The following is a 41230-nucleotide window of genomic DNA, read 5'->3' on the forward strand; positions in this document are numbered from 1 at the left end:
CGAAGCAACGCACGCTAATATGAAGGCACAAGTCGAACAACTGCTGCACTCCAATAAAGACGCTGCGAAGCCATCTCTGTTCGCCGCTTTGTCTGATCAGGTCAAAAGCGGCGAATACTACGGCCCTACAGGCCCCGAAGAGATGAGCGGCAAGACCGGCGTCGCGATCCGCAATCCGATTTGCGACGACCACGATTTGGCCAAGCGTCTGTGGCGTCTCTCGGAAGAGATGACCGGTCAGACATTCGCGATCTGAGGGACAGGGATGTACGCCTTTATCGATCGCTTCTCGCAAGGGTTCGAGTATCTGATTGTACTCGCGTCGGTTATTATGCTGGGCTGGGGGCTACTTGGGTTTCTTGAATACTTCACTGGGTTGGCCCCACTCATGCGATTGCAAAACGCGGCCTTCCCGTTGGGCATGCAAACTCTCCATTGGACACTGATCACAGCATCGGGTGCCGCGTTTCTGGCCGGATACGTCCTGCGCTGGAGCTTCACTCCGATTGCCATGCTGGTGATGTTCACCGCGCTTGCTACGATGTGTGCTGTGCAAACCTTCGACATGTTGGAAAATCCGGATCGCTACCGGAACTTTGTCCAAGAATGCGTCAACTACATCATCATCTCGATCTACCTTTTCCGATCCAAGCGCATGCGGGATCGTTTCGGACGGATCACAATTCAGGGCAGTGATCGCGTGTCGCCGCTGAGCGCCTGAGACCGCAACGGAAGGACAGTCATGGAAACCTCATCATCGGAAAAAGTGAACCTCTCACATCACAAAATCCACACAGACATTTTGATCGATGCGCCGGCGGACTTGGTCTGGTCGGTTCTGACCGACACGGCAAACTACAAGGACTGGGCAGAGTTCCTTGTGGGTATCCAAGGAGAGATTAAGGATGGATCGACGATCACGGTCGACTTTCAGCTGGATTCATCAAAGGAGAAGCTAACCACCCTGGAACACACTATCACGGTCGTGGACGGGGCAGAGTTCTTCTGGGCCGAGAAAGGACCGGGCGGCATTCGCGACAATCATCACTTTTGTGTCGAGCCACTGGAGGGTGGTAAAACCCGCTTCGTACAATCCGATGAAATCCTGGGGGGCATTACCTTCCTGATGGGCGGGCGTTTGGTAAAGATGTATGTGGAAGGTTACCAAGCTTTCAATCGCGGCTTGAAAGCCGAGGCAGAGCGCCGTGCCCAATCCGCCTGACAAGACAACACGACCACTTGGACGCGTTCTGCTGACCGGTGCGACGGGGATGGTGGGTTCATCGGTACTCAGGGTATTGCTAAACGAAAAAACTGTGCGCGAAGTCGTGTCACTTGGGCGCAGGCTGTCCGGTATAGATCATCCTAAGCTGACCGATGTGAGGTTCGAAGCATTCGGCGAAACCCAATCCATCGAGCCTTATCTCAATGGTATCAACACAGTCTTCCATTGCCTTGCCACCTATTCCGCGCGAGTGAGTCGAGCAGAATACGAGGAAATCACAGTCGATTGGATGCGCGCTTTGCTGGCGGCTTGCGAGAGGTCTGCGCCCGGTGTGACGTTCTGCTTGTTTTCCGCTCAAGGCGCTCGGTCAGATGGCGGCGGCATGTCCTTTGCATTGAAGATTAAGGGCGAAGCGGAGAGCAAACTGTTTGCATCTGACCTCGAACGGAAATTCGCCTTTCGTCCAGGTTATATTGCGCCGTCGGGGCCGAGGAGCACGTGGAAGATGGCCGACCACCTCTTTAAACCGCTCCAAAGGCTGATGCCGTCCATCGGTGTAACTTCCGATGAATTAGCTCATGCCATGCTTTATACTGCGATACACGATCGTCGTTGTACCGCTGTCCTCGAAAACGGTGAGATGCGTACGTTGTTCGCATGAGGCTGCGGCTGGGCCTGAGTATAATCTACTCTTTGCTGCGCCTCGAGCTGTTCAGATTTCAACAGGCGTCTTTCAATGTCCGCTTCTGGGAAGCCGCAATGCAGCATTCAACTTTCGCAGGGACGGCGGCTAAGGGCCGACTGCACTTAGAGCTCTCCCGCCACCGAGTTCATTGTGTAACGGGAATGTTAGTCGAAGCAACAGCGCCGTTGGATCAAAGCTTAATACGGAAAGCTGCGAAACCATCCTTGCCTTTTCCAGCGTCCTCTATTGAGACGCCCTTGACGTCATTCATATAGTCACGAGCTTTGGGACCAGTTTCGAATAGTACGGTCGTGTCGTCCAATGGGGCAAATGACCAGTTGGCGTCCGCTTTGGGGTCGATCGTGCCCTGTTCGACAATGTAACGTACGATGACATCACGGTTTGTGTCTGGCGCTTCGAAAATAACGGTTTCGCCCATCGCACCGGGGAACGAGCCGCCGCCGGACGCACGGTAGTTGTTGGTGGCAATGATGAATTCCATGTCGTCCGTAACCGGTGCGCCGTTGAATGCAAGATTAACAATCCGGGCCGCATCGGGGTTTTCCTCTTCGCCCTTTGGTCCATAGCGCGACGGTTGTGACAGGTCGATTTGATAGGTCACGCCATCCATCACATCAAAATTATAGGATGGGAAAGACGGGTTCAGCAGGATCGCGTCTTTTGAACCTGCTTCAATCTGATTGAACATGCCTGCCGACCGTTCAAGCCAACCTCTTACCTGCGCGCCATTCACACGGACCGCACGGACCGTATTCGGATAGAGGTACAGATCGGAGACGTTCTTGATTGCGACATCGCCCACTGGAACATCAGTATAATACTCAGGGCCCCCACGCCCGCCGGCCTTGAACGGAGCAGCCGCTGACAGGATAGGCAAACCTTCGTGCTCGGTGCCTTTCAGCATTTCCTCGACATACCATTTCTGTGCGATCGACACGATCTGCACAGAGGGGTCATCCGCGACCAGCGCGAAATAGCTATGCAACGGGGCTGAAGTCTTACCGACTGCGCGACGGACATAGGCCAGTGTTTCGTCATGTTCATTTGCCACCGAACCCAGAACCTTTTGGTCATCGCCCACCAGTGCGGTGATAGAGCGGTCCTCGTTGCGCTGCGATATCGGTCGCGCCTCGGAAGTGGTCGTGACCACGCGCCATTCGTTCCCGTCCCGCTCCAGCAGCAGGTCCAGCAGGCCAAGATGCGACCCCCAGAAACCGCCCATGACGGCGGGTTTGCCCATCAGCGTGCCTTTATCCACATCGATCCCAGGGCGGTCGGCAAAAGTGGGTGAGGGGAAGACCAGATGATTGTGGCCGGTGACCAGAGCGTCGATATTGTCAACGCCCGCCAGTACGACAGAGGCGTTTTCCATGCCATCGGAGTGATCAGCCTCGCCAATTCCTGAATGCGACAGGGCGATGATCAGGTTGCAGCCTTGCTCTTTCATCTCGGGGACATAGGCCTGTGCCGTTTCGATGATGTCGCGAGCCTCAACACTGCCTTCCAGATGTTTGCGGTCCCAATTCATGATCTGCGGTGGGGTGAACCCAATCACCCCGATTTTAATGGGATGCTTGGTTCCATCGCCCAATTCGATTTCGCGATCGAGAATGGCGTAGGGGCTAACCAGCGTTTTGTCGTCTCGCGGAGCGGCGCCTTTTTCCTTGGCGACATTGGCCAGAACCACCGGGAAGTCGGCGCCGGCAAGAGATTTTTCGAGGAAATCCAGGCCGTAATTGAACTCATGGTTGCCCAGCGTGGCGGCATCAAAGCCAACCGTGTTGAAAGCCGTAATTACCGGGTGGCTGTCGCCCTCTTTCATACCGCGTTCATAGGCGATGTAGTCGCCCATCGGATTACCCTGTAGAAAGTCGCCATTATCGACCAGAAGCGAGTTGGTCGCCTCGGCGCGGATTTCATTGATAATTGACGCCGTGCGGGACAGACCCACCGTGTCTCGCGGCTTGTCTGCATAGTAGTCATAGGGGAATACGTGAACATGGATGTCAGTGGTTTCCATGATCCGCAAATGTGCCTGGTTGTTGGCAGCTGAGGCAGAAAACGGGTGCAGGGTGATCGCCGCTGCGCTGGTGGCTGTTGTTGCAAGAAACTGGCGGCGCGACATTAGGGGACGAGCGGGGAAGGACATGGTTCACCTCTCAAGTGTGTTGGTCAACGCGCCTCTTGTATACTTATCTCAACAAACGCATGAAATGGGTTGTGCACTTCAAGCAGACGCATTTTGTGGGCGACAGTGATGAGTATCATATCTTAACTTCATGTGTTTGCTAGAGTAATTCAGAAGGCGGACCAAACCTTTAGTCGTTTTACTTAGCAAACCCAACGAACGGCCGGTCTGAGGGGTAACTCCGCAGTAAAACCAGTGGTTAGTCAATGTCTGGTTTGGTCCGCTCGATACCTGTGAGAGTGGGTGCATTACTGACATTCGCTGCGCCAAGACTGATGATCTGCTCCCATCTTTGATCGGCAGATGAGCATAGTTTCTTTCAGACCGCAGCACATACCCGCAAGGCATCGAGAATCGCGGCGTGCATGTTTCGGCTTGTAACTGCGTCGCCAATGCGGGCCAAATGGAATTGACCGCTCCGATTGGTGTCAAGGAATGGAAACGTTCCGCCAATGAGCGCTTTGTGTTCAACCTGACCAAGGTTGCGCGAGCTTAATTTGAGGTCGTGATAAAGCCCGTCCATCGGGGAAAGGCCATGTTCGACGACTACGTGATCAACAAGACGTTCAGTGACATTCCCTGTCAAAACGTGACGAAGGCTTGCGCGTATTCGATCACCTTCGCGCACCAGGGAAGTGAGCTCCTGCAGGCAGGTGAAGGTAACTCCATTGGCGGCCATATCGCGTAAGGCAACGGCAGAGGTCGTTGGGCCAAGGTCATGCAGAATTGCCCGGTCCGGGGTCACGAGATTGACACTGCAGCCATTGCCTGCCAGCGCGTCGGCCGTGACGGCCGCAGGGTGGTCGCCGACCTCGTCGAACAACAGCACCTCGCCCGAGATACGTGCCTCACCGGACAACATCTCCCAGCTGGAGATCGTCAGATCACCACCGGGAATGGCCAAAGGTTCGGGCCAGCCGCCTGTCGCAATAATCACGACATCGGGGGCTTCGGACAGCACGTCATTGGCCTCGGCGTAGGTGTTCAAGCGGATATCGATGCCAAGCACCGTCACCTCGGAAATCAACCAGTCAGCAACGCCCCATACCTGTCTGCGCGCCATCCCCTTGGCGGCCAAAACCAACTGTCCACCCAGCCGGTCCGACGCCTCGAACAGCACGACTTCGTGACCACGTAAGGCGCTGACCCGCGCGGCCTCCAATCCACCGGGCCCGCCACCGACGACAACCACTTTCTTTCGGGTGTCGCTTAGCGTGATGACATGAGGTAATGTCTGCTCCCGCCCCGTCGCAGCGTTGTGTCCGCAAACGGCAGGTTTGCCCTGATTGACCCGGTCCACGCAGTAGCCCAGGCCGACACAGGGGCGGATACGCTCTTCTTCCCCGCGCGCGAGTTTTTCCACCAGATGGGGATCTGCCATCTGTGCGCGGGTCATGCCCACAAGATCGACATGGCCGCCGGAGACCGCGTGGCGGGCCGTGGCAATATCCGCAATCCCTCCTGCGTGCAGGATCGGCAAATCGACGGCATCACGGATGCGCCCGGCCACGGTGATATGTGGTGCCGCCGGCAGGCCCATGGGGCGCACCCATTCAGCCAAACCCAGATCATCATAAGGCGCGCCGGCGAGGACGTTGAGCAGGTCGACATGGCCGGATTTTTCCAGCATCCGGGCGGCGGCAACGCAATCTTCGGCGCTCAGCCCTCCTTCGGTCAGCTCATCGCCGGTGATGCGCATCGACAGGATGAACTCAGAGCCGACTTCAGTACGCACCGCGTCAAGCACTTGCAAGGTCAGGCGCATACGGTTCTCCAACGTTCCACCATAGTCATCGTCGCGCTTGTTGGTCAGCGGGGAGAGGAATTGACCTAGAATGTGCGAGTGGGACAGAAGCTCGATCCCGTCGAACCCACCTTTCTGACAGCGACGCGCCGCAGCTGCGAAATCGCCAATAACGCGGTCGATGTCCTCGTGTTCGATCACTTTGGGAAAGGCGCGGTGCGCGCGTTCGCGGATACCGGACGGAGCCAAAACCGGCAGCCAATGCCCATCATCCCAGGCTGTGCGGCGCCCCATGTGGGTGATCTGACACATGATGGCCGCACCATGTTCGTGAACGCCATCCGTGAGTTTCCGGAACCATGGAATGATACTGTCATCGCCGGCATAGAGCTGGCCGAACACCGATGGGCTATCAGGGGCGATATTGCTCGACCCGCCGACCATGGTCAGGGCGACTCCGCCCTTGGCCTTTTCCTCGTGATACAACCTGTAACGGTCCCGGGGATGGCCTTCTTCGACAAAATTCGGTGCATGGGATGTGCTAACGATACGATTGCGCAAAGTCAGGTGTTTCAATTGAAACGGATCAAGTAGGTTTGCCACTTTCGTATCCCTTCGGCCAAATCGGCTGTTCGAAAACCGTCCAAGGTTGGCCAAACTGGTCAGCTTCAACGCCGGATGAGCTTCGTTATCTGACATATGTTATTCGCGAAGCAACGCGTGAGAATTCACTGCTTCCGACATAGCCGTATGAAAAGGCGACCCGAGCAAGAGTCTCATAGGCGGAAAATTCGTTGAGCAGAGACGGAAACCCGACAAGTGTCGCTCGACCCACCGCGGTTAGCTAAGGGCAGAACGCTCGCTCAGGTTCTACGTACCCAAGCTAAGAGCTTTGTGCCTAGGGCACACCGGAGTTCAACGGTTGAACAGCCGCGTCAGATCGCTGTTTTCCGGATGCGTGATATTCGTTGGGCGCTTGTCCATACACCCTTTTAAATTCGCGATAAAAATTGGAACGCGACATGAACCCGGATTGCGTCGCGATCGTTACAACGCTTTGATCCGTGTCGGCCAGCAAGCGCGCTGCATGAGCCAGGCGAAACCGGTTCACAAACTGCGACATGTTCGTTCCCTGTGCTCTGTTGACCGCAGCGGACACGTCGCGGGCGGGAACACTCAGGCGTCTGGCAAGACGCTGCACGGTAATGTTGGGCTCTTTCCGTCGTCAGGAGTTTTGAGCCAGTTGGCAGTCTGACCTAAGAGAGGATCTGGCTCATCCGGTTCGCGTGATTATGCGGCGGATCTGCGGTGAGGCAAGCGCCGGGATTCGATGGTCTTTCGTTTGATCCTTTCTCGTTGTTTCAGAATGGTCTGGCCTCGTCCGAAGTAGACGTCAGCGGGCGTGAGGTTTTGCAGGCTCTCGTGGTAGCGACGGTGATTGCAACGCTCGACGAAGGCGTCAATCTGCTGCGTGAGATCGCCAGGCAGATAGTAGTTTTCCTACAAGATGCGGTTCTTGAGGGTCTGATGCCAGCGCCCGTTCCGTCTTTAAACGAAAAACACCGCCCCTGTCGGGGCGGCGTCTGTTTCGACACTAGGTTTAGTGCTTATTCAGCAGCCTGCGTGCTTGAGTCAGCGTGTTTGTCGCGCTGACCATCACGGTAGAGAGCTTTGGTTAGTGAAACCATCATCAGACCCATCACCATGGTAAACGGTAGCGCGCCGATGATCATCGCATTGCGGAGCGCATCCATCGGGTTGTTCTCGCCCGCCGCCAGGATCAGCGCGCCGATCACAGCCGTCAGGATCACACCCCAGATGATGCGGTGCTTGATGCCGGTTTCCTGGCTGCCGCCGGACATGATGGTGTTCATCACCAGAATGCCCGAGTCCGCAGAGGTCACCAGGAAGGTCATAATCAGGATCACGCACATGACGTTCAGCATGGACAGCAACCCACCGTCGATCATGTAGGACAAGGTCACGAACAATTTGTTGGTGTTCGATGCGCCAATGATTGCACCTTCGGCAGCGCCCGCCAGTTCCAGATCAATTGCGGTGCCACCCAGAACGGTCATCCACGCGAAGCAAACAAGTGCCGGTGCCAGAACGCAACCCAGAATGAATTCACGCACCGAACGACCCTTCGAGATACGCGCCAGAAACAGGCCCACAAACGGCGAGAACGCGATCCACCAGGCCCAGTAGAAGGTGGTCCAGCCCGACTGCCAGCCAAACTGACGGCCTTGTTCACCCGCAGCGTAAACCGCGGCCAGAGTTGTTTCGTCCAACTCGGCCGCTGCGCCTTCAAGACCGCTCTTGAAGCCGTCAAAGCTGCCCCATGCGTTGGTTGCGCCGCCCATCAGGTCAGCCGCATGCGCCTGTGCCTCCGCAGGCAGAGCCGCGGCAAAGGCTTCGGTCGACAACGGACCATATGCACCAAAGCTCAGCGAGAGGAAGTGCAGGAGGTAGTCAACCAGGGCTGTACCATAGGTGGTCATGGCAAAGACGAACGAGCCGAACACAACGAACGTGCCCAGCAGGATGATCGACAGAACAAGGTTCAGGTTCGACAGGTATTTAACACCACGCCCCACACCCGAGACAGCCGAGATGATCGACAGACCCATGATGACAACCAGGCCTGCGATCAGGCCAACTTTGCTGGGGGTCGGAACCTCACCGCCCAAATCCATGATCCATTCCATGCCGGTGATGGCATACACACCGTCGATGAACTGGCTGACACCAAAACCGATGGTTACGGACACACCGAGGATCGTTGCAACCACGCCCAGAACGTCAACCACATGGCCAAGGAACCCGTTCATCAGACGACCGAACAACGGAGTAAGAGCCGCGCGAATGGTCAGAGGCATGTCACGAGTGTAGGCGTAGTAGGCCAGCGACAGGCCGGTCACCACGTAAATCGCCCACGCATGGAAGCCGTAATGCAGAAAGGTATACCGATACGCGGACTGAATTGACTCAGGATCGTTACCCGCAACCGCACCGGCCACAACCTCGGGGTTAGATCCCCACAGGCCCAGCGGCTCGGCCGTGGCAAAGACCATCAGTCCAACACCCAACCCCGCGCCAAACATCATGGAAAACCAGGAAAAATTCGAAAACTCAGGCTTTTCACCTGCTGTTCCCATGACCCTCTTCCCGGTCGAGGGAAGGATTGCCACAACTACAAGGAAGACGACAAACAGTCCGACGATGACCACGTAGAAGCTGTTGAAAACCTCCAGGAGCCTACCGTTCCAACTGCCCAAAGTGCTGTTTGCATTGGCCGGGAAAACAAGCGCCCACAACACAAGGGCAACCATGATGCCCTTACTGATCAGCGCGATCGGGACGCTGTAGTTCTCATAGAAACCGGCATCTGCCGTTTCTATCTCCAAGTCCGTAAACGGCTCTCTAATTGACATAAGGCTCCTCCCTGTTGTCACTCTTTCAATGCGATACCGCGCAGGTGAGCTGGCTTTGTCACAATGCGTCCGGCGCGCCTTTGGTTCGGATCAGTTCAAGGACCTTCTCAAGCAAGACGGCGCATTTCATTACGCATACGGTTGGGGTGCGCTCGGGGAACTTCCGGCGGTTTTCGTCCGGCACGCGCGCTACCTTGTGCATGAAACGAAGTGATCAACTCGCCCGGTTTGCGATCCTGAGTCCCGCTAATTGTCCAGGGCAGAATGCAATTTTTACTTAATATCAGTCAAATTCAAATAAATGAAATAAACTTCAAGAATATTGAAGTGCAATCATGGCGTTGCACAACGTTAACTTCTCCAAAGGAGGCTTTGATGCGGTATGAAAGGGTAATTCACGTAGGCTCAATCGTTAGATAGTGCGCTTGCACAAGCATTGGTACTGAACCCACTAAAGTGGTTTCCCTACCGCGAACGAACGGCGATTTCCGTTTGAAGCCTTTTAGCCGATCCGTTTCTTGCGCATTCGGTTCAGGTATTTCAACACCCGCAAGAACCGGGTCGCGCTGTACTTGTATCATTTCCTAGTTGATTGGCATGCAAATTCAGAAAGGCATGCCCATGGAACTTAAGGACAAAACCATCATCATTTCCGGAGCGAGCAGTGGGATCGGCGCTGCGGCCGCGCTTCTGTTTGCCTCGGAAGGAGCGAATGTTGTGTTGGGCGCTCGCCGGGAAGCTCAGCTGAACACACTCGTCGGGCAGATTACCCAGAGCGGCGGTCGCGCTGTTTGCCTTGCGGGCGACGTGACGGACGAAACGTACTCCGGGGATCTTGTTGATCTGGCGAAACGCCAGTTTGGCGGCCTTGATGGTGCATTCAACAATGCGGGCATTATGGGCGAGATGGGGCCAATTCCCGAAATGGAGCCAGGCAACTGGCAGTCAGTTCTTGCCACAAACCTTTCAAGTGCATTCTTCGCGGCAAAAGCGCAGATACCGGCAATAGAGGAACGCGGCGGCGGGTCTATAGTATTCACCGGAACTTTTGTCGGTTTCAGCAATGGGGGTATGCCTGGCATGGGAGCCTATGCTGCATCAAAGGCAGGTCTGATTGGTCTCGTGCAGTCTCTGGCATCTGATCATGCAGCCAAAGGCGTCCGTATCAACACCATTTTGCCGGGCGGCACTAAAACCGACATGGCTGGCGATGATCCTGCGGCGCACGACTTTATTGCCAGTTTGCATCCCCTGAAACGCATGGCAGAGCCAAAGGAAATTGCCCAATCTGCTTTGTTCTTGTTGTCAGACAGGGCAAGTTTCGTAACAGGTTCTCCGGTCGCCGTTGACGGTGGCATGGCGACCCGCCTGCTTTGAATATCTGCCGTTGGTTGCTTCGCAACCAACGGCCGTTTCCGATCACACAACGTGATTGCGCGCACCATCCGAATTCGCGGTGAACGTCGTCTTGGAAGGGCAGCGCCACTGCAGATTGAATGTCCGGATAAAGTGCGCGCGTCAGGCGCTGGCTTCTTGCTTAGGCAGGTGCTGCCTCTATTCTGAGGCCCGCTTCAAACCCATTTGCCAGTCTTCGCTGGATAGTTAAATGCTCGCCGCGGAGAAACCGCGTCAGAACCTCCGTGCCTGCTGTGAGAGCGTCATCAGCATGTCTTTAGGGTTGGCAAAAACACCTCACTCGCAAAATCCCGAAACGACCGCGGTGCCTTGCCGGTGATTTTCTGGACATTACTGCTTGTAAAGGCGCCCCAACCCGAGGCGTAAGCCTGTCCATAGTCCTGCGCCAGCGCAGCCATCCATTGGCCCCATCCCGCTCCTTCGATTGCGGCGTACATATCTTCGGGTGGCACAGGGGCATAGGATATCGGTTTTCCAAGCAGCGTACTCATGACACCGGCAACATCGAAATAGCTGATCACCTCCGGCCCGGTAAGTTCCAGGGTCTGGCCGTCGAAATCCGACAGAGCGCATTCGACCGCGCAGGCCGCAATGTCGCGGGCGTCAATCATGCCCATTTTACCGTAGCCGGTGGCGAAGGAAAACTGCGCCTTCTGTCTGATCTGATCCGCGGCTATGAACATGTTTTGCATGAACAGATTAGGCCGCAGGAAAACGTGGCGCAGCCCGCTTTGCGCAATCTCCGCCTCTGTGCTGCCATGGGCGCGGGTGTTATTGGTCGGACCATCTGGGTCAGCTTTGATTGCCGATATGCGGACAATCTTTTGTGCACCCGCCGCTATGGCCGCTTCAATCACGTTGGATGCCTGTTCTTCCGCCTGCGGGCCGGCCGGGGTCAGCAGCACCACCGTTGCAACCCCTTGAAGCGCAGAGTCGAGGGACTGCCGGTCTTCAAATGCTCCTATCACAGGTTCTGCGCCGTGGTCGGAAACCAATGCTGCCTTTTCGGCGTTGCGAATGAGGGCCTTTACCTCCATCCGGCGTTCCTGGTCGAAGAGGCGCAGGACGTCAGTGCCGATTGTGCCTGTGGCTCCCGTGACGAGTATACTCATTTCGTCGCCTCGGCCCAGATTGCCAGCTCATTGCCATTTGGATCAGCGAAGTGAAACCTTTGCCCACCCGGAAAAGAGTAGATTTCGCGAAGAATCGGTGCACCGGCATCTTTGACCGCAGCCAGCGCGGCTTCCAGATCATCAGAGAAGAGGATGACCAGAACACCTGGTTTCTGAACGGGCGTTTTGTCCTCGCCGTTGAAGCCGCCGTCGATACCCGCACCGGTGAAGCTCAGATATTTGGGACCCCATTCCTGAAACTCCCAGCCAAAGACTGAACCGTAAAACTGCTTGGTCGCGGTCGGGTCTGTCAGCGGAAATTCGATGTAGTTGATCGTGTTGGCAATAGGCGCCATGGGTCAAACCTCTTCAGAACTGTTTGCAGAATTCTAACATTTCCCTATTTTGGATAAATATCGGATTCTGAAACCTAAGTTCCATATTTGGGAGGGATATGCCGAGTTTCGACGCCATTGCAATCTACGCCCAGGTTGCTCAATCCGGGAGTTTCACGGATGCGGCAAAGGTGTTGGGCATGCCGCTCTCTTCTGTCAGCCGAAAGGTGTCCGAGCTGGAAGCTGATCTGAACACCCGGCTTATCGATCGAAGCAAGCGCCAGATCAGATTGACGAAGGCGGGCCTGGCCTATTTCGAACTTTGCCGCCGAGGGATAGACACGCTGGCTTACGCCAACCGACTGATTAGTGATCGGCACAGTGACACCTCGGGCACGGTCACCATCACGGTTCCCCCAAATCTGCTGGAGGTGCTGTTTCTGGACGCCATCGAGACATTTCAGTTGCGGTACCCCAATGCACGCCTGCGGGTTCTGGTGTCGGAACGCACGTTGGATTTTGTTGATGATGGCGTTGATGTTTCATTTCGGGTTGCTCCGCCAGAACACCCTGATCTCGTGGTCAGGACATTGCTGAAGTACCGACACAAGTTGGTCGCTGCCCCCGGCTACATGGCGGTCAATACGACACCTCAAGAGATATCGGATCTGGAAGATCACAGGACCATCGGCTTTGGGTTCCTCACGTCCGGCTCGGTGAACTGGTCGCTGTCAAAACAGGGGCAGACAGAAAATTTCCGCTTTGAACCTGACTTGTCCGTCAATGACTATGCGGCGGTCAAAGCAGCGGTTCTGGCTGGACAAGGCATTGGCGAGTTGCCCGAACCTCTTTGCGAAGAGATCTTGCGGACCGGAGAGCTCATCGAGGCCTTGCCGGACTGGCGCCTGCCCGAGATCCGGCTCTACGCCGTCCATGCAGGAAACACATCGCTTTCAAAACTGGCGCGTCTGTTTCTGGACGTCGTGGTTTTACGAATGAAGGGATGATTGGAGCGTTGGGATATGAACATGCCAAACGCTCCTGACTATCCGCGGGAAGGCGCTGTCTTCCCCTTCGGGCGGCCCAATGGACAATATTCTGTTCCCGGTTAGGCCAGTTGGATGCGGCTTTTCCCCGAAACCGCTTAAACGATTTCGTCTGAATTTCTATAGCGCCGAGATATCTACGTAGACAGCGTAGTCAGCCACCTTATCTCCTTGCAGGCCGAGGCGTGTGGCAAACGGAACTTCATGCTCGCTGTTGTCGTTGCGTGTGTAATGGACCGTGCCGTCACAAAACACCGTGTCGCCGATTGACCAGATGCCGGTGATTGTGTGGCGCATGGCAGAGATGGTCTGAAAGAACGCTTCGTTGGCTCGATGGACAGGTTCGCGCCCGGTGACCGGATCGAAGTTCCCGAGGCGGAATGTGACGTCTTCGGTTACAAATCCGGCAACGTCGCCTGCGTTCATAGCATCGACGGCTGCATAGAGTTCGGCAACCAGTGGTGCATGCGGCGAACTGTGTTCATTGGTGATCTGCATCTTTATTCTCCATGGTAGATGATTGGCGAGTTGTGGCGTTTATTGGTAATCTGGCCCGCCTTTTGGGCGAGAGACGCCGGAGATGGGCGAGGCGGATGTGCCCGTTGGTGAGGGCCAAACCAAGAAAGAGCATCGCAAGCGCCACAACCAAAGTGAGGCGGATTGGTTCGCCAAAAGCCAGGGCTCCGAAGCCAATGCCGAAAAGAGTGGCAAAGTACCCGACCTGGGCAAATCCGACGCCATCTGTGCGCCGCTGCACCTCGAATGTCAGCACGTAGCTGAATGCGGTGATCAGTCCGATTCCGATGATCGCGGCAATCGGGCCGGGATCTGATGAGCCGGGCCCGATTTGTCCACTTACAAGGACTGGCAGACCGATCACCAGCAGTTGCAGACCCAAAGTTCCGGCCGCCAGCGCCATGGGATCACCGTCCGGCGGGTAGGCACGGCTGCGAAAGACATTGCCCATTGCCAGCAGAAGCGGGCCGGCCATCGCAACAGCAATCCAGTGCGGCGCGACGTCTGACAGGTCAAAACCGCTATGAGTCGCAAAGCTGATGCCAGCCAGCCCGATCAAAATCCCGATCAGCCGGTATGCGGGCAACATTCGCTTTTCGACCAAAGCCGTGATCGCAAATGTGAAGAGCGGTGAGAGCGTGACCAGCGCCGAGTAGAAGCCGGTCGAAACGTGACCCAACACTTTATACCCAATCAGGGCCGGGCCGCTGATGCCGAGGATGCCCGCCCCCAGATAGTAAGCCAGATACCTGCGATGCAGCGGGGGACGCTTGCCGGAAATCACCCCAATGACGAACAGAACCAGGCTTGCGATCAGGAGCTGCCAGAACAAGGCCAGTTGTGGCGCGACGCCCGCAATTGCCACAAACTTGGTCAAAGTAAAACTGACCCCAACCAACGCACCAATGGTGATGATCAGGGCTGTCGGTGGAAGATGTGCGACAAAACGGGGCATCACGCGGCTCCCTTTGTCAGTTTCGTTATTACGTAGTTTAGTTCTGGCCCGATCGGGATGATGCCGCTTGGGTTGATGTGGCGGTGGCTGAGAAAGTAATGCGCGCGGATATGCTGCATATCGATCGTTTCAACAACGCCAGGCAGTTGAGAGAAATTCGCCAGGTAGCGCGAAAGGGCTGGGTAGTCCGCGATCCGGTTCCGGTCGATCCTGAAATGCGTCACATAGACGGGATCGAACCGCAGGAGTGTCGGAAAGAGCTTCAGGTCAACCTCGGTCGGTATTGCGCCAGCCAGAAAACGCTGTGTTTTCAGCGCTGCTTCGACAACGTCCAGCGCTACATAGAGCTGATGGGCTGCCTCGTCATAGGCGTCCTGTGTGGTCGCAAAGCCGACACGATAGACGCCATTGCGAATGGGAGCTTGGATTATCTCTGCCAGCCGGTCGATCTCGGTGGCGAATTCTGTCGGGTAGAGGTCCGGACCACTCGTGTCCGTGAAAGCGGTGTTGAGCATCCGCATGATATCTGCGGAGTCAGTGCTGACGATCTGACCGCTGAGCTTATCTAACAATAACGGGACAGTAATCGCACCGGTATGGGCCGGCGCGGCGCGTTGATAGACCTGATAGAGGTGTCGGTCACGCGGTACACCGGCCGTCTCGTCAAAGCTGGATTGGTCGATGACCCATCCGTCCTCGGACATTACCGGGTCCATCCAGGTAATGCCGATGGCATCGCGCAGCCCTTTGAGCGACAACACCAGGTCGACGCCATGACACCATGGGCAAGCCTTGGACATATAGAGGTGGTAACGCCCAGGAACCGCCGGAAAATCCGCCCGGGCCTCCGAACTGATCCAACCATGAAAGGAGCTGGGCAACCGTTGAAAACGACCATCAGATTGCGCTGGCTTGTCGCGCAGAATTCCATTGATGAGCATTTTGGGCATGGCTGCCTCCATCCAATACGTGATGAGGACGACTTAACGTGTTTCCCAGGGTGCGATAATTGGCTGACTGGTATACTTAAGGGTGACGAAAAGTTGACCATGCGAGGGTAACATGATCGAAATCGGCGCCATTCCCATATTTGTCGCTGTGGCCGAAAGCGGTGGCTTTGCTGCAGCTGCGCGGCGATTGGGGATCACGAAATCAGCCGTCAGCAAACGGATAGGCACACTGGAAGCGCATCTTGGCACCCAGCTGTTTCATCGCTCGACACGTAGCATTTCGTTGACTGAAGCCGGGGAAATCTACCTGACGCACGCAATTCAGGCGTTGGGATCGGCGCAGGAGGCAGAAGACGCAGTTGCGGCCGTGCAGGGGCAACCGGTCGGGCATCTGAAGATAAGCGCGCCGATGTCCTTCGGGCGGCTGCATATTGCACCGCTGCTCACTGATTTTCTGGCCGCCTATCCTGATATCACGATGGACCTAACTATGGATGATCGGGTCATTGATCTGGTCGATGCCGGGCTGGATATGGCCATCCGGGCCGGCACCCTGCCTGACTCAGCCCTGATCGCGCGGAGGCTGGCGCCGATCCATAGCGTCCTTGTCGCTTCACCGAAATACATATCGCGAATGGGTGCCCCACAGCATCCCGAAGATCTGCTGGCGCACAATTGCCTGCATTACGCCTATTCACGGGATCCTATGGAATGGGTGTTCCAAGGTCCGCATGGAGAAGTGCGGACCCGCACCAAAGGCACACTGCGCGTCAACAACAGCGAGACGCTTTGTACCGCGTTACTCGACGGACTTGGGATCGGACGACTGCCAACATTCGTAGCAGGTTCCCATGTGGCCGCTGGCCGTCTGATCCGGGTCTTGCCGGAATACGCAATGTCGGAACAGGCGCTTTATGCGGTGTTTCCCGAACGCCGTCATATGCCAATGAAAGTGCGCGCCTTTGTGGATTTCCTTGCCGAACGGATCGGGAGGGACAGGCCGTTTTGGGATGTCGAGGCGGGGCTGGGAGGCTGAGGCGCATCGAGAGCTGCACATGACCATCTCTCAATTCGACGACCTGAGTGGCGCCAAACATAGCGTCGCCGCGCCGGTTCCGTATCTTTTTTCAAGCCTACCGGTTTCGTGGATGGTTGCGCGCTTTGCGTTCATTCCCGCGTTTATAGTTGCCGGTAACACGGGCCATTTCCTGCTGTTGGCCCTCGAAATCCAGACCGCCCATATCTTGCAGAAACCATTCCGCCTTGTCGCCCCGAAGAGTCGTCGCGCGCCGACCGTGATGATCGACCACCACATCGCCATTCTTCGCACGCCGGAAGGTAAAACCAAGATTGCCCATTTCGCTCTCGTCGTATAGTTGCTCTGGGTGTCTGACGTCTGCGCTCGCCGGACAGGTTTTGGACTTGGATTAACAGGAAATCCGGAACATCGAAATATGCCGCTGGCAAGTTAGTCAGGGGCATTAAGCGCCAGACACGCAGACACTACTCTTCTGAAGAACAGATTCGGATTGCCCTGGCCGGTCTGCGGGGCGAAGTGCGCATTGCTTCGCTGGGGAAAGTGGTGAATGCCGCGTGTGGGCTGAACGACTTTACTCGACCGGTCTAGAGTTCCCGCTCTTGAACAATAAATGCGCATGACTTTGTGTGGTCGACAAAACTGGCCTCGTCTTGCAGCAACTCTGCGCTTAGCTCTTGCATTTCAGAGGTACCCATCGCCTCCATCAGATCTTGTTCAGAAGAGAACCAGACCTCAGCCACACCGTCAAATTCCGGTTGCATGCTTCTGGACACCCGAATCGCGTCATTCAGTGGGCTGTCAATTGTATGGCTTTGTACATACCGCTTCGAGCGCATTACCGTCGCGTTCTTTTTAAAAAAATGGCCCGTGCTTGTTCAGCCAATAATCCTGGAACTCTTCTCGGCTAATGTTCGAACGGCGGTGCAAACACATGATCAGTTTAATCATCGGGAATATCTCATTTTGATGCTCAGATGCTCTAAGTATGAGCGGAAATTCTGAAAGGTCCAATGGCCAGCAATGGCCAACCACTACGCAGGCAAGAGGATAGATTGCTACGCTATCCGCACGGCGAGGGGACTGTTAACAGAAATTGTGATATCAAAATTTAACATTGTTTTGGAGCGCCAATTGAAGGCAGACCTCAGCGAAAACGCCCTTGAAGCAACCGAGTTTCTGAAGGCCATGGCACATGACGGTCGTCTGCAGATATTGTGCCTGCTTCTCACCGGTGAGAAATCTGTTGGCGAAATTCAGGACACGTTCTCCATGCGCCAAGCCGCAGCCTCGCAGCAACTGTCCCGTCTGCGCCTTTCTGGGTTGGTCGGTGCACGACGCGATGGGAAGAACATTTACTACAGGATCGCCGATCAAAGAGTATCAGCGGTCGTTGCTGTGTTGTATGAACTCTTTTGTGACGATGTGGGTGATGCATGGGAGGTTATAATGAATAACATACTCATCTTTTTTACCACTGTGCCACGACAACACCTTGATCAGAGGTCTGTCGGATCCAAGCTGCCATAGGCACCATTCACGTAAATTCATCGCCTTAGCCTGCTGGATTGGCTTCAATCCTCTCTTTTTAGCCGTTCTGCCATTTCAGAAAACCCGCGCAGTTCGGCGTGTTCGAGTGGTGTAGTTCCGTTTCGATCGGCAAGCGATCGGTCAGCACCCGCTGCCAACAACGCATCCAGAACCGCAAGATGATCCGGGCCGCCGTCACCAAGCACAACGGCTTCGATAGCTGCTGTCCAGTGCAGATTGTTCACATGGTCCAAGGGTGCGCCAGCAGCGATCAGCCGTCGAACAATCTCGACATGCCCGAGATGCGCGGCCGCGATCAGTGCCGTTCCCTCATAAGGGCTGGTCGTCAGGCCGGGATCGTTGCCTAGCTCGATGGCGAGCGTCATCAGTTCTGGATCGTTTGCAACGGCCGCAATTGTGACTACGTCGTAAGACTGGCCTTCAAGCGCGTTCATGTCGGCACCGGTCTCAGCGAGAGCACGCAACGCCCCGTCCTCTGAAGCAAACGCGGCCACATGGGCTGGTGTGCGGCCTCGTGAGTCCCGCGCGTTGACGTTTGCCCCCGTCTCAACAAGCTGCCGGATCATTTCTTCGCTGCCGGTGTGAGCGGCTGCGAAGAGACCGTCGTATTGCGCGACCTCATCAGCTGAAGGCGGTGTCTGTGCCCTGCCTGCGCTGGCGGCAAGACCCATCACGAAGGCAAACAGTAGAAAACGAAACATGGCCGATCCTATTACCTACATTTTGGTCAGCTATAGTAGTAGCGGATGCACTCGATGTCATATTCCATTCAGGATTAGAATCTTTTCCCGGGAATTGATTTCGCAATGCCATTGGACAGATGGGCTGAGTTTGCCGACAATCGCGTCATGGAGCTGTCAGCAACCACACCTGTCCATCTGATCCATGTGGATCCAGACGTCAACATGGCGCGGTTCTATGGGATTGAACTGCAGCCGACGCTGTTTGGGGAAGTGTGCGTTCTTCGCACCTGGGGACGTATCGGTACAAATGGGCAGGCCATGATGGTCACCTACGACGACGAGACCCAAGCTGCTGAAGCGCTCCAGAAACTCGAGAAGCAAAAGCTCCGTAGAGGGTATGTTCCGGTCGGTGGTTGATACCTACCGACAGCGATAGTAGTTCTTTCATTTCTCAGCCCGGTTGAGCGATCTATTCTTTGGCTACTCGGCCAGAATGGACATGATCGCCGAGGTTTTCCAGCTCGTCCTGGCAGGCTTCGGAAATACCTTCTGGCAAATTGTATGCTTCAATATCCGCTTCGATCTTTCTCAAGTCAGATTCCAGTCCCATAGATTGGAAATCATCTACTGCCCGAAGGCGGTAAATCAAACGTTCAATGAGCAAACGATGGGCAAGCATCCGGCCCAGCAGTTCACGAATTATTGGTTCTTGCATGTATCAGTTCTCCTCAATCCGCGCAGTAGGCACGATCGGATTTCCGGGGTCAATCGCGGAACTTAACTTGAGGGGAACCTGCCAAGATCGGCGCCCGACGTCCTGTTCGTAGCGAGAAAGCGGGATGCGGTCTTACGCCCTGGCAAATCCCGAGCCTGTCGTCTCGTGACCGGGCTCTAAGTTTCAGCCGGCATGCCAGCTTCTACCCAGAACACCCCGGCCTGATCTCCCTGCTCCAATAGCCCCTGAACCGTCTCTTGCGAGCCGGGGCAGGGGCTTTGGGTCATGGTCAGCCCATGCCGTGGTGATCTGCCCATCCGGGTGACGATCCCTTTTGCGCTCCCGCAGGATCGAAGATCCTTTGGCTTCTTTTGTTGGTCAGGCGGGATTTGGGCAAGCCAAACGCCACCCGACGCCAGGGGGAAGGCGCAGCCTCCCCCCTCGGACAAGACAAATAGACAAGACCGTGTCCTCGCGCGTTGCGCTGCGGGCCGCACCACTCTTGTCGATTTGTCTTGTCTCGCCCCTCTCCGCGTTCGCCACGAGGCAGGTTTTAGAGACGACGCCCTTTCAGGGCTTGGCTCAAAACCAGCACCAAAAGGGATCAGCCCCGAAGGTCGCATCACAAAGGAGAGACGGTTTTGAATATCGAAGCGGAAAAAGACATTGAGAATGACACGAGCCTTCAGGCAGTCGAGATTGCGGCCCAGAATGACCTATTTCGGAAAGCCCTGATCGACGCAAATGCGGCGATTGAGATACACTCCAAAGGCATTCAGGGCCAGGTGTTTGTCACGCCCGGCGTGTCCGGCGAAGGGATGGAGTTCCAGACCGCAGTTTTGAAGGCGGTCGCAACGGATGACCAGTTCGACGAGGGCAATGACCCTTATGGCGATCACACATTCGGATCGGTGACGGTCAGCGGTCAGAAGCTGTTCTGGAAGATCGATCTTTACGACGCGGACTACAAATACGGCTCCGACCATCCGTTTGATCCCGCAGTGACCCGCCGCGTCCTGACCATCATGCGCCCTAGCGAATACTGAGACCAGCCCTGTCCCACAGGGGCAGGGTCTGCAAGCGCAACCTGCGCAGGAAAGGAGGTGAGTTTATGCCTGCAAAGATCATCGAACAGCGAACACGTGAAGCTGTGGAATTGCTCAAGAAGGGAGGCCTGTCTGCAAACATCGCGCTCCGCTTCTTGAAACAACACGCAGCCGCCTAAGCGGCCTCGCGCTACCCCAGAAGGGGTAGAGCACCCTTAACACGAAGCGAAACACTCAAACAAGGATTTGCCCAATGAGCAAAGTCGAAACATTCACCGCACCGGAAACCATCGAAACCCTCGCCCTGTCCGATCTCTACCTGTCCGACCTGAACCCACGGCAGGAGGTTGGCGAGGACAGCATTGCCCTGCTGGCCGACAGTCTGGTCATGTGCGGCCTGATCCAGAACCTCAGCGGTCTGCGCGATGCGGATGGAAAGGTGGCCGTTGTTGCTGGTGGCCGCCGGCTGCGAGCTTTGAACATCGCCGTGACCGAACGCGCCGATCTGGCACTGGTTCCCGTGAAGATCACCGACAATCCGTTTGTAGCCGAGCAGTGGGCCAATGCGGAAAACACCGCCCGTGAGGAACTGGAACCGGTGGACGAGGTCCGAGCCTACGGCAAGATGGCCGAGAAATCCCTGTCTGTTGCCAAGATCAGCAATGCGTTCGGCGTGACCGAAGCCCATGTGCGCCGCCGACTTGCACTGGCAGGTTTGCCCGCCGCCGTTCTGGATGCACTCAAGGCGGGTGAGATCAGCATGGGGCTGGCCAAGGCCATGACCGTCAGCACCGAGGAAGAGAAAATTCTGGAGGTTCTGGAACAGGCCAAGGAGTGCCGATGGTTCAGTGAGCATGATGTGAAACAGGCCCTGACGTCGGAGGCTGTCAGCAGCACCAACCGCAAGGCTATGTTTGTGGGGCAGGAGGCCTATGTTGAAGCAGGCGGCACCGTCACTGCTGATCTCTTTGCCGATGAGACCCTGTTCAATGACGGAACGCTACTAGATCATCTGTTTGCAGAGAAGCTTGCGGAAGAAGCAGAGAAGCTGCGGGAAGCGGAAGGCTGGGACTGGGTGGACACCCATGAAGACAGCTACATTCCCTATGGGTTTTCGGGCATCGTAGGCATGCACCGTCTGGAGATGGTGAGCCGGGACTTCACCGAAGAGCAGGCCGAGCGGTATGACGAACTGGCCGAACTTTATGAGGCTGAGGCTCTGGATGAAGATGGCGAAAAGGAGCTGGCCGCGCTTGAGGACTATGCCGCACCCTTCTATTCCGACGATCAGCGCAAGCTGTCCGGTGTGTTTGTCTATGTCGACAATAGTGGCGAGATCAAAACGTCATCGGCCTATGTTGCGGCGGAACATGTACAGGCCGCCATTGAGGCCGGTGTTCTGGCTCCGGTCAAAGAGCCCGAGATTAAGGAGACACCAAAACCGGCCTATTCACAGAAGTTCATCGACGACATGGTGGCGATCCGGCTGGCAGCAGTTCAAACGGCTCTGCTGGACAAGCCCGATTATGTGCTAAGCCTGTTTGCCTTCTACGCCACCCCGGCCTCCGGTCTGACCAGCAACCTGTTCGGGTTTGGCTATGGCGGCGCCGAGCGGAACACGCCCGAGATCGATGACCAGTTCATCCTCGATCCGCGCCTTGGCGGGGAGCGGGACGAAGCGGCAGAGGCAGCCTATGACCAATTTCAGGAGATGGCCGCACAAGGCAGCGTGGAGGCGTTCAAAGCGTTTCGCGATCTGGGAAAGAAGGTCCGGAATGGAGAGATCACGGCTTTTCTGGCTCGGCGGTTCCTGACCCAACGCCCGGAGTTCATGGCGGAGATCGCGGCTGAGATTGGTGCCGACATGCGCGCGATCTGGACCCCGTCTGCTGAGAACTGCTTCAAACGGCTGAAAGGCTGGCAGCTGGATGATCTCTACAAGGACCTGCTGGACCTGCATGGCGACACCGGCATGTTCAAGGCTTTCGCAAAATCCAAGAAAGGCGCGAAGAACGAGGCGATGCACAAGCTGTTCAACGATGTGGAACATCAGGATGCACTAGGCGTGACCGAGGCACAGAAAGCCCGGATCGATGTTTGGGTGCCGGATTGCATTTGAACCTAACGGGGCAGGGCGCTTTGCGCCCTGCCTCTCAATCTCTGGCTGTGTTAGCCTCAATGATGAAAACTCAAAGTGGCATTGCGCAAACACCCCGTCGCGCATAGCTATCAGAGGTAGGCCACCCGGCCTACTTTTAAAGGTGGTACTTTCGCCAAAATGGATTTGGATAGACCTATGGACACCTCATCGAACAAGCTCGAGAAAGCCGCCCGCCGCGTCTGGAAATCCGCGCAGATGTTTGTCGGGTTTCACACGGATCAGAAGGGCAAACCGCGCGAACAGCCAAAGCTCTGGCCACCAAAGAACGGGAGCGCGTCAATCCACAGCGATCCCAACGCGCAGGAGGCGATTGTTGTGGTGAAAGCCGCTGATCCGGAAGCTGCCCAAGATGTACAGATCAAGCTGCATCCCAGTCGCATTGTTGTGCGCCGCGACGCAGACATGTGGTGGCAGGGTGTGGCCGTGGACGCGCATTCCGTGACGGTCCGCATGGCCGACAACACAATCATTGAAATCCGCCATGACGGGTCGGTGAAGCGTCGCTCGGCGGAGGATGAAACCCATGTTGAAGCCGATGGCAGCATCTTCAAGTTCACCGAATTTGCCGAGGCGCATATGACGGGAGACGGCGTGGAAATGACCCGGCGCACCGAGGATCGCATTGCCACGATTACAGCCGACGGTGTTGTCGATCGCGCGCGCAAGCGTTAGCTTGGTTTCGATACCTCCAGACTTTCCTTCGGTTAAACTCTTGGCCCGCTTCGGTGGGCCTCTTTCTTATGTGCGAGACTGTTTGGCAGAAGCTTGCCGAGGTCGCCTCTATTCCCTCCATAAGTCAATCCAAACCCATGTTGACTGTAGTCGCCAACCTCGCCAATGTCGCGCGTTCGTATTGATGCGTCTGCTTCCGCACAGATGTTTTGGAGCCGATGCAAACCCACAAGGAAACGCAAGCAACATGACTGATGACTGGAACGACTATGCCGAAGGTTGGGACGACAATAGCGACGTCAGACGCTATGCGAGTCGCGCTTTCACCACGCTGGACGACCACTTGAATCTTTGTGGGAAGGATTGGCAATCAAAACGTGTGCTCGACTTTGGGTGCGGGACCGGATTGCTGACGGAAAATATTGCACCGCATGTGGAGGAAGTTGTTGCCGTCGATACCTCGGAGAATATGATTGCCGTCCTGCAGCAAAAACAGCTGCAAAATGTTAGAGCAGCTCACGGAGATATTCTGGCTGGAGATGTTCCGGAGTTGGAGAATGCGTTCTCAGGTTTCGATTTGATCTGCGCGTCTTCCGTTTGTGCCTTTCTTCCAGATTACAGTGGCGCCGTGGCAGTACTGGCGGGTTTGCTCAACAAGGGTGGGCATTTCGTGCAGTGGGATTGGCAAGCGTCAGATGATGACGGCTTTGGGTTGACGCTGAATCAAATGAAAGCCGCGCTGGAGGCGGCAAGGCTTGGTTCAATTCGGGTCGAGCGTATATTCGAGTTCAAATCTGATGAGCAGGGCATGCCTGTTCTGATTGGAGCGGGGGTTAGAAATACAGAATGATATTGTGTTTGGATGCGTGAACAACCATTGCGTCCAATTAACCGAACTTTGGTATGGCTCGGGCAGCAAAGTTCAACTTAGAGATTTAGCTGCGGTCATTAGTCAGACTCCGCCATTTTAAATTGAGTCCGGCTGATTACCTGATCCGCGCAAGCGCGGACCAGGGCCGGACCGTCCGGTCTTTGGCCTTCGCCAATTGAAAAGGGCGACTTTTACCGCCGATGATCCTCCTTCCTTTGCCGCGAGGGCCATTCTGACCCAGAAAGGCCACCCGCACCCGGAACTGAACACTGCGCCTGTGTCGGGCCGAGGTGATGTTGCTGCCACAAATTGTATCGCTTTGTTCAGATGACCCGCGCGCAGCGATCCCAGAACATCCTTCCTGTCACGTGGTCTGCCAGTTTCAACCTCGTTGCTGGCGATGATCCTCGGCTGCCGTGTTTCTGAAGGGATGAACATAAGCGGGCAGTCGGGGAAGACGCGCGGTGCCCGGAACGGGTGCCGCGCTTCAACAGGGAATTTCCCCTGCGCCTGCGGCGCATTCCGCGCGGACCAAATTCCCTGCTGACGTCCCCTTGATGCCCGCTTTTCCCATGTTCATCGAAACACGTCATAGCGAGGATCAAACAATGGCAACTCAAACTCTGAAACTGAACGTCAAGACAGGTGAAAAAGAAGGCAAGACTTTCTGGGATCGGTGCGGCGTTCTCTTTGTCAGTACCGATGAGACCGGCAACATCACCTCGGTCCAGGTCAAGCACAGCATGTTCCCCGGGGTCGAGATGGTGGCCTTCCCGAAGCGCACCGATGACGAGCCAGTCACCGAATGACGAGAGAGCAGGGCGGCACAAGCCGCCCTTTCTTCTGCTCCGGCCAGAGGCCGGACCACATATGCGCCACGTGTGGCGCAAGGCCCAACGGCCGGGCAGGGGAGGTGACCTTCCGCGATGCGGCAGCCCTCTGCCCTGCCACACCCGCCGCGCAAGCGGCGGGAAACTGAGCGCGCTGAGGCGCGCAAAAATGCCATACTGAACTTAAACGTGCCGGTATGTGACGGGCGCTGTCCGGGCAACCCATGCGGTGCATGATTGCCCTGCGCCGGTCCACCGGCACCCACGCCTTCTGGCTGGAACAAGGGCGGGACCTTTTTCCCGGCGTGGAAATTGCCTCCAAGAGCAAAACTGTTCCGGGGGCAATTTTAGAAAATACGGATTTCTAAAATCACCCCCGGTTTCCTCTTGGAGTGTATGACAGGATAAGGTAGTTGTGTTACAAAATGACTCAACCATGAGTTGACAATCGAGTGAGCAGGTTTTGAGCGCGAGCAGGACCAAAGAAACCGCCGTTTTCTCTGTGCGTTTGCCAGTGGACGCGCTGGAGCGTCTGGAGGCGGCTGTGACCGCGCTTGGCGCCAAGAGCCGCAACCAGATCATCCAGAGATTGATCTATCGGCTGATCGGGTATCTCGATCCCGATCCGGCCTTGGTGGATCTCTGGCAGCAGCATCTGCGTCAGGTCCAGGGGGGCTACACCAACCTCAATCAGCTCGCAAAATCGGCCAAGCGCGGCAGCGTCATTTGGACGGATGATGATCGGCGCGATGTCGACAACCTTCACCGTGCCATCATTCAGCAGCGCCAGGATCTGAAGGCACTGATCACCGCGGCGCGCCGGAATCGGGAGCCGGAGGCCGCCATTCGGCGGATCCTGCGCGAGGATGGGGAGGGTGTCGTTACATGACAATGGCAGCCCTTGATCTCACTGCTGCTGATCTGTTCGAGCTTGCCTTCCGGGAAGCCCAGAAGGGGATCGATCAATCTCGCCGGGCCGATGTTCAGCTGCAAACTGCCAGGCGCATGAAGTTCCTGATCTCGCGGGCGTCGTCGATCAAAGCCCGGCTTGGCGCGGTATTTGGCAAGCCGGAGGCAGTTGTCAAAATCGTGCGCAAAGGTGGGGTGAAAAACGCTCAGGAACTGCGCCGCCAGATCAATTACCTGACCGTCCGGGCAGAGGGTGTTCTGGACATCCGGGACAATGGCGTGACGCCGCTCGATGGGGGTCAGGTGGGTGATCTTATCGAGAGCTGGGCGGATGGGTTCTCGGGCAAAACCAACTACGGGTATACCCGTCATATGATCGTGTCCTTCCCGGAAGGTACTTATGCGCATGCGGCCCACGAGGCGGGTCTTGAGTTTGCAGAGCGTGTATTTGGCAGCGGCGATTTTGGCGATACCTGGGACTACCTGACGGTGTTCCACAACGACACAGAGAACCCTCATGTCCATCTCGTGGTGAACTGCCGAGGTGTGGATCATGGGCACTGGCTCAAGACCGGCATGACCAGCGAGATGAATATCGACCGGCTGCGGTCGATCCAGGTCGAGGTGGCAGAGCAGTTTGGAATTGAGCTGGCCGCCACCACCCGCCTGGAACGTGGCTTGCGTCAGGAAGTGGAGACCGACACCTGGAAAGTTCAGGCCGGGATGTCGGTGATCGAGACCACACCGGACATCGAGACTAAGGCCCGCGAAGCGGCGGGTGATGTGATGGCCCTGTCCATCGCTCGTATGTCCGATCTCTTTGACGCGCGCGCCAACGCCGTCAAAGAGAAGATCGAAGAGTTTGCCATCCAACTCATAGAAGGAGACGCCCCTGTGGTCTCAAGACTGGAATATTTACTGAATCAGGCCAATCATTTTGACGACTATGGCGAGCCGGGGGGGCCGAGTTACGTATCCCGGCCGATAATGGATGCTTTGGAGCAGCACCTTCGGTTGGGCGAAGACGTAGAGACGCTCGACCCCGACCTTAAGGCACAGGTCATCGCCCATATCAACGACGTAAGGAACGATGAGCAAAGCCATCCGCATTTTTCTGCGCTCGCGGATATCGCGGGAGACAGCGATTTCCAGACATCCGATGACTATGTCACGGCGTCCAGTCGCTATGTCCGCTACATGCAGGACCATCTGGGCGAAGATGCCTTTGTCACGTTGCAGGAGCAGACGACAGAAATCCTCAAATCCATCGACAACATGGAAGGTCTTGCGCGGGAGGTAGAAGACCCTGGGCTGCGCGCTGCGATGGATGTTCAGATCGGCGAGCTGAAAGGGGAGGTTGCAGATCTGCGCCCCTACGACGCAGACCTGCAGGCCTTCACTATCGAGGACAGCAGATACACGACATCGCTGAGCGCGGCGGCGCTGGATGCACTGGATCCGACCGAGGCCGATAAATGGCTGGCTGTGAGGGAAGAGATCGTCGGTTCTGCAAACAGTATTGGTCTCAATGGCAACGCGTTCCTGGCCCGCTACAACGATAATGAGACCGTGACGCTGGGCACCACGATGGCATGGCGGAGCGCGGATATCTCATCCGCCGCGGCGCATCTCCGCAACCGAGGAGTGCCGGATAGCTATCAACAGGCCGAAGCCGTTGTTGGTGAGCTACATCAGGTTGCGTCGAGAAAGATTGCCGAAGTTGCGCAGGAGATTGTTCATGCGCGGGAGCACGTGGTGCAAAGTCGCGAAGATGATGGACATAGCCTATAGACACACCCAGACGCTTATCAGTTTGTTTCAAAACTCAACGGTCAGCGTACTGCGCTCAGCAAGAAAATTCTGAATGCACAGGTTCATCGCAGTCCATTCTCTGGTTGGGCCGTGTTCGGCGTATTCTTTGCAGTTTCGAGACAGTGGTCAGAGATCGAGATATCAAGATTTATAGTTTTTTTGAGCACCACTTGAAATCCGATCTCAGTAAAAACGCTCTTGAAGCAACCGACTTTCTAAAGACCATGGCGCATGACGGTCGATTGCAGATTTTGTGCCTGCTACTTGGTGGTGAGAAATCTGTTGGCGAAATTCAAGACACGCTCTCCATCCGACAGGCAGCAGCTTCGCAGCAACTGACCCGTCTGCGCCTCTCCGGGTTGGTTGACACACGACGTGAAGGAAAGTGCATCTACTACCGAGTTACGGATGCACGAGTTTTGGCAGTTGTGGAACTTTTGTACGATCTCTTTTGCAGCGAAGATGCGGCAAAGTGATCTGCATTCTATGAGTAACTATGACTTATTGAACGTACGCGTCTAAGATACATCCATGGTCTCACCCTCAAAGCCAAAGAGTGGCCATGTTCGAGAAAGGGGCAACCGAAATGTTGTTTGCTGATGCGCTGGAGAAAGCTTCTTCGTATGCTGCTGCGTGGAGTTCCAACGATCCGGCACAGATAGCAGCACATTTCGCTGAAGATGGGGCGGCACGGCTCAATTCTGGCAAGGCGATTCAAGGTCGGGGCGCGATTGCTTCGGATTACGCGGCACCGTTCTTCCGTGATTTTCCCGGTTCTTCTGTGTTGCTGCACGATTTTCGTTTATCTGGGAACCACGCTCTCTTTACCGGTATGCTCGTCGGTCCCGGAAGGCGTGAAAATGATCCTATTCGCCTTTTGGGTTGGGAGGAGTGGACCCTTGACGACAACGGCTTGATACAATTGTCGTTGGTTTGGTTCGACCGCGACGACCATGCCAGACAGGGCGGTAGCACTTTCACATAGTGATATCGCTATGCAAAGCGGGTATCGTAGCATCTGAGAAGGCAGCAAAGCTGATCCTCAGCAGACGAATACTCGTTTCCGTATTCGGTCTAACTATGCTGAATACACTCGCAGCCAACTGTGACAGGTGCAGTACCTCCTACCAAATGCGTACCCAATTACGATTGAAGTGAGATGGCAGGTGGGCTCCAATGGTATTCGTTGCCGAGGTGGTCCACAGTCTTCTGCATCAACTGCGGTAGGCGCCAATGTTTGGGTATACATTGGTTCTCGCAGGTGACGGGTTTTCCGACCCTTTCAAAGCGATACCCAGTAGCGTGGAAGCAAATACCACCGCCGCGGCGGTCATTCAGTTCGATGGTCCAGGCAAATTCGGAATAATCCATTCCGTGGATCCGAACTGGTTCTCTGGACCGGGTAATCCGGTCGATTGGCAGCGGTGTAACGGTCGATTTCGGAAACGAAAAGGAAACGGACAGATCGGAAACGCCCTCGAAACACAGATTGACCTGGGAAACGGAAAAACTGAATTGCCCGTTGTCCTGCCTGATCCACTCCTCAATGTGGTCGATATCGAGTATTAGTTCGCTCACCCAGTCATTGTTGTCTGGGTCAGGCGAAATCAATTTTAAGGCATAAATGGAATTGTCGTGAAATTCATGACTGACGTCCTGAAAGAGCCTCTGTCCGTTATCCATCGCAATCACTCGAATCCGAATTGTTGTTGATACGCTCGATTTCGGGGTTTCAGCCAGTTTAATATGTCACCATGCCAAAGGTGACGACAACAACCAAAGCTCTTGCAAACCAGATCATTGCTGCTTTTGACGGTCTTGATCCACCTGCTGATGATGAACTTCTTCACCCCGAATGTATAGATGACGTGGATATTCTTGAATTCTACGGCGGGGTCAAATGGCATGAGATGACCGATCAAATGATCGTATACAGTTACGCTGCCCCCACGGCTTTCAGCCCCAAAGCATTTCAGTACTACTTGCCCGCGTATCTGATTTGGACGCTGCGAAATTCAGACAGCCCGGAATATGCCAGTGAAAGCATTCTTCTGGCACTCGACCCTGGCACATCGAAAGAAATGCTGCACGAGTTCAGGAAGTCCAAGTTCAGCCAATTGACGCCTACACAGACGGAGGCCGTATTGAGGTTTCTGTACTATTTCAGCGACCATCCTGAGCTTGGTGAATTTGCGGAAGCCGCTTTGGTTAATTACTGGATAGAACAAGGCGTGTGGGCACCGGGTCGATGAATATTACGTATTTGATGTGGCTCTTCGCAGCGCTTTTTGTCGTAACCGGTTTGCCGTTGGCATTGACCGAGAATGAGCAATGGCAACGACTATGGGGGGGAACCAGCGCACTGTCACTTGGACTTTTTGCAATTTCGATGGCAACGGATGGTTTACTTAGAGGCCAGATAAGAATTCATTTTTCGATTATCCGTCGCTCCAGCCAACCTCGTCTATTCTTCTGCGCTGTCGCCTTGGTGCTCGCCGCCGGTACCGGTGTCATCATTGCCGCCATCTGGGTAATTTTCTTTAAGGATTAGTGAGATATACCCAGCACGGTGTGACTTCAGAACCAATGGGCCATTTTAGACTGAACGAATACGACCGTTGCGATTTCGTTGGCTTGTCAATTTTCCATGCTTTCGAACCAGTCGAGCACCATAGTACCCCTCACCTTTGAATAGGAATTTCTGTGGGCCTATACACTAGGAGTAGAAAACAGGTGTCCGCATAGGCCAGCGCAAGCGACCGCCTTGCGCAAAAAAGCCGCCATTCGACGTTCTCAGTCTTAGGTCAGCCCTTAGCGGTCATTCTGCAAGTACCACGTCTCTATGAAAGCGGACTTCCGGGTTTTGTCCGGCCGAGCAGGTATGGCCACACAGCGGACCTTCGCCGCGCATGCGACACTGAACACCCCGGATGGCGGCTATGCGTAGGATGCGGACTTTGCAAAGATTGAGGGACGAGTTAAAGAGAATCCGGTTGGGTGTTGCGCAAACCAGCGTTTGCGTCTGCTCGCATGCAATCAAGAGTGTTTGCATTGCGCAGTTGCACGATTCAATCAACATTCTGAGTGTAGAATTTTTGCTTAGGGCTCTAACGTTGAACGTCAGATCAAGCGCATGACACAATGGGTAACGATGTTTCTCGCATCGATGGATCACTCCCCGAGTGAGCAGCTAACAGGTGATCCGGATTGCTGGCATAATTCAGTTCTGATTTTGTCTGAAGGGGGCGAGCACTGGGAGCTCTCCCAAAAAATCGCACATCGCATCAACGGCAAATCCAATCTTAGCAAATGGGCAGGCAGTAGAGATGGCTACAAGAAAAAATTTGAAAAGGAATTGGCGGCCACAATTGCAGACTTCCCTGTCTTCCTCGAAGCGATAAGCGCTCAAGAACGAGTCATAGAGGATTCTTTTAGACACATGGTTGATGAACTAGGTCTTTCGCGGTGTGTCCAGACCTCAACTAGAAACGAAAAAACCTATATGAGCTTTGGCCCTTTTCTTCGGAGGCAGTCTGGAAGAAGCGCGGAAGAACTTGAAAAAGTCTCTTTCGAGATCTCCAGAGTTCAAGCCGTTCCACTCATCTTCATCTGTCACTTTGTTCTCCGTGTGCACCAGCGCTTGCTCCAAACTCTTGGAGTGGATCGTCCACAGCTTGACTGGTTGGACATGCAATTAATGCCCAACAAATTTCCAGGGGGCATCGACGGGCGTATGGCATTGCTGTTCAACGCGATAATGTCTCTCACCACTCCAGGGCTTATCAAAGGTAACCTGAGAATATCGACGCTAGTCAACTCAAATGGCGATGCTGGTAACGAGCTAGCTGACAATGTTGCAGGCCTGCTAAGAGACAAGATAGCAAGCGGAAATCACGAATTCTTACTTGGAATTAATGAGGCAGGGTGGGAAATCTGGGAGCCTTCTATGGCACCTATGGATAATCGATAACTCCGGTCGAAAAATGGCCTATTGGCAAATAAACAATGGCTTTCATTTTCACACTACGTGCCATGGCTGTTAGCGCAGCGATAGACCGAACCTCGCTCAAGATGCTGGAGTGGCGTGCCCGCTTTGGGTTGCGAGAGGCCCAATACAATCGCGGCACACAGGTTACGAGGCTACGGCAGCTCAGGGCTCTTTCGATCTGTTGATGCCTACCGCAGAGAACGACCGCTTCGAGCCCAATACCGCCTTTGATGGCCTGGCAGCTACTCGCTAGTGCAGCGCGTCACGAGCGGTGTAAACCGGACATTGTCTGCTTGGCTTGTAGATGTCGATGAAGCGGACAAAGCCGCCTTTATATTTTTTTTGACCTTCGCTGGCGCAGCTTGACCTGGCAGTCGCAGCGCATCTTCTGTTGCGACGCCGTGCAAGTCGTCGAAGCAGTCGTTCACCGTCACCAATCTGGCCCGCCCCCCGGCGCCAAGTTGGGAGTTCTGGATGGAGCGCGAAAATGGTGCTAGGATGCTGACAAATTTTGATGATTGTAAAAAAGAAATTTAGCCACTTTTGGCGAACCAAACCAAAGGAGGAGCCGCTATGTATCTCGAGATGTTCTTAACATTGCGGGATGGGGTCGATCCGGCGGCGATCGAAGCCTTCTTCGCCGGGAGCGAGTTGGCGTTCCGCGAGGCAAAGGCCGGCGCCCTCCTCAGCGGCGAGGCAGATGCGTTCGAGGCAGCAGTTGGCGAAAAGATCGACCGGATCGAGGACCAGGACGCCATCGTTGTGCCCGAAAAGCTTAGCCACATAGTCAAATCAATTTTTATCATGCCGGAGGTTAATTACAATTGATGCGTTTTTCGACCCATTTGAGAAAGGATACTTTTCATGCCGAAGAAAATAGACACCTATGTTATACCCACCGAACGCGAAAGTGCGGCGCGACCGCCGTCGAAGATCATCGGCTATGTGTCGGTCAACTCAAAGGGCAAGACCAGCGTCTATGATGCCGGACCCATCGACTTGGTGACTAAAAACAAGGGCTTTCATAGCACCAAGGCCGACCGCACGGCCTCTGAAAAAGCGCTTAACAAGATGGGCTTCGAAATCCTCGCCGGCAGTCGGCTGGGGTTTTCAGTCGCCGGCCCGCCTGAGGCCTATGAGGAGCTAACCGGCGGCAAGGTTTCGGCCTACGAACGCCTAGTGCTGGCCGAGGGCGGCGCGCGTCGGTATTCAACGCATCTCGACATTGTCGGCTCCAAGCAGCCGGAATGCCGCAGCCTGGGGCGGGCGAAGACCAAAACCAGTAAGATCGAAGGCGTCATGCTGGAGGAACCGAAGTTGCTGCACGGCATCTTCCCCCCACCGATCCCGCCGAATGTCGAGGGCACCTATCTGCAGGTCCCACACGACGTTTCGTCCGCGATGGGCGCGGCTGGAGCCAATCGCGCCGGCCATGTAGGCGAAGACGTGAGGGTCGCGATGGTCGATAGTGGGCAATACGCGCACCCCTATTTCGACTTTCACTCCTACAACGTGGCCTCGGTAACAGCGATGGTTCCGGGGACTAACCCAGCTGTCGACCCCAACGGCCACGGCACCGGCGAATCGGCGAACATCTTTGCGCTTGCCCCCGGGATCGAATTGCACGCCTACCGGGCCACCAACGACCCCAGCGCGACCGAGGAAAGCCGTCTTGTCGCCGCTGCATCAGGCTTTATCGCCGCCAAAGAAGCCAACCCACAGATCCTGACTAATTCCTGGGGCAACGACACCTTCTCCTTTCCGCCCTTCGGTCCGCCGCCGCAAAGCCAGTTCTCGTTCATCGCCGAAATCGTGGATGCTGTCGAACAGGGGATATTTGTGGTTTTCTCGGCAGGCAACGGGTCGTTCAGTACCTATGCGCAAATCCCCGGCGTGTTCTCAGCCGGGGGCGTTTTCATGGAACGCGACCTCGATTTGCGCGCTTCGAACTACGCCAGTGGCTATACCTCGCCGGACGATTGGTTCCCCGGCCGGATCGTGCCTGACGCGTCCGGTCTTGTTGGCATGCTGCCGCGGGCGCAGTACATAATGCTGCCCGTGCCGGCGGGTAGCGAGCTAGACGTGGCGATGAGCAACCCCTCTTCCGACGCCCCCGGCGACGGCACCGCGGCAAATGACGGCTGGGCGCGGTTCTCCGGCACCTCGGCGGCCGCGCCACAGATTGCAGGCGCTGGCGCATTGATACTCGGTGCGCGACCCGATCTGACTCCGGCGCAGGTGATTGAGGCGCTGAGCCAGACCGCTACGGACGTGGTCGAGGGCAGCTGCCATCCTCGCTTTGGCAACCCAGCAGGCCCTGGCCGCGACGAGGCAACCGGCTTTGGCCTAGTCAATGCCTCGGCGGCGCTGGATTACGCGCTGACGCAGTTCTAAAGCCGGGCTTGGCGGCTCCCCGGCCTGGGTCAGAACGTCATCAATTTGCGATCCCGAGGACACCGGGGACGCCTTTATGACGGTGGAGTCCGGCGTGTCGCAGCGGTGGCGACCACGAACACCCCAGCCCGAAGGCATGCGCGCGTCGTTCTCAAATCGCGGGCCGGCGTCACGTACATCGCAAAGTTAAGCGGTGTTGCGCGCAGCTTTGTCACGCGGTCTGTCACTTGCCAAGTGCTTCTCGCTGCGCACAATTCGAATGACACCATATACAGCCGAGAATTGGCACTGGACACTTCACACTGGCAGCGATTTCTGTGCCGCGGCCGCATGCAGCAAAAAATCGAACTCACAAATTGGGTTCTCACCCGACATTCTCTGCGGCCCGCATCGATTGGTAGTTAGAGCCCTAACCTGCGTTTTCCAAGCTACTTGATCTCTGCGGGTACATGCATCCGGTAAGCGGACAAAACGGACCTTTAAAGGAAGCCGTCTATAAGGAATTTGAGGTTATGCATGACACAAACGCTCGCGCGTTGTTCGACATGTCCTGCCAATGAGGAAGCAGCTTCAGGGAATAGCCGATATCAAAGTCGACCAGTGGAGATTCCATGTAGTGACGACAGCCCGGATACGGGACTGAACCGGGCTTTTTGCACGTTATCACATCGGTGATTTGACCGCTGGAATTGCGGGAAATATGCAGGTCTGTATCGCTGTAGACGTTGGTTTCTGGATCTCTGAAGGGTGGAGCATCTGACACCAGTGTTTCCAGTCCAAGTATCGAATCGACGGCGTAAAACTCAGGCACATTAGTGGCTGTATACCCACGAATGAGGGAGGCATGATGAACGGCGAGATCATCCATCGGGATATAGTCGGTCAACAGAATGCCGACATAGGGCCCCTCCTGACGTTTTGGCAAAAGCTCAGGTGGCCAAGGCGTGAAGCCCTCACCGTGAATCCGCAGGACCTGACCTCGCCGCGTCGTATTGTCCCGCAGCTTAACCCGAGGATCAAAATAACCGCTCGGAATACTAAGGCGAACTTTCTCTGCGCCAGGCTGCAACTCAAGAATAACAGTTAGATTGGTCGAGTGATCCGAAGGGCAAATGAACGGCGATGGCTCGAAAGTAGACACATCGTAGATTTCAGCGGTTGCTCGGGACGTGGCGGCTACCACACCGAGTATGCCGACGAATATCGAGATGGTCCGGAGGATTACATTCCGCATCTACTCAAAGTAGAAAATACATACTGAAGATTCAAGCGTAGCGTTTCGCGTTGCTCTGGTAAACCTATGTCGCAGAAGGGCTCACAGCGGTCATCTGACGGCTTCAGTGGAACATTGAGCCAGCTCTAACGAAAGCAACGTCCGGAGTGCGGACTTTGCTGCCGTTAGCCACCGCGCAAAGTTTTGCAAGATTGATGGTCGCGATACACAGAAACTGGACTTTGTAATGTTCGTATATGCAAAATCATTGGTATGCTGACGTCTGTCTTAGCGCTGCCATCTCGTACACATATTTATCTTGTTCTAGGCGGCGCAGGCTCAATTGGCCTCGACAAAGGGAATGGTCCCGTAAACCTCGACTGGTAGCTGAAAGTGAATAAAGGCAGCAATATAAGAATCCCCGTTGATCCTCGCAGAGCCAAAATTCATCCAACCGGAGTAATCAATAGCATCAACCGTAGCGTTAAAATTCAGTGACTTTGCGTCAACTCTAGACCATGTTCCCGAGAATTGTTGAGGGCCTGCACGCATAGTAAACGTGCCGTCAGTTTTGCTTGTTAGGAAGTCAACTACTGAAAGGTCCCCAGCGTCGTTTACTAAGTTCAGGTCCTTGTTTGAAGTCAAAAGGTCTTCGAACTCTACCGAAAAATCTTCGACCGACATTGCGCGCTCCGTTCTCTAAGCAATTCTAAAAATAATGTAAGATAGTACCACCAAATTTGATTCTCGGAAAAGGTTCAGACCATGAAGAGACATGAGACATTTCATAAAGTTAATCCGCGGGGCACTTTCTTCCCCACTTCGCCTGAAGATACCGACGCCCAACGGGCCACTGTACTACGTTTAGGTCGGTATGGTTTCCGAGGGGGAGACTACGTTGCTCTAGCGCGGACCGGTGCACTTAAATACGGGCCCGGAGTAGGCGATACTATCAAAAGCCTTTGGCTGCAGTCTTCCGCGCTGGGGCGCAGAGAACTCAACGAACGGCCCTACCTGTTCCGCTGGGGTGGTGAACGCATTCAATTGTGCGCACAGGACAGTTACTATTCAGACAACACTGATCCCAACGGTGACTATGGTGTAGCGATTTCTCATATTAACTCCAGGCCGCCACACTTGCGAGCTGCGGATGGCGAAAAAGACACCGGCAGTCTTGATGAAACTGAACCCTACGAAGACGTTGTGGACATACTGACGGAGAAACTTGGCTTTGAGCACGGGTTTGAGGGTTCCGCATACATTCCATTCGCCGATCTCGACGAGGACAAATATCCATACCAGTATCGTGGATGGTATTTGAATAACGGCTGGAAACCCGATTGGAGTCATTTCGACGGTCAGCGTCCAAGCGGTCGTCACAAAGGGATTGATGTGTTTCTACAAAGAGGAACCAAACTACTCGCGCCAACGGCGGGGAAGCTGTACCTTAACCCATTCAAGGGCGGGCCCAACAATCCAACATTCGGAAAGTCGGCTGTAATTGAGTATACGAGAAATAGAAAAACATATTTTCTGATCTATGCCCACCTTTCGGCCGTTTCGGGCAGAAGCGGACGCCCCATTTCAAGTGGCCAGGAAGTGGGTCGTAGTGGGTGCTCTGGTAATGCGGGGGGAAACTACCCCTGCGGCGATATGGGTTCTCGAAACGACTACGGCGGCAGGTCTGATCACGTTCACATTGAAGTCAGAGAAGGCGGGCTTGATATCAGTGCTCCCAAAATCAATCCCCTTAGCCATTTTCGTTGGAGGATTCGTTGAGGAATCTGTCCGGGATCAGCACCTGTGGGCCTGAAAGCAATGTCTGCTTCGGGCTGAACCAGCCGAGTGCGACCGCAGCAGCCAGTTTGCACGGCAATGTCGGCTTAGGGCTCAATCTGCTTAGATCTCTTGCCTTTTGCCATACGCCAAGATCAAGCAAACTTGGGCAACCGGAGTGGCTGAACAAACCCTTGAATATGCTTTGGGCGGGAATAGTGCTCTGCAAGGTACGACAGCACACGCCAGTTTAAATCGACTGCCCATCTTGTCTTGGCATTTGTGAACACACGATCCTCGTCGCGGTGAACGTTCGGAATGTTCACGTGCAACTGGATATGGATTTTGTTCCGGTATTTTCGGAGCGTGTGCAGGTCGTCATAAATGTCCGCCCCCATCCCATCTAAGATGTGATATTTTCGCAGGTTGTCGATGACCACGGCAAATTTGTCGATTTGCTTTTCTTCAATCTCTTGCCGATCTTCTTCCGACACATTCGGGACGCCTTCGAGATTATAGTTTTGAGCCCGGTAGAAGATTTGAATGGCCGCGACCTCAATCAATGAGGCAGCTTGAAGAAGAATAGGCTTGTTGAACTTACTGTCTTCGTTCGCTTCTACCAAGTCACACAGAAGCTGAGAGTTGTAACCAGCATTGTCGCCAGCTTTGAAATCCCCGAAGATGCTACATTCGAGTTCGTCTAATTCAAAAGTCATCAATTCAATCCATTTTCAAAGGGCCAAACATTCCGCTTTCGACCATCGCCATGTAGGCTTTTTTCATGGCCAACGCCGTTTCTTGATCGACAAAGAGCGAGGACCGACTTCCATGTGGTTCTCCCAGTAAGTATGGGCGCATAACCTCCCACCGTTCTGCACGCTCAGCCCAACGCCAACACGGTAGCTCCTGCTCAAGCATCAATGGAACGGCGAGCTTCTTTGGTATTTGCTTGCCGGGATTCAGCGGTTCGGGCCATTCACATTTGACGAGGACGGGCTTTGCCCCGTTCGCGTAGAACGCCACGTCCAATTCCTCTGCAGTAATGCTTGCGCAGTGGTGGTTAATCTCGAACGCAGAGTCGATTACCTGTTCCGCCCCGCCGTATGGGCACGTGACAAACCCGTGTGCAAAGTACCGGGTATGATCGAGCCCCCTATATCCAGTCCTTTCATTTGGTTCGGTTTCTGGATTGCGACTATTGTGTTTAGATACAAGAGGGTGCCAGGTGGGGTAACCCTCGACGGCTGGACCTATTTCATCGACAATATCCAGCAATGCCTCCTCACTCTCGGCTCTTACTTCTGGTGAAAACGTCACCGGAACCAAGTATTTCTTTGTTCTTTCGTATGCGTTCGCCGCCGCCTCATCCGCTCTAAATGCCATAGTCACGATCCTATTCTTGCGCCTGAGCACTTAAATAACTATCCGCGCATGAAAATACAATATCATGCGTAGTATTATTCTTTAACGCGTAAGAATGAGAATTAACGAGAAGAGCGCCGATGACGGCTCGAAGCGAAAATATCAATCATTTTCAGTGCCTTCCACCTTTATCTCCGGTTGCAGCGCCAACCGAGCAGCATCGAAAATCAATTCGAGCGCAACCAGTGGGCTGACCCAGCGTTCGAAATTGGAGATCGGCTTGCCAGCATTGCTCGGAATGTTCTTGATCGTGACCCTTCTGTCAGCTCTTCTGATCAATCCAAGAATGCCGATGCTGAGCAGGCTGCTGGAGCCTTGGCTATCGAGGTAGCTGCTTCCACATGCAACAGACTTTGCGAAGCCGCGCACGCCACCCTACGAGAAACTGCCGCTGAACTCCTCTGAGGGCTTTGGTCTTAGCCTGCCTAGAAAATCCAGCGTCCGGTTTCTGCGGTTCTCGACGTGCTGCGCTGGCAAAATCAATCTTGCTTGCGGAGGTCCGCAAAGGGCTCAAACCACTATTTGAATCCACTGCAGAGAATGGCTGCTCCGAGCTCACTCCACCGAATGCTGCATGGGCAACGAATGGCTGTTCACCGGCTGCCAAGGACGGATAGTCATCGGTAGTGACAACCCACGGCAATCGTTCCGAGATCAGTTTTCCGCGTTTGCCTTGTCGCGGTTCCACCAACGATTGGGATTGGAATTGTGCGGGTCGTAGCTGGCGCGGCTGGCCCAACAATCCTTGATGAAGATCAAAGGCTCTTCGTAATGATGTACATCGCGTATCGCATCCAGAACGCGCCCCAGCGTTTCGGAGTCCTGCACGACCGAAATGACGATAAGGACGCTTGGGAAGGTCTGAACCTTGTTGGCGGCCCCCAGATGCACAGCACTGGTTGAGTTGTCTTCCGGCAAGTAAGTCTCGCTGCCTACAGCACTGACAAATGCGTTGCGCCTGTACCGGCCATAGATCAGTGGATTGACCTCCATCACATTGTCTATGATCTTGTCCGCGTCTTCAGGCGTCGCCTGAATCTCGATTTGCCAGACGCGTTCCACCGTGCCTGTTCGTGTCTTGAGTTTGCTGATGTCGATGCTTTCCATTTTCCTTGTCCGTTCCCTTCTTTGTGCCATGGCCCCTCGGGCCTGATGGTGAGCGCCAGTTGCAACCTGAAGCCGACTTACGCGGCGGTGATATGCGTGTCGCCACGAAGATCGTTTGTGCGATCAAACCAAGCATTGAGCGGGCCTCCTTCGGCGACAGTAGGCTTGAGCTGGTTATTTCAGAAACGAATAATATTGCTAAGCGTGATGAGATATGGAAATCTTACTTTATGAAGCGTGATCTCGAAATCGACCTACTGCGATCCTTCGTCGCCGTCGCGGCGCATCGAAACTTCACGCATGCTGCACAGGCCATTGGGCGCACGCAATCAGCTGTCAGCCTTCAGATCAAACGGCTTGAAACCATCGTGGAGAAACGCCTCTTTGAGCGGAGCCGTCAGTCCGTGTCGATCACACAGACCGGCGAAGCGTTGTTGGTCTATGCAAACCGCATTCTGGCCGCAAACGATGCTGCGCTGTCACATCTGCAACGCCCAGAGGCGGAAGGATTGATCCGGATCGGAGCGCCTGATGACTACGCGACTTTCCTGCTGCCTCCGATTCTGTCCGCCCTGGCGAAAGCGCATCCCAGATTGCAGTTCGAAGTGACATGCGACAACGCCAGCGATCTGCTGCCCATGTTGACGCGGGGCCAACTGGATGTGGTCGTTGCAACGCACCGTCCAGATTCTGTCGCTGGACAGGTCGCGAGGCATGAAGCGCTTCATTGGGTTGCCTCCCCCGATTTCATCGACGACCTCGATCAACCTCTTTCGCTCGTTTTGTTCCCATCTGGTTGTGTGTGCAGGGAAATCGCCTTGGACGTATTGAAGAGCATCGACCGCCGATGGCGCGTTGCATATTCCACGCGCAGCATAGGGTTGATCGAGAAAGCCCTTCTTGACGGATCGTCGGTTTCCGTGATGGAGGCCTCTGTTATACCACCTGGTCTCAGGATCATTGACGGACAGGCCGGTTTGCCCTCACTGCACGAGGTGGTGATATCCGTTCACCAATCGAACACCTGCGAAGCGCACGTGTCCCTCGCGGCCGACTTTCTGGTAGAAAAACTGGGAAGGGCCCCTCTGCGAGCCGTTTCATGACACGGGCCTGACAGCAGATCTGAATTGAGACCGGACATTGGAATCGTCGGCCTGTGTGCCGGCTCTGTCCGCTTTCGCGCTATTGGCAATCTGGTTTTGAACGTCCGGAATGTGCGGTTCGCGACCTGCTGCGTGAGCGAAACACTGAAGTGGGATCAAAGGCAGCAATGGGCTCAAACGAGACATTCGGCGTTCACAATGAGGAGCGCCCGCTATGCGGACTTAGCTGCCGTTCGTAGAATCTCTAAAGACGAAGATCCAAATGCGTGATAGCTCCAGATTATGGCCACGACATCTGCGCGAAATCGAACGCC

At 55.1% G+C, this 41230-nt stretch carries 46 protein-coding genes and 1 pseudogene; 26 read left to right on the forward strand and 21 right to left on the reverse strand.

The genetic code is table 11. The annotated features are described in order from the left end of the window. The 4 genes from GOX63_RS23070 to GOX63_RS23085 all read left to right on the forward strand — a co-directional run. On the forward strand, positions 1 to 256 hold a 256-nt coding region (locus GOX63_RS23070), incomplete at its 5' end, for a hypothetical protein (RefSeq protein ID WP_217356281.1). A 9-nt stretch (positions 257 to 265) separates the two neighbouring features. Continuing rightward, complete coding sequence (locus GOX63_RS23075) at positions 266 to 721, forward strand: hypothetical protein (protein WP_170328888.1); 456 nt, start codon at positions 266 to 268, stop codon at positions 719 to 721. Between the two features lie 21 nt (positions 722 to 742). Next, complete coding sequence (locus tag GOX63_RS23080; RefSeq protein ID WP_170328890.1) at positions 743 to 1222, forward strand: SRPBCC domain-containing protein; 480 nt, start codon at positions 743 to 745, stop codon at positions 1220 to 1222. Beyond that, complete coding sequence (locus GOX63_RS23085; RefSeq protein ID WP_170328892.1) at positions 1206 to 1886, forward strand: NAD-dependent epimerase/dehydratase family protein; 681 nt, start codon at positions 1206 to 1208, stop codon at positions 1884 to 1886. The genes GOX63_RS23080 and GOX63_RS23085 overlap by 17 nt, the downstream gene beginning before the upstream one ends. Positions 1887 to 2100: 214 nt before the next feature. Here GOX63_RS23085 and GOX63_RS23090 read toward each other — a convergent pair whose 3' ends face one another. From GOX63_RS23090 to GOX63_RS23110, 5 genes and pseudogenes are all read right to left on the reverse strand, one after another. Beyond that, positions 2101 to 4080 (reverse strand): bifunctional 2',3'-cyclic-nucleotide 2'-phosphodiesterase/3'-nucleotidase, encoded by a 1980-nt coding sequence (locus GOX63_RS23090; protein WP_170328894.1) that lies wholly within the window; start codon positions 4078 to 4080, stop codon positions 2101 to 2103. A gap of 358 nt (positions 4081 to 4438) precedes the next feature. Continuing rightward, positions 4439 to 6466 (reverse strand): FAD-dependent oxidoreductase, encoded by a 2028-nt coding sequence (locus tag GOX63_RS23095; RefSeq protein ID WP_367646765.1) that lies wholly within the window; start codon positions 6464 to 6466, stop codon positions 4439 to 4441. Positions 6467 to 6761: 295 nt separating this feature from the next. Continuing rightward, complete coding sequence (locus GOX63_RS24190) at positions 6762 to 7064, reverse strand: helix-turn-helix domain-containing protein (protein WP_170328898.1); 303 nt, start codon at positions 7062 to 7064, stop codon at positions 6762 to 6764. Between the two features lie 89 nt (positions 7065 to 7153). Beyond that, positions 7154 to 7399 (reverse strand): annotated as a pseudogene (locus GOX63_RS23105) (IS3 family transposase); the annotation flags it as partial. Positions 7400 to 7470: 71 nt separating this feature from the next. After that, the gene (locus GOX63_RS23110) at positions 7471 to 9297 is read right to left on the reverse strand and encodes a BCCT family transporter (protein WP_170328899.1); all 1827 of its coding nucleotides are present in this window, start codon (positions 9295 to 9297) and stop codon (positions 7471 to 7473) included. A gap of 621 nt (positions 9298 to 9918) precedes the next feature. Here GOX63_RS23110 and GOX63_RS23115 point away from each other — a divergent pair. Then, positions 9919 to 10674 (forward strand): SDR family oxidoreductase, encoded by a 756-nt coding sequence (locus tag GOX63_RS23115; protein WP_170328901.1) that lies wholly within the window; start codon positions 9919 to 9921, stop codon positions 10672 to 10674. A gap of 284 nt (positions 10675 to 10958) precedes the next feature. Here the strand turns inward: GOX63_RS23115 and GOX63_RS23120 are convergent, their stop codons facing one another. Further along, entirely contained in the window at positions 10959 to 11825 is an 867-nt protein-coding gene (locus GOX63_RS23120) for an SDR family oxidoreductase (RefSeq protein ID WP_170328903.1), read from the reverse strand. After that, on the reverse strand, positions 11822 to 12181 hold the full coding sequence (locus GOX63_RS23125; protein ID WP_170328904.1) for a VOC family protein: 360 nt from the start codon (positions 12179 to 12181) through the stop codon (positions 11822 to 11824). The genes GOX63_RS23120 and GOX63_RS23125 overlap by 4 nt, the downstream gene beginning before the upstream one ends. Positions 12182 to 12279: 98 nt before the next feature. Here GOX63_RS23125 and GOX63_RS23130 point away from each other — a divergent pair, with 98 nt between their 5' ends. Beyond that, positions 12280 to 13167 carry a LysR family transcriptional regulator gene (locus tag GOX63_RS23130; protein ID WP_170328906.1) on the forward strand — a complete coding sequence of 296 codons (888 nt, stop codon included), beginning with the start codon at positions 12280 to 12282 and terminating at the stop codon, positions 13165 to 13167. Positions 13168 to 13326: 159 nt separating this feature from the next. Here the strand turns inward: GOX63_RS23130 and GOX63_RS23135 are convergent, their stop codons facing one another. Genes GOX63_RS23135 through GOX63_RS23145 form a run of 3 tightly spaced genes read right to left on the reverse strand, consistent with a single transcriptional unit; the run spans position 13327 to position 15627 of the window. Then, positions 13327 to 13704: a nuclear transport factor 2 family protein gene (locus GOX63_RS23135; protein ID WP_170328907.1), complete on the reverse strand. Its 378-nt coding sequence runs from the start codon at positions 13702 to 13704 to the stop codon at positions 13327 to 13329. Further along, positions 13688 to 14677: a DMT family transporter gene (locus tag GOX63_RS23140; protein WP_170328909.1), complete on the reverse strand. Its 990-nt coding sequence runs from the start codon at positions 14675 to 14677 to the stop codon at positions 13688 to 13690. The genes GOX63_RS23135 and GOX63_RS23140 overlap by 17 nt, the downstream gene beginning before the upstream one ends. Continuing rightward, positions 14677 to 15627 carry a glutathione S-transferase family protein gene (locus tag GOX63_RS23145; RefSeq protein ID WP_170328910.1) on the reverse strand — a complete coding sequence of 317 codons (951 nt, stop codon included), beginning with the start codon at positions 15625 to 15627 and terminating at the stop codon, positions 14677 to 14679. Before GOX63_RS23145 ends, GOX63_RS23140 begins: the two co-directional genes overlap by 1 nt. Before the next feature lie 112 nt (positions 15628 to 15739). Here GOX63_RS23145 and GOX63_RS23150 point away from each other — a divergent pair, with 112 nt between their 5' ends. Both GOX63_RS23150 and GOX63_RS23155 read left to right on the forward strand, forming a co-directional pair. Further along, positions 15740 to 16663, forward strand: a complete 924-nt coding sequence (locus GOX63_RS23150; RefSeq protein ID WP_170328912.1) for a LysR family transcriptional regulator — start codon at positions 15740 to 15742, stop codon at positions 16661 to 16663. 19 nt (positions 16664 to 16682) lie between these two features. Next, positions 16683 to 17003 (forward strand): hypothetical protein, encoded by a 321-nt coding sequence (locus GOX63_RS23155; RefSeq protein ID WP_170328914.1) that lies wholly within the window; start codon positions 16683 to 16685, stop codon positions 17001 to 17003. Between the two features lie 247 nt (positions 17004 to 17250). On the opposite strand, the gene GOX63_RS23160 is transcribed toward GOX63_RS23155, so the two are convergent. Continuing rightward, positions 17251 to 17502, reverse strand: a complete 252-nt coding sequence (locus tag GOX63_RS23160; protein WP_217356283.1) for an EthD domain-containing protein — start codon at positions 17500 to 17502, stop codon at positions 17251 to 17253. Between the two features lie 184 nt (positions 17503 to 17686). On the opposite strand from GOX63_RS23160, the gene GOX63_RS24195 reads away from it, so the two are divergent. Next, positions 17687 to 18193 (forward strand): ArsR/SmtB family transcription factor, encoded by a 507-nt coding sequence (locus GOX63_RS24195; protein ID WP_170328915.1) that lies wholly within the window; start codon positions 17687 to 17689, stop codon positions 18191 to 18193. A gap of 44 nt (positions 18194 to 18237) precedes the next feature. On the opposite strand, the gene GOX63_RS23170 is transcribed toward GOX63_RS24195, so the two are convergent. Beyond that, positions 18238 to 18915, reverse strand: coding sequence for an ankyrin repeat domain-containing protein (locus tag GOX63_RS23170; protein WP_170328917.1), 678 nt, complete (start codon positions 18913 to 18915; stop codon positions 18238 to 18240). Positions 18916 to 19020: 105 nt separating this feature from the next. On the opposite strand from GOX63_RS23170, the gene GOX63_RS23175 reads away from it, so the two are divergent. Then, positions 19021 to 19314 carry a WGR domain-containing protein gene (locus GOX63_RS23175; RefSeq protein WP_254436081.1) on the forward strand — a complete coding sequence of 98 codons (294 nt, stop codon included), beginning with the start codon at positions 19021 to 19023 and terminating at the stop codon, positions 19312 to 19314. 52 nt (positions 19315 to 19366) lie between these two features. Here GOX63_RS23175 and GOX63_RS23180 read toward each other — a convergent pair whose 3' ends face one another. Next, positions 19367 to 19612 carry a hypothetical protein gene (locus GOX63_RS23180; protein ID WP_170328919.1) on the reverse strand — a complete coding sequence of 82 codons (246 nt, stop codon included), beginning with the start codon at positions 19610 to 19612 and terminating at the stop codon, positions 19367 to 19369. 176 nt (positions 19613 to 19788) lie between these two features. Continuing rightward, positions 19789 to 19929, reverse strand: a complete 141-nt coding sequence (locus tag GOX63_RS23185; protein ID WP_170328920.1) for a hypothetical protein — start codon at positions 19927 to 19929, stop codon at positions 19789 to 19791. Positions 19930 to 20253: 324 nt separating this feature from the next. Here GOX63_RS23185 and GOX63_RS23190 point away from each other — a divergent pair, with 324 nt between their 5' ends. The 9 genes from GOX63_RS23190 to GOX63_RS23230 all read left to right on the forward strand — a co-directional run bounded on the left by GOX63_RS23190 (position 20254) and on the right by GOX63_RS23230 (position 28898). Then, on the forward strand, positions 20254 to 20658 hold the full coding sequence (locus GOX63_RS23190; protein ID WP_170328922.1) for a DUF3768 domain-containing protein: 405 nt from the start codon (positions 20254 to 20256) through the stop codon (positions 20656 to 20658). Positions 20659 to 20911: 253 nt separating this feature from the next. Then, a complete protein-coding gene (locus tag GOX63_RS23195; protein ID WP_170328924.1) occupies positions 20912 to 22777 on the forward strand; it encodes a ParB/RepB/Spo0J family partition protein in 1866 nt (621 codons plus the stop codon). A 177-nt stretch (positions 22778 to 22954) separates the two neighbouring features. After that, the gene (locus GOX63_RS23200) at positions 22955 to 23491 is read left to right on the forward strand and encodes a hypothetical protein (protein WP_170328925.1); all 537 of its coding nucleotides are present in this window, start codon (positions 22955 to 22957) and stop codon (positions 23489 to 23491) included. A 247-nt stretch (positions 23492 to 23738) separates the two neighbouring features. Next, positions 23739 to 24341, forward strand: a complete 603-nt coding sequence (locus GOX63_RS23205; RefSeq protein WP_170328927.1) for a class I SAM-dependent DNA methyltransferase — start codon at positions 23739 to 23741, stop codon at positions 24339 to 24341. Between the two features lie 629 nt (positions 24342 to 24970). Next, complete coding sequence (locus GOX63_RS23210; protein ID WP_170328929.1) at positions 24971 to 25171, forward strand: hypothetical protein; 201 nt, start codon at positions 24971 to 24973, stop codon at positions 25169 to 25171. A gap of 565 nt (positions 25172 to 25736) precedes the next feature. Further along, entirely contained in the window at positions 25737 to 26081 is a 345-nt protein-coding gene (locus GOX63_RS23215) for a hypothetical protein (protein WP_367646766.1), read from the forward strand. Further along, on the forward strand, positions 26078 to 27892 hold the full coding sequence (locus GOX63_RS23220; RefSeq protein WP_170547322.1) for a relaxase/mobilization nuclease domain-containing protein: 1815 nt from the start codon (positions 26078 to 26080) through the stop codon (positions 27890 to 27892). Before GOX63_RS23215 ends, GOX63_RS23220 begins: the two co-directional genes overlap by 4 nt. Before the next feature lie 191 nt (positions 27893 to 28083). Next, positions 28084 to 28389 (forward strand): ArsR/SmtB family transcription factor, encoded by a 306-nt coding sequence (locus GOX63_RS23225; RefSeq protein WP_254436082.1) that lies wholly within the window; start codon positions 28084 to 28086, stop codon positions 28387 to 28389. Between the two features lie 86 nt (positions 28390 to 28475). After that, positions 28476 to 28898, forward strand: a complete 423-nt coding sequence (locus tag GOX63_RS23230; protein ID WP_170328935.1) for a nuclear transport factor 2 family protein — start codon at positions 28476 to 28478, stop codon at positions 28896 to 28898. A gap of 158 nt (positions 28899 to 29056) precedes the next feature. On the opposite strand, the gene GOX63_RS23235 is transcribed toward GOX63_RS23230, so the two are convergent. Next, on the reverse strand, positions 29057 to 29596 hold the full coding sequence (locus tag GOX63_RS23235; RefSeq protein ID WP_170328937.1) for a hypothetical protein: 540 nt from the start codon (positions 29594 to 29596) through the stop codon (positions 29057 to 29059). Positions 29597 to 29667: 71 nt separating this feature from the next. Between GOX63_RS23235 and GOX63_RS23240 the strand changes: the two genes are divergently transcribed. The 5 genes from GOX63_RS23240 (at position 29668) to GOX63_RS24050 (ending at position 34295) form a co-directional block, all read left to right on the forward strand. Beyond that, the gene (locus tag GOX63_RS23240; RefSeq protein ID WP_170328939.1) at positions 29668 to 30165 is read left to right on the forward strand and encodes a DUF6714 family protein; all 498 of its coding nucleotides are present in this window, start codon (positions 29668 to 29670) and stop codon (positions 30163 to 30165) included. Continuing rightward, a complete protein-coding gene (locus GOX63_RS23245) occupies positions 30162 to 30464 on the forward strand; it encodes a hypothetical protein (protein ID WP_170328941.1) in 303 nt (100 codons plus the stop codon). The genes GOX63_RS23240 and GOX63_RS23245 overlap by 4 nt, the downstream gene beginning before the upstream one ends. Positions 30465 to 31046: 582 nt before the next feature. Beyond that, positions 31047 to 31883: a hypothetical protein gene (locus GOX63_RS23250; protein WP_170328943.1), complete on the forward strand. Its 837-nt coding sequence runs from the start codon at positions 31047 to 31049 to the stop codon at positions 31881 to 31883. 591 nt (positions 31884 to 32474) lie between these two features. Beyond that, entirely contained in the window at positions 32475 to 32729 is a 255-nt protein-coding gene (locus GOX63_RS23255; protein ID WP_170328951.1) for a hypothetical protein, read from the forward strand. A 36-nt stretch (positions 32730 to 32765) separates the two neighbouring features. Then, positions 32766 to 34295 (forward strand): S8 family serine peptidase, encoded by a 1530-nt coding sequence (locus tag GOX63_RS24050; RefSeq protein WP_170328949.1) that lies wholly within the window; start codon positions 32766 to 32768, stop codon positions 34293 to 34295. A gap of 493 nt (positions 34296 to 34788) precedes the next feature. Here GOX63_RS24050 and GOX63_RS23265 read toward each other — a convergent pair whose 3' ends face one another. Both GOX63_RS23265 and GOX63_RS23270 read right to left on the reverse strand, forming a co-directional pair. Then, positions 34789 to 35478, reverse strand: coding sequence for a hypothetical protein (locus tag GOX63_RS23265; protein ID WP_170328947.1), 690 nt, complete (start codon positions 35476 to 35478; stop codon positions 34789 to 34791). A 369-nt stretch (positions 35479 to 35847) separates the two neighbouring features. Then, the gene (locus GOX63_RS23270; protein ID WP_170328955.1) at positions 35848 to 36192 is read right to left on the reverse strand and encodes a hypothetical protein; all 345 of its coding nucleotides are present in this window, start codon (positions 36190 to 36192) and stop codon (positions 35848 to 35850) included. An 81-nt stretch (positions 36193 to 36273) separates the two neighbouring features. Here GOX63_RS23270 and GOX63_RS23275 point away from each other — a divergent pair, with 81 nt between their 5' ends. Next, positions 36274 to 37287 (forward strand): M23 family metallopeptidase, encoded by a 1014-nt coding sequence (locus tag GOX63_RS23275; protein WP_170328956.1) that lies wholly within the window; start codon positions 36274 to 36276, stop codon positions 37285 to 37287. A 152-nt stretch (positions 37288 to 37439) separates the two neighbouring features. Here GOX63_RS23275 and GOX63_RS23280 read toward each other — a convergent pair whose 3' ends face one another. From GOX63_RS23280 to GOX63_RS23295, 4 genes are all read right to left on the reverse strand, one after another. Next, positions 37440 to 38000: a hypothetical protein gene (locus tag GOX63_RS23280; RefSeq protein ID WP_170328958.1), complete on the reverse strand. Its 561-nt coding sequence runs from the start codon at positions 37998 to 38000 to the stop codon at positions 37440 to 37442. Between the two features lie 4 nt (positions 38001 to 38004). Further along, a complete protein-coding gene (locus tag GOX63_RS23285) occupies positions 38005 to 38667 on the reverse strand; it encodes a hypothetical protein (RefSeq protein WP_170328960.1) in 663 nt (220 codons plus the stop codon). 141 nt (positions 38668 to 38808) lie between these two features. After that, a complete protein-coding gene (locus GOX63_RS23290; RefSeq protein WP_170328962.1) occupies positions 38809 to 39075 on the reverse strand; it encodes a hypothetical protein in 267 nt (88 codons plus the stop codon). A 285-nt stretch (positions 39076 to 39360) separates the two neighbouring features. Further along, on the reverse strand, positions 39361 to 39813 hold the full coding sequence (locus tag GOX63_RS23295) for a hypothetical protein (RefSeq protein ID WP_217356284.1): 453 nt from the start codon (positions 39811 to 39813) through the stop codon (positions 39361 to 39363). Positions 39814 to 39872: 59 nt separating this feature from the next. Between GOX63_RS23295 and GOX63_RS23300 the strand changes: the two genes are divergently transcribed. Then, the gene (locus tag GOX63_RS23300) at positions 39873 to 40916 is read left to right on the forward strand and encodes a LysR substrate-binding domain-containing protein (protein WP_170547325.1); all 1044 of its coding nucleotides are present in this window, start codon (positions 39873 to 39875) and stop codon (positions 40914 to 40916) included. Positions 40917 to 41230 lie beyond the last annotated feature (314 nt).

Source organism: Ruegeria arenilitoris (assembly GCF_013031355.1).
Taxonomy (GTDB): Bacteria; Pseudomonadota; Alphaproteobacteria; order Rhodobacterales; family Rhodobacteraceae; genus Ruegeria; species Ruegeria arenilitoris_C.

Excerpts from the sequence above, each read along its gene's own strand:
- GOX63_RS23075 (WP_170328888.1), top strand. The coding sequence starts at position 266 with ATGTACGCCTTTATCGATCGCTTCTCGCAAGGGTTCGAGTATCTGATT.
- GOX63_RS23080 (WP_170328890.1), top strand. The coding sequence starts at position 743 with ATGGAAACCTCATCATCGGAAAAAGTGAACCTCTCACATCACAAAATC.
- GOX63_RS23090 (WP_170328894.1), bottom strand. The coding sequence starts at position 4,080 with ATGTCCTTCCCCGCTCGTCCCCTAATGTCGCGCCGCCAGTTTCTTGCA.
- GOX63_RS23110 (WP_170328899.1), bottom strand. The coding sequence starts at position 9,297 with ATGTCAATTAGAGAGCCGTTTACGGACTTGGAGATAGAAACGGCAGAT.
- GOX63_RS23115 (WP_170328901.1), top strand. The coding sequence starts at position 9,919 with ATGGAACTTAAGGACAAAACCATCATCATTTCCGGAGCGAGCAGTGGG.
- GOX63_RS23120 (WP_170328903.1), bottom strand. The coding sequence starts at position 11,825 with ATGAGTATACTCGTCACGGGAGCCACAGGCACAATCGGCACTGACGTC.
- GOX63_RS23125 (WP_170328904.1), bottom strand. The coding sequence starts at position 12,181 with ATGGCGCCTATTGCCAACACGATCAACTACATCGAATTTCCGCTGACA.
- GOX63_RS23130 (WP_170328906.1), top strand. The coding sequence starts at position 12,280 with ATGCCGAGTTTCGACGCCATTGCAATCTACGCCCAGGTTGCTCAATCC.
- GOX63_RS23135 (WP_170328907.1), bottom strand. The coding sequence starts at position 13,704 with ATGCAGATCACCAATGAACACAGTTCGCCGCATGCACCACTGGTTGCC.
- GOX63_RS23140 (WP_170328909.1), bottom strand. The coding sequence starts at position 14,677 with ATGCCCCGTTTTGTCGCACATCTTCCACCGACAGCCCTGATCATCACC.
- GOX63_RS23145 (WP_170328910.1), bottom strand. The coding sequence starts at position 15,627 with ATGCCCAAAATGCTCATCAATGGAATTCTGCGCGACAAGCCAGCGCAA.
- GOX63_RS23150 (WP_170328912.1), top strand. The coding sequence starts at position 15,740 with ATGATCGAAATCGGCGCCATTCCCATATTTGTCGCTGTGGCCGAAAGC.
- GOX63_RS23155 (WP_170328914.1), top strand. The coding sequence starts at position 16,683 with ATGACCATCTCTCAATTCGACGACCTGAGTGGCGCCAAACATAGCGTC.
- GOX63_RS23160 (WP_217356283.1), bottom strand. The coding sequence starts at position 17,502 with ATGCGCTCGAAGCGGTATGTACAAAGCCATACAATTGACAGCCCACTG.
- GOX63_RS24195 (WP_170328915.1), top strand. The coding sequence starts at position 17,687 with ATGGCCAACCACTACGCAGGCAAGAGGATAGATTGCTACGCTATCCGC.
- GOX63_RS23170 (WP_170328917.1), bottom strand. The coding sequence starts at position 18,915 with ATGTTTCGTTTTCTACTGTTTGCCTTCGTGATGGGTCTTGCCGCCAGC.
- GOX63_RS23175 (WP_254436081.1), top strand. The coding sequence starts at position 19,021 with ATGCCATTGGACAGATGGGCTGAGTTTGCCGACAATCGCGTCATGGAG.
- GOX63_RS23180 (WP_170328919.1), bottom strand. The coding sequence starts at position 19,612 with ATGCAAGAACCAATAATTCGTGAACTGCTGGGCCGGATGCTTGCCCAT.
- GOX63_RS23185 (WP_170328920.1), bottom strand. The coding sequence starts at position 19,929 with ATGGGCAGATCACCACGGCATGGGCTGACCATGACCCAAAGCCCCTGC.
- GOX63_RS23195 (WP_170328924.1), top strand. The coding sequence starts at position 20,912 with ATGAGCAAAGTCGAAACATTCACCGCACCGGAAACCATCGAAACCCTC.
- GOX63_RS23200 (WP_170328925.1), top strand. The coding sequence starts at position 22,955 with ATGGACACCTCATCGAACAAGCTCGAGAAAGCCGCCCGCCGCGTCTGG.
- GOX63_RS23205 (WP_170328927.1), top strand. The coding sequence starts at position 23,739 with ATGACTGATGACTGGAACGACTATGCCGAAGGTTGGGACGACAATAGC.
- GOX63_RS23210 (WP_170328929.1), top strand. The coding sequence starts at position 24,971 with ATGGCAACTCAAACTCTGAAACTGAACGTCAAGACAGGTGAAAAAGAA.
- GOX63_RS23220 (WP_170547322.1), top strand. The coding sequence starts at position 26,078 with ATGACAATGGCAGCCCTTGATCTCACTGCTGCTGATCTGTTCGAGCTT.
- GOX63_RS23230 (WP_170328935.1), top strand. The coding sequence starts at position 28,476 with ATGTTCGAGAAAGGGGCAACCGAAATGTTGTTTGCTGATGCGCTGGAG.
- GOX63_RS23235 (WP_170328937.1), bottom strand. The coding sequence starts at position 29,596 with ATGGATAACGGACAGAGGCTCTTTCAGGACGTCAGTCATGAATTTCAC.
- GOX63_RS23240 (WP_170328939.1), top strand. The coding sequence starts at position 29,668 with ATGCCAAAGGTGACGACAACAACCAAAGCTCTTGCAAACCAGATCATT.
- GOX63_RS23245 (WP_170328941.1), top strand. The coding sequence starts at position 30,162 with ATGAATATTACGTATTTGATGTGGCTCTTCGCAGCGCTTTTTGTCGTA.
- GOX63_RS23250 (WP_170328943.1), top strand. The coding sequence starts at position 31,047 with ATGACACAATGGGTAACGATGTTTCTCGCATCGATGGATCACTCCCCG.
- GOX63_RS23255 (WP_170328951.1), top strand. The coding sequence starts at position 32,475 with ATGTATCTCGAGATGTTCTTAACATTGCGGGATGGGGTCGATCCGGCG.
- GOX63_RS24050 (WP_170328949.1), top strand. The coding sequence starts at position 32,766 with ATGCCGAAGAAAATAGACACCTATGTTATACCCACCGAACGCGAAAGT.
- GOX63_RS23270 (WP_170328955.1), bottom strand. The coding sequence starts at position 36,192 with ATGTCGGTCGAAGATTTTTCGGTAGAGTTCGAAGACCTTTTGACTTCA.
- GOX63_RS23275 (WP_170328956.1), top strand. The coding sequence starts at position 36,274 with ATGAAGAGACATGAGACATTTCATAAAGTTAATCCGCGGGGCACTTTC.
- GOX63_RS23280 (WP_170328958.1), bottom strand. The coding sequence starts at position 38,000 with ATGACTTTTGAATTAGACGAACTCGAATGTAGCATCTTCGGGGATTTC.
- GOX63_RS23285 (WP_170328960.1), bottom strand. The coding sequence starts at position 38,667 with ATGGCATTTAGAGCGGATGAGGCGGCGGCGAACGCATACGAAAGAACA.
- GOX63_RS23295 (WP_217356284.1), bottom strand. The coding sequence starts at position 39,813 with ATGGAAAGCATCGACATCAGCAAACTCAAGACACGAACAGGCACGGTG.